At 46.0% G+C, this 57,671-nt stretch carries 46 protein-coding genes; 26 read left to right on the top strand and 20 right to left on the bottom strand.

What is annotated here, in order from left to right:
- Positions 1-299: 299 nt before the first annotated feature.
- Positions 300-974 (bottom strand): hypothetical protein, encoded by a 675-nt coding sequence (locus V4C51_RS01970; protein WP_330924442.1) that lies wholly within the window; start codon positions 972-974, stop codon positions 300-302.
- 1,052 nt (positions 975-2,026) lie between these two features.
- Positions 2,027-2,164 carry a hypothetical protein gene (locus tag V4C51_RS01975; RefSeq protein ID WP_330924443.1) on the bottom strand — a complete coding sequence of 46 codons (138 nt, stop codon included), beginning with the start codon at positions 2,162-2,164 and terminating at the stop codon, positions 2,027-2,029.
- A gap of 458 nt (positions 2,165-2,622) precedes the next feature.
- Between V4C51_RS01975 and V4C51_RS01980 the strand changes: the two genes are divergently transcribed.
- On the top strand, positions 2,623-3,282 hold the full coding sequence (locus V4C51_RS01980; protein ID WP_330924444.1) for a hypothetical protein: 660 nt from the start codon (positions 2,623-2,625) through the stop codon (positions 3,280-3,282).
- Between the two features lie 230 nt (positions 3,283-3,512).
- Positions 3,513-4,235, top strand: a complete 723-nt coding sequence (locus V4C51_RS01985; RefSeq protein ID WP_330924445.1) for a hypothetical protein — start codon at positions 3,513-3,515, stop codon at positions 4,233-4,235.
- Between the two features lie 29 nt (positions 4,236-4,264).
- Here V4C51_RS01985 and V4C51_RS01990 read toward each other — a convergent pair whose 3' ends face one another.
- Positions 4,265-4,915 (bottom strand): hypothetical protein, encoded by a 651-nt coding sequence (locus V4C51_RS01990; RefSeq protein ID WP_330924446.1) that lies wholly within the window; start codon positions 4,913-4,915, stop codon positions 4,265-4,267.
- A 270-nt stretch (positions 4,916-5,185) separates the two neighbouring features.
- On the opposite strand from V4C51_RS01990, the gene V4C51_RS01995 reads away from it, so the two are divergent.
- Positions 5,186-7,564, top strand: a complete 2,379-nt coding sequence (locus V4C51_RS01995; protein ID WP_330924447.1) for a hypothetical protein — start codon at positions 5,186-5,188, stop codon at positions 7,562-7,564.
- Positions 7,565-7,579: 15 nt separating this feature from the next.
- Here the strand turns inward: V4C51_RS01995 and V4C51_RS02000 are convergent, their stop codons facing one another.
- The gene (locus V4C51_RS02000; protein ID WP_330924448.1) at positions 7,580-8,374 is read right to left on the bottom strand and encodes a hypothetical protein; all 795 of its coding nucleotides are present in this window, start codon (positions 8,372-8,374) and stop codon (positions 7,580-7,582) included.
- Between the two features lie 791 nt (positions 8,375-9,165).
- Between V4C51_RS02000 and V4C51_RS02005 the strand changes: the two genes are divergently transcribed.
- The 3 genes from V4C51_RS02005 to ald all read left to right on the top strand — a co-directional run bounded on the left by V4C51_RS02005 (position 9,166) and on the right by ald (position 13,191).
- The gene (locus V4C51_RS02005) at positions 9,166-10,584 is read left to right on the top strand and encodes an anthrax toxin-like adenylyl cyclase domain-containing protein (protein ID WP_330924449.1); all 1,419 of its coding nucleotides are present in this window, start codon (positions 9,166-9,168) and stop codon (positions 10,582-10,584) included.
- Positions 10,585-10,745: 161 nt separating this feature from the next.
- Complete coding sequence (locus V4C51_RS02010; protein WP_330924450.1) at positions 10,746-11,270, top strand: hypothetical protein; 525 nt, start codon at positions 10,746-10,748, stop codon at positions 11,268-11,270.
- Between the two features lie 799 nt (positions 11,271-12,069).
- Entirely contained in the window at positions 12,070-13,191 is a 1,122-nt protein-coding gene (gene ald / locus V4C51_RS02015) for an alanine dehydrogenase (RefSeq protein WP_330924451.1), read from the top strand.
- Between the two features lie 230 nt (positions 13,192-13,421).
- Here ald and V4C51_RS02020 read toward each other — a convergent pair whose 3' ends face one another.
- Positions 13,422-14,459, bottom strand: coding sequence for a GlxA family transcriptional regulator (locus V4C51_RS02020; RefSeq protein ID WP_330924452.1), 1,038 nt, complete (start codon positions 14,457-14,459; stop codon positions 13,422-13,424).
- A gap of 174 nt (positions 14,460-14,633) precedes the next feature.
- Here V4C51_RS02020 and V4C51_RS02025 point away from each other — a divergent pair, with 174 nt between their 5' ends.
- From V4C51_RS02025 to ydiJ, 9 genes are all read left to right on the top strand, one after another.
- A complete protein-coding gene (locus V4C51_RS02025; protein ID WP_330924453.1) occupies positions 14,634-15,851 on the top strand; it encodes an aspartate aminotransferase family protein in 1,218 nt (405 codons plus the stop codon).
- A 282-nt stretch (positions 15,852-16,133) separates the two neighbouring features.
- Complete coding sequence (locus V4C51_RS02030) at positions 16,134-16,934, top strand: siderophore-interacting protein (RefSeq protein WP_330924454.1); 801 nt, start codon at positions 16,134-16,136, stop codon at positions 16,932-16,934.
- 210 nt (positions 16,935-17,144) lie between these two features.
- A complete protein-coding gene (locus V4C51_RS02035) occupies positions 17,145-18,140 on the top strand; it encodes a HipA domain-containing protein (RefSeq protein ID WP_330924455.1) in 996 nt (331 codons plus the stop codon).
- Entirely contained in the window at positions 18,137-18,853 is a 717-nt protein-coding gene (locus V4C51_RS02040; RefSeq protein WP_330924456.1) for an HIRAN domain-containing protein, read from the top strand. The genes V4C51_RS02035 and V4C51_RS02040 overlap by 4 nt, the downstream gene beginning before the upstream one ends.
- 341 nt (positions 18,854-19,194) lie before the next feature.
- The gene (locus V4C51_RS02045; RefSeq protein WP_330924457.1) at positions 19,195-19,494 is read left to right on the top strand and encodes a hypothetical protein; all 300 of its coding nucleotides are present in this window, start codon (positions 19,195-19,197) and stop codon (positions 19,492-19,494) included.
- Positions 19,495-20,098: 604 nt separating this feature from the next.
- Entirely contained in the window at positions 20,099-20,353 is a 255-nt protein-coding gene (locus V4C51_RS02050; RefSeq protein ID WP_330924458.1) for a type II toxin-antitoxin system HicA family toxin, read from the top strand.
- The gene (locus V4C51_RS02055) at positions 20,350-20,682 is read left to right on the top strand and encodes a type II toxin-antitoxin system HicB family antitoxin (RefSeq protein ID WP_330924459.1); all 333 of its coding nucleotides are present in this window, start codon (positions 20,350-20,352) and stop codon (positions 20,680-20,682) included. Before V4C51_RS02050 ends, V4C51_RS02055 begins: the two co-directional genes overlap by 4 nt.
- A 318-nt stretch (positions 20,683-21,000) precedes the next feature.
- Positions 21,001-21,927 (top strand): restriction endonuclease, encoded by a 927-nt coding sequence (locus V4C51_RS02060; protein WP_330924460.1) that lies wholly within the window; start codon positions 21,001-21,003, stop codon positions 21,925-21,927.
- A gap of 367 nt (positions 21,928-22,294) precedes the next feature.
- Positions 22,295-25,345, top strand: coding sequence for a D-2-hydroxyglutarate dehydrogenase YdiJ (gene ydiJ / locus V4C51_RS02065; protein WP_330924461.1), 3,051 nt, complete (start codon positions 22,295-22,297; stop codon positions 25,343-25,345).
- A gap of 57 nt (positions 25,346-25,402) precedes the next feature.
- On the opposite strand, the gene V4C51_RS02070 is transcribed toward ydiJ, so the two are convergent.
- The 3 genes from V4C51_RS02070 to sfsA form a co-directional block, all read right to left on the bottom strand.
- Complete coding sequence (locus tag V4C51_RS02070; protein ID WP_330924462.1) at positions 25,403-26,500, bottom strand: DegT/DnrJ/EryC1/StrS family aminotransferase; 1,098 nt, start codon at positions 26,498-26,500, stop codon at positions 25,403-25,405.
- Entirely contained in the window at positions 26,500-27,438 is a 939-nt protein-coding gene (locus V4C51_RS02075) for a Gfo/Idh/MocA family protein (protein ID WP_330924463.1), read from the bottom strand. The genes V4C51_RS02070 and V4C51_RS02075 overlap by 1 nt, the downstream gene beginning before the upstream one ends.
- 390 nt (positions 27,439-27,828) lie before the next feature.
- The gene (gene sfsA / locus V4C51_RS02080) at positions 27,829-28,557 is read right to left on the bottom strand and encodes a DNA/RNA nuclease SfsA (RefSeq protein WP_330924464.1); all 729 of its coding nucleotides are present in this window, start codon (positions 28,555-28,557) and stop codon (positions 27,829-27,831) included.
- Positions 28,558-28,937: 380 nt separating this feature from the next.
- Between sfsA and dksA the strand changes: the two genes are divergently transcribed.
- The 3 genes from dksA to V4C51_RS02095 all read left to right on the top strand — a co-directional run bounded on the left by dksA (position 28,938) and on the right by V4C51_RS02095 (position 31,463).
- Complete coding sequence (dksA, locus tag V4C51_RS02085; RefSeq protein ID WP_330924465.1) at positions 28,938-29,381, top strand: RNA polymerase-binding protein DksA; 444 nt, start codon at positions 28,938-28,940, stop codon at positions 29,379-29,381.
- A gap of 310 nt (positions 29,382-29,691) precedes the next feature.
- Complete coding sequence (gene gluQRS, locus V4C51_RS02090; protein WP_330924466.1) at positions 29,692-30,585, top strand: tRNA glutamyl-Q(34) synthetase GluQRS; 894 nt, start codon at positions 29,692-29,694, stop codon at positions 30,583-30,585.
- A 65-nt stretch (positions 30,586-30,650) separates the two neighbouring features.
- Positions 30,651-31,463: a hypothetical protein gene (locus V4C51_RS02095; protein ID WP_330924467.1), complete on the top strand. Its 813-nt coding sequence runs from the start codon at positions 30,651-30,653 to the stop codon at positions 31,461-31,463.
- A gap of 177 nt (positions 31,464-31,640) precedes the next feature.
- On the opposite strand, the gene V4C51_RS02100 is transcribed toward V4C51_RS02095, so the two are convergent.
- Complete coding sequence (locus V4C51_RS02100; protein WP_330924468.1) at positions 31,641-32,393, bottom strand: hypothetical protein; 753 nt, start codon at positions 32,391-32,393, stop codon at positions 31,641-31,643.
- Between the two features lie 391 nt (positions 32,394-32,784).
- Positions 32,785-33,984, bottom strand: a complete 1,200-nt coding sequence (locus V4C51_RS02105; protein ID WP_330924469.1) for a hypothetical protein — start codon at positions 33,982-33,984, stop codon at positions 32,785-32,787.
- Positions 33,985-34,427: 443 nt separating this feature from the next.
- Between V4C51_RS02105 and V4C51_RS02110 the strand changes: the two genes are divergently transcribed.
- The 3 genes from V4C51_RS02110 to tnpA all read left to right on the top strand — a co-directional run bounded on the left by V4C51_RS02110 (position 34,428) and on the right by tnpA (position 38,308).
- Positions 34,428-35,675 carry a hypothetical protein gene (locus tag V4C51_RS02110; RefSeq protein ID WP_330924470.1) on the top strand — a complete coding sequence of 416 codons (1,248 nt, stop codon included), beginning with the start codon at positions 34,428-34,430 and terminating at the stop codon, positions 35,673-35,675.
- A gap of 562 nt (positions 35,676-36,237) precedes the next feature.
- On the top strand, positions 36,238-37,509 hold the full coding sequence (locus tag V4C51_RS02115; protein ID WP_330924471.1) for an MFS transporter: 1,272 nt from the start codon (positions 36,238-36,240) through the stop codon (positions 37,507-37,509).
- 367 nt (positions 37,510-37,876) lie between these two features.
- On the top strand, positions 37,877-38,308 hold the full coding sequence (gene tnpA, locus V4C51_RS02120; protein WP_330924472.1) for an IS200/IS605 family transposase: 432 nt from the start codon (positions 37,877-37,879) through the stop codon (positions 38,306-38,308).
- Positions 38,309-38,702: 394 nt separating this feature from the next.
- Here tnpA and sigZ read toward each other — a convergent pair whose 3' ends face one another.
- The 3 genes from sigZ to V4C51_RS02135 all read right to left on the bottom strand — a co-directional run bounded on the left by sigZ (position 38,703) and on the right by V4C51_RS02135 (position 40,517).
- Entirely contained in the window at positions 38,703-39,242 is a 540-nt protein-coding gene (gene sigZ / locus V4C51_RS02125) for an RNA polymerase sigma factor SigZ (protein WP_330924473.1), read from the bottom strand.
- Between the two features lie 78 nt (positions 39,243-39,320).
- Positions 39,321-40,022: a glutathione S-transferase family protein gene (locus V4C51_RS02130; protein ID WP_330924474.1), complete on the bottom strand. Its 702-nt coding sequence runs from the start codon at positions 40,020-40,022 to the stop codon at positions 39,321-39,323.
- 285 nt (positions 40,023-40,307) lie between these two features.
- Entirely contained in the window at positions 40,308-40,517 is a 210-nt protein-coding gene (locus tag V4C51_RS02135) for a glycerophosphodiester phosphodiesterase family protein (RefSeq protein WP_330924475.1), read from the bottom strand.
- Between the two features lie 731 nt (positions 40,518-41,248).
- Between V4C51_RS02135 and V4C51_RS02140 the strand changes: the two genes are divergently transcribed.
- Positions 41,249-41,491, top strand: a complete 243-nt coding sequence (locus tag V4C51_RS02140) for a hypothetical protein (protein ID WP_330924476.1) — start codon at positions 41,249-41,251, stop codon at positions 41,489-41,491.
- A 42-nt stretch (positions 41,492-41,533) separates the two neighbouring features.
- Here V4C51_RS02140 and selD read toward each other — a convergent pair whose 3' ends face one another.
- From selD to V4C51_RS02175, 7 genes are all read right to left on the bottom strand, one after another.
- A complete protein-coding gene (gene selD, locus V4C51_RS02145; RefSeq protein WP_330924477.1) occupies positions 41,534-42,568 on the bottom strand; it encodes a selenide, water dikinase SelD in 1,035 nt (344 codons plus the stop codon).
- A gap of 369 nt (positions 42,569-42,937) precedes the next feature.
- Positions 42,938-46,774, bottom strand: coding sequence for a YhdP family protein (locus V4C51_RS02150; protein ID WP_330924478.1), 3,837 nt, complete (start codon positions 46,772-46,774; stop codon positions 42,938-42,940).
- Positions 46,775-46,776: 2 nt separating this feature from the next.
- A complete protein-coding gene (gene rng, locus V4C51_RS02155) occupies positions 46,777-48,252 on the bottom strand; it encodes a ribonuclease G (RefSeq protein WP_330924479.1) in 1,476 nt (491 codons plus the stop codon).
- A gap of 274 nt (positions 48,253-48,526) precedes the next feature.
- Positions 48,527-49,273, bottom strand: coding sequence for a Maf family protein (locus V4C51_RS02160; protein ID WP_330924480.1), 747 nt, complete (start codon positions 49,271-49,273; stop codon positions 48,527-48,529).
- A gap of 18 nt (positions 49,274-49,291) precedes the next feature.
- Positions 49,292-49,780, bottom strand: coding sequence for a rod shape-determining protein MreD (gene mreD / locus V4C51_RS02165; protein WP_330924481.1), 489 nt, complete (start codon positions 49,778-49,780; stop codon positions 49,292-49,294).
- Complete coding sequence (gene mreC, locus V4C51_RS02170) at positions 49,777-50,637, bottom strand: rod shape-determining protein MreC (protein ID WP_330924512.1); 861 nt, start codon at positions 50,635-50,637, stop codon at positions 49,777-49,779. The genes mreD and mreC overlap by 4 nt, the downstream gene beginning before the upstream one ends.
- Positions 50,638-50,782: 145 nt before the next feature.
- A complete protein-coding gene (locus V4C51_RS02175; protein WP_330924482.1) occupies positions 50,783-51,820 on the bottom strand; it encodes a rod shape-determining protein in 1,038 nt (345 codons plus the stop codon).
- 695 nt (positions 51,821-52,515) lie between these two features.
- Between V4C51_RS02175 and gatC the strand changes: the two genes are divergently transcribed.
- The 4 genes from gatC to V4C51_RS02195 all read left to right on the top strand — a co-directional run bounded on the left by gatC (position 52,516) and on the right by V4C51_RS02195 (position 56,763).
- Positions 52,516-52,803 carry an Asp-tRNA(Asn)/Glu-tRNA(Gln) amidotransferase subunit GatC gene (gene gatC, locus V4C51_RS02180; protein ID WP_330924483.1) on the top strand — a complete coding sequence of 96 codons (288 nt, stop codon included), beginning with the start codon at positions 52,516-52,518 and terminating at the stop codon, positions 52,801-52,803.
- A gap of 84 nt (positions 52,804-52,887) precedes the next feature.
- Positions 52,888-54,348: an Asp-tRNA(Asn)/Glu-tRNA(Gln) amidotransferase subunit GatA gene (gene gatA / locus V4C51_RS02185; protein ID WP_330924484.1), complete on the top strand. Its 1,461-nt coding sequence runs from the start codon at positions 52,888-52,890 to the stop codon at positions 54,346-54,348.
- Positions 54,349-54,358: 10 nt separating this feature from the next.
- Positions 54,359-55,807, top strand: coding sequence for an Asp-tRNA(Asn)/Glu-tRNA(Gln) amidotransferase subunit GatB (gene gatB / locus V4C51_RS02190; RefSeq protein ID WP_330924485.1), 1,449 nt, complete (start codon positions 54,359-54,361; stop codon positions 55,805-55,807).
- A gap of 125 nt (positions 55,808-55,932) precedes the next feature.
- Positions 55,933-56,763: an IS3 family transposase gene (locus V4C51_RS02195; RefSeq protein WP_330924486.1), complete on the top strand. Its 831-nt coding sequence runs from the start codon at positions 55,933-55,935 to the stop codon at positions 56,761-56,763.
- Positions 56,764-57,671: the final 908 nt, after the last annotated feature.

Raw genomic sequence — 57,671 nt, forward strand, 5'->3', positions numbered from 1 at the left:
GGCCAAGCCATTTAAGTGGACTTACAAAGCTCGGCCATTGGTAGCATAGAGGGGATGGATATTAGAGCTTGGCACCACTAGGAGCCTGACCGAGAATAGACTGCCCTACTGCGGTTGCGATAAATGGGTCTAAAAATTCCTGTTTCTTCGTCAAATAGCCCCACTATTATCCTCCGAAGCAGAAGTTTTTATCCTCAATTTCTCGTAATCCTCGCTACGGGCGCTGTTCTCGCTCTACTAATTTCTACTTATTGCGCTTTACGCTACTAACCTGACTGCCCCTTGCTTAGCAGGAAAAATCATAAGATGCGACAACTAGACGGGGACTGGGGCTCGGTCTGGGGTGGTTCAAATATAAAACCCCTGACGTCACATAAATAGAATTCACGATTGGGGTCCAACAGCTCAGCTACTAAGCGCAGGAACTGATCTTTTAAATCAGAATCATTCCTCTGAGCTAAATACTCACCTGATGTTGGGAAAAACAGATACACTTTATTTGATTTTCTCAGGGGGTGATAGCTGGCGAAGACACGAGCGGTATAGGGTGGTAGCGTTGATCTGAGTTTGAATATATGCCCATACCAGGATTCATCACATTCTATAAACCTTACCAAGTGAGCTTTGAATTGAGACGGCCATATAGCGCTTGGTCTAAGACCCATCATGCCATAAATTATCAGTGCTTCCAGTGTTTCTGGTGGGAAAGGACGGTCTTGATGGTAAGGGGTTAATACGGGAAGTGTTGCTGAAAGATGGTAGGGCCGATTATTTGGGCATAGCATTCTGGGAATTCTGGCAGTAACAAGCGCCATTCTCTCTTTTACAGGGACACTTTCAACGTGTTTGTGCGTGATAGTGAGCCAACTCATTGTCGCTAACGTTTCAAATTCCTCAAGAACGGGGTGTGGAAATTTCATTGATAGACCCAGTAGGTACTCAGCACCAAAAGAAGCTGTCTTTGAATAGGTCATAGTATGTGTCCAAGGTTATGTTGTATCCAGAGCAGAGGGTGTTTTCAGCTTTTGGGGAAGTAGATTTTATGTGCTTTCTTTTCAGGTTGATCAAGGGGTGTTTTTTCAGAAAAGCCGGTAGATATTCATGCAAAAGCACACATCTGCACCACTACCCGACAGAGGTGCATGCAAATATAAACCTCCTGATATCCTATAAAAAATGACTTTCTTTACCCATCACTTTTAACTGAAATGGATCCCAAAAATCAGACAACAACAGTCGTTTTTTCTGGTGCTACTAATTTCTACTCATTGCGCTTTACGCTACTAACCTGACTGCCCCTTACTTAGCAGGAAAAATCATAAGAGGGTACAGCTAGACGGTGACTGGGGCTGGGGATGTGGTTCAAATATAAAACCCCTGACGTCACAAAAAAATAGTTCACGATTGGGATCCACCAGCTCAATTATTAAGCGCAGGAATTGATCTTTTAAGTCAGAGTCATTCCTCTGAGCTAAATACTCACCTGATGTTGGGAAAAATAGATACACTTTATTTGATTTTCTCAGGGGGTAATAGCTTCCAAAGACACGACCAGGAAAGGGTCTTGACGATGAGCTGAGTCTGAATATATGCCCATACCAGGATTCATCACATTCTATAAACCTTGCCAAGTGATCCCTCAATTCATCAGGCCAAAAATTGCTTGGTCTAAGACCCATCATGCCATAAATTATCAGTGTTTGCAGTTTGTCTGGTGGGAAAGGAATGTTAGGAAAAAGGGTTAAGGGAAGTTTTGCTGAAACATGGTAGGGCCGATTATTTGGGCATAGCATTCTGGGAATTCTGGCAGCAACAAGTGCCATTCTCTCTTTTACAGGGACACTTTCAACGTGTTTGTGCGTCATAGTGAGCCAGCTCATTGTCGCTAACGTTTCAAATTCCTCAAGAACGGGGTTTGGAAATTTCATTGATAGACCCAGTAGGTACTCAGCACCAAAAGAAGCTGTCTTTGAACAGACCATAGTATGTACCAAGGGTTATGTTGTATCGAGAGCAGGGGGTGCTTTCAGCCTTCGGGGAAGTAGATTTCGTGTGCTTTCTTTTCAGGTTGATCAGGGGGTGTTTTTTCAGAAAAGCCGGTAGACCAGTAGGTATTCATGCAAGAGCACGCATCTGAACCACTACCCGCCAGTGGGGTATTCAAATATAAACCTCCTGATATCCTGTAAAAAATGATTTTCTTTACCCACCACTTTGAATGCCAATTCATAGAGTTCATCAACTAAATGACAAGGCGCTTAATGTATTTTGGAGAGTTATCTAAACAGCGCCGCAAAAGTAACGCTGTCTCTTTTAACCTTTGAAATATGCGTTCATAGCACATGGCGTTGTCGAGGAGATCATACAGCTTAATAATTGGGCTATTATACGTCAAGACAGTTGATGGTTGTAGTGGGGAAAGCCCTGTTTCTGGCAGCTCCCCGGAACTCATTAAGAGCCAACGAAAAAAGCTGTATCAGCAGGTTAAGCCGCGCCATCGGGAACGATGAGATAGATGAGATAAAAGGACAACGAGAAATCAGGAGCTGGATGAACTCTGGTTGAATCCAGAGGTCGGTCTTCGGGCGACTAAGTCAAGCCGCGTGAGTTGAGGCGACAACTATGCTTACAAAATTCTTTTCTTTTGGTGCTAGCTACATCCCGGGTTTGTCATGGAAATCAAATATGCCAGAACACGCTCTTGAAACACTTGAAACACTTGAAACGTTAGCGACAATAAGTTGGCTCTCTGTCAGGAGCAATTACGATGCAAGTCTCCCTGGAAAACACAGAATGGCGCTTGTTGCTGCCAAAATTCCCAGAATGTTACACCCAAATAATCCGCCCTATGGTATTTTCACAACACTGCCTGAATTAAACAAAGAGCGCGCTCGTAGCCCCCTTGGTTCTTTCGCAGTAGAGCCAATGCAAGCACTGGCGGTTTATGCCATGATGGGGCTCAGGGCACCAGGCAATATTTGGTCTAATTTACCCGGGTTTTCTTACAGGCGTTTTTTAAAAAATAATGGGTCTGGGTATGGGCATATGTTCAGAGTCAAATCAACGTTGTTTTCTTCTGCCCGTGTCTTCGGAAGCTATGAACCGCAGGAAGAAAAAGGTGTCTTATATCTATTTTTCCCAACATTAGGTGAGTATTATTCTACCGAAGCTGATTATTATGCAGTAAATGCATTGGATAGTATAGAACGTGATTACATAGGTGGTATGAATATCAATAGTTGTGACTTTTTATGTGATGTCAGGCGGTTTATATTTGAATGATTATCTATCGGGTAGTGGGTCAGATGGGTGTTACTTTTTCTTGAAAAAAAACAGACATTTTGAAGGGGATATAGTATTGTGACGCCGACCACAAAAAAAATGCCCGTATATAAAAGACAGCGCTTTATAGGATATACATGATGACCCTGAGTGACCAAAGGTGACAGCGCCTTTGGATTGATACAATGAATTGAGGGACAACTATGTTGAGACCAAGCACTACTTTAAAATTGACAGAAACCGCTGCTTTTGGTGCTAACTACATCCCGGGTCTGTCACAGAAATCAAATACTCCAGCCCCCGTTCTTGAGGCACTTGAGACTTTAGCGACAATGAGTTGGCTCTCTGTCATTTACAAACACGGTATCACTTCAAAAGAACCTGAAAGAATATTTAACCCCGACGTCAGAATGCAGCTTGTTGCTGCCAAAATTCCCAGAATGTTACACCCAAATCATCCGCCCTATGGTATTCCAGCAACACTGCCTGAATTGAACAAAGAAGAACCTGACGATAGCCTTCTTGATTCTCTAGAACCAGATAGCCTCCTTCGTTTTATACAACCAGATACCATCCCTTGTTTTTCCGGAATAGAATCAATGCGAACACTGGCGATTTATGCCATGATGGGTCTTAGGGCACCAGGCAATATGTGGTCTAATTTACTCGGGTATTGTTATAGGAGTTTTTTAAAAATCAACGGGGCTGGGCATGGGCATATATTCAGCATCAAATCAAGAGAGTCGAAGGCTGTCCGTGTTGTTGGAAGCTATGAACCGCCGGGCGTAAAAGGTGTCATCTATCTATTTTTCCCAACATCAGGTGAACATGTATTTACCGATGCCGATTATGTTCATGGAGATCAATACAATCGCATAGAGCATAGGGCGTTGGGAATGAATACCAATGTTTGTAACTCTTTATGTGATGTCAGGCGGTTTATATTTGAATGATTATCTATCGGGTAGGGGGCAGATGGGTGTTACTTTTTCTTGAAAAAAAACAGACAGTTTGAAGGGGATATATCATAGCAACGTTTACCCCAAAAAAAATGACTGTATATAAAAGACAGCGCTTCGCGTGATATACATGACGACCCTGAGTGACCAAAAGTGACAGCGCCTTTGGCTTGATACAATATTCTCACCGATTCAACGGTTATATTATGCTCGTCCTTGCCCCCTGTTTCAGCCGCTTGTTTTTCTAAAACCAACCAGCTTAAGTCCAGGCCACCTTGTAGGATAAAGAGTAGCCCACCTGGCTTTAGTAACAACCAGGGTGACCCTAAATGATGTAAATCGGGTAAATACTCCATTAATACAATATCGTAATGACAAATTCTAAGATCCTTAAAGGAAGGACTATTCAGATCCGTTACAATGGTTGGTTCTATAGAACTCCTGCAATCATAGGTATCTACTGTGTAAGGGTGCCAGCAAGCGTTCCAGCCTGGTCTTTGTAGCGAGCCACACCCTAAAACAGCCGCTGTTACAGGCCTGTCGAAATCAAAGAACCTCTCGGAATCTGGCCCGCAACGAAGACCACACGAAATACATACGGCACCGCCATGCTCATCTGTGTCAGTTAAGTTATAGTTCTTACACGCTTCACATATGAAAGCCAATATGCGCATATCGCACCTGCTTATTATTTTAAAAAGTGGTTTTCCGCAACATTTTACCGGCAAAGGTTAGCAGACCCTGAGCAAAGGCCGCAAGATAACACTGTGGACAGTTACGATAAAGTTTTGCGTTATTATATTGAATTAATGTACGGCAAGCAGGCCTGCATTGGGGTAATAAAAAAATGAGGGCTTGATTGAGTGCGATTGGCACGTAACCAGAATTTATCGAACAATTAATTATTGCAACGTTAAAATAGCGACTATGCTTAGCAGAATTTTTTGAATAAACCATTTGCCAGTGATGCTATGAATAGACACTTTCTTTCCCGGATATTAGCCGTATTTGGCCTTCTCTTGACTGCCCTCACGCTCTGTGTGCCGACCGCAATGGCAATAGAAATTGAAGATGTCCACTATTTAAAGCCTGATAACCTTGATCCCGATAGCAACACCCTTTTAATCATCTCGGTTATTGCCAGAACAGAAAAGTGTTACCTCGAATCCCTCGGCATTCCTGATGATTACAGGCTGGAGTTAAGCTCTCCCTACTTCTATGACCAAGCCAAAGGTATTTGCAGAGCGACTGTTCCACCTGATGGCGGTTGCTTTATTTATACCAACAGTGAGGGAGAAAAAGTCATTCATCTGGTTCACTATCATCGAGTAGCGCGTACCAACATAAAAAATAATTATCAAAAAGAATACGGATGTGAATATATTGAGAAAATAGGAAGGGTAACGAGAAACCGCGATGATGCAAGTATTCGTATCATTCAAGAAATTACAGAAGCATTCAGCAATAGATTATCCTCACCTTCATCATCACCTTTGCCTGTTAAACAAGTAAAGATTGAGTTGCTTACTTATGAAGAAAAACAGTCCGGGATCATTCGTATACCGTTTCAATATATCGGCAAAGAATACCCGGAGGGGCACCAAAGAGCAGGAGGAAGCCTGGAGGTAAATCTTAATAATGATCCGCCATCAGTACAAACAATGATTGCTTTTAAAGAAACCAGTGAAATTAGTCAATACGGTTACTATGTTAGTGATCCCAGTAAAATGTTACTGGGGTACATAAAAAACAACCGATTAGTACTGCGTAAACAAAAAATTCACAAGCATGCTTTAGGGTATACCCCGGGTAAAAGAAACGGAAGTGGCTGTAAGCGTAGTCCTGAATTTGATGACAAGGTCAGTACCAAGCTTGAGCTGTTCCTTGCCTGTCAGTCGGTTATTGATAAGTCATCTACCACAAAACTATTGGCTTTATTCAAATCATCAGAAAAAACAATAGCTTTATGTGTTAAACCTAAAGGTCCCATTCACTTTGGTTATGATTGTGAGAGTGAAAAAGGTGTCAGTTTGGGTGACTATTTATGCAATTATTTACAGGAAAATGAGCCAGAGTTTATATTGCAAAATAACCAAGCACTTAATGTGCCAGTAGTAAAGTGGGAGCAGGCTGTTGAAAACTTGTGGGACAAAGTGGTTATGGAAAAATTTGATTATTTAAATAAAATGCAGAACAAGCCACAGCCTCCCCTGTGCGAATCAAAAGAATTGGCGGAATTAAAAGAAAAAAATAACTATCTGCAAGGCAGACTGGAATCATTGAAAGAAAATGAAGGTAAACTGTTAAGAACGTTACAAGATCATGAATCAAAAATGGTTGAATATGAAGAGCAGATTGCTGATCTTAAAAATAATCACGAACAGGAGATTATCGATATTGAACTTGAAGCCGCAAATGATAAGGAAGAACTGGAAAAAAAAGAAAAAGCCATTTCAGCGCAAAATGATATCATATCAACCCTTCGTAACAGTGTTACGGCTCTTAGAAAACAGTTAGATGAAGCTGAAAGTAAGCAAAGCAGCAGGCAGAGTATCACCGTTGGTACACAGACTGACAGCCAGACCCAGATACCAATACCAGATAATCAAAGCAGCAGGCAGGGTATCGACGTTGGCATGCAGACTGACAGCCAACAAACCCAGATGCCGGGTAATCAAAGCAGCAGGCAGGGTATTGACGTTGGTATGCAGACTGACATCCAGATTCCGCTACCCCCTGTAATTTGTGCCCATAAAACCGCCGCGAGTACAGACAAAATAACACCTGTCTTACCCAGGAAAAGGAGGGGGGCGGCGATACCCGTTCACTCTGGCGAGCTTCTTTCTAGTGAGCCTCAGCCTTCCTCTGGCAAGCCTCGTAAAAGACAAAAAAAACCAACAAAGGACGATAGCGTACTTCCGCCAGATTCAGCATCTGTTGGCTTACCTTTTTACTATCCACATCCATCACATCCATCACATCCATTTGGCTGTATGCCTCCTTTTGGCCCAACTCATGCCGCTGGCCCCTTGCTGCCTCCAACTTATGTATGGCAAAACGGTTTTCCCGGTCATCCACACATGCTAGACCGCAGACTCCCCGCGCCGGCACATCCTCCCCGTGTGGCAGACCCTGAAGTACCGCATCATGGAGTGCGGTCAGACTGCGGTAGCCAGGTCTTTTACCCTGTTCTCTTAGACGGTGACAAAATAATACTGCAAACTTTCTCACCCGATAGTCAGAAAATATCCCCTGTACGGCAGCCAGCTCCAGACACACCGGTTGCCGGGCAGTCATCGGCTTCTAAAAAAACGCAGATGTAGGCTCACAGGAGCCGCTCAGGGGGCAGGAATAAACCTGCCTTTGTTAAGATCACTGATCTTGGACGGGGGGGCTTTTTCTGAGGTAAGAAGGACTCCCCATCCTACGGTGTGACCTTGGTTATCTGAAATTTCCAGCTGCTCATGACCGTACAAGGGAGCCAGGCGAGCCAGGGTAACCTTGTACTTTTTGTCAGATATATTTTGCTTGGCGGATTTGGTATCAATAAATACCACACCATCGGATTGGTAGGGTGTGATCTGGCTGGCCGCTTGAAGAGTAGAAATACGGATAGGGCTGTCTTCCGCTGGGTTGTTGAGTAAACACTGTACCCCATCAAGGCCATCCCCCGAATGGTGGGTGCAATTTACTTTGTAGGCAAGCCAGTTTTGCTCATTGTAGAATGATGAAATGATTTCGCCCTGACGTTCAACGGTATAGGGCAAACCTTTCCCATTAATAGTGATGGATTCAGTGTTGCCTTGGGTATTTCCTGGTTGAAAGGTGAGTTCGTTTGTGTGGTACCAGTGGTTGTTAATGCCCTCAACATTGATCTGGTAGCGTGCTCCCTTATTGAGGGTGATCTTTGCCGTTTCCATTGGGCTGTTTGGGTAAGCCAGGGAGTACTCTTTCGTCTTGCCATCATGAACGGAAACACTGATGCGTTTGATGACTGATGGGGATGATGGCTTGGGTGGTTTTTCCCCGCTTTGCGTCTGAGTGGTCTTTATATTATTAACAAGGGTGACTTCCTGTGCATATAGCAGTGGCACAGTCAGTAGGAGCAGGAGAGTAATCATTGTTTTTTTCATGATTGATGCCTTTGTTGTGTGTTAGACATGGGGAGAACCCGTTAGAAAGTACGAAGAGATGGGGGAAGAGATGAGATTAACCGTTTCAGGGAGAAGTTTACTGAGAAGTAGCCTTAAAAGGCACACTGCCACCGCGGCCAGAGATAAAGTGGTTTAAAAAGCTGATTTTGTTTGTTAAGCAGGGGACTATTCGCCTCTTTAAATCGACTTTTTATCCTCTCTTTCTCTTGATTCTCGCTACGGGCAGACTTTTAAGACTGTTTTTGAGACTGTTCGTTGACTTACCTCGGGTTGACAAAGCCATTTACACATTTAGTTGATTGACATCCTCCCCGGCGTGAACGACGGGGATTCCTGCTACCAGACGGCAATGCTCTGCCGCGGCGTATCCCTTACCAGTAGCGGTATACGCCTTATTCGACAATCTGCTCTACCTTTTGGATTGTTGAGATACACGGGCAGAAAGCGGAGGTATTTTGCGTTTCCTGTCAGGTAGCGTAATCGCTAGAAACGCCTGACAGATAGAGAATACAACAAATGGTCTGCTTTGCAAGCCTCGCTTACATCCCCCCTATGTCATCAGCATGGTTGTCGCCTCTCAATATCGGCTTTTTATTCTCTGTTTCTCTTGATTTGCTCCGCGCAGACGTTTAAGACCGCTTCTAAGCTACAGAAAAAGGGTGTGAACAGTCCTGCCTTTTGAGTCAAAAACAGGGAGCGTTAATTTTTCAATAAAGCCGTCATCGGTCGATAAAGGGAGATATTACTATAAAAAAATTGAGGTTATCCTAATGGCTAAGCTTCAGGGTTCAGGAGATAAGGCAATAACCTATGCCCTACAAAGTGATAACTCAGAAAAGACAGAAAAGACAGAAAAGACAGAATTCAAGCAGAGAAAAGTAGAGATTGCCTCTCATGTGAGTCCCACAGTTAAAGGCGTTGGGCCAAAAGCAAAAAAAGACACGCCTGTTAGTACGCCTATTAATAGTAGAAAGGTGGCAGTCAATAAAAAAGAAGAGAATACCGATAGTGGGATGATTACTGATTTGAATAAAATTGTTGAGCATCCGGGTCAGGGAATACCGAAGGATATGCTTGTGAAACTCATGAAACTCGCAGATATAAGAAAGAGTGCCGTTGCTGTGCGCCATGTTGAAAGAATTGCCAGGCAGTTGTTGGAAGATGGCTTTCCTACCAAAAGTTTCCATATTAAAGGGAAAAGCGCTAATTGGGGGCTTCAGGCTGGCACTATACCGATTGATCAAAATCTTAGTAAAAAAGCAGGAAGTCCAGAAGTGGATAAGTTAAGTAAGTCTGTGGCAGAGTGTCTTAAAAAACAGCAAAAAAATAGTTTTTTTAAAAAAAATAATGATACTAAAGTTTCTGGGGGAAATATAGCGGACAACGGTAGTGGTTTTGCCAGAAAAACCCATCTGTCAATTAGTGATAAAAGAATAAAGGAGTTGGAAAGTCTTGGTTTCTTTGAAGATGTAATAAAGGGTGTGGATAAAAATGGAAAGGAACAATGGACTGTTTCTGTGAGAGAAAGAAATGATGTGGATGGAAAGCTCAGCAAGCAGGTTGCGCGAAAAAATGATAATGGAACCTGGGACACCTATCGCTTAACAGAAAGCGGGGAAGAAAAGCCAATAGAAGTGCTGGCCCATGCGCCCACCGAAGAGGGTGAAAAGCCCATGCCTTTAACCGCCGATATAGACTTATTGTTTGAAGCGATTCCTATGAAAGAATTAGATTTAGGGGGATATGACAGGGTACCTAACCCAATGGTTTCGCCAAGTTTGATTAATAAGAATACAAAAAATTATAAAAATCAGCATACCAAAGATCTATTGTTGAAAGATTTTTTATCCAATGAAAAACCTGATACCGGCAATGCGTCAAAAAGAGTGGAAGATCTTATCAGGCAGGGGAATGAGGTTATTAACAGGAAATATCCCGTCATTCACCATGGCACTGATGCATTTAATCCATTTTCTAAAGAGTCTGAAAATTATCCAATCACCGTCTTTATTCCTGAAAACGCAGAGTTGGGTTTTACTGTAGCTATGGTCTTTGATGAGTCTCAGATGGAAGACATTATCAGTAAGCTTCACAGTAAGGAATTTTTTGTCCCCCAAAACCCATTGTGGAATAAAAACCATAGAAGACCATCGTTCGATAACGCAAAAAAATACTGGGAAGGGAAGTAGCGAGGTGAGGCTCCTAGCGTTTAGGTTGTCGGTGCAATCGTGTAGTTAGGATAGGTTGCTGGTAATAGTACTCAATATTTTGTTTTTATTGCCCTGATTGATACTTTTTCTATTTTGTGGGCTAGAATAAGAAAGTCACACTGTCTAGGAATGTTTTTATCGTGCTTTCGAATATATCTGTTTCCTCGAATGTAGAAAGTGAAGTGAAACGTGTCACCTTAAGCCTTTCTGATTCAGGTTTTTTTGATCAGGGGGTTGGTCAAAGTTTATCTGTTAGTATGAATATAGAATCCGAATTAGGGGAGGTCTACTATAAAAGTATTTTAGAGACACTGGCGCTGCAATCAGAAGAACTAAAATTAGAATTATTTAATATGATCAGTGAAGGGTATGGTGCCTTACTTAAAGTTTTTTTTAAAAACATTAACTGTTCATCTTTTTACCTGCAAAGTTCTGGTATCTTTATACATCTTCCTGAAAGGCTTTTTGATCAATCAAAAAAGAATATGGCAGAAATGAAAAGATTTAGTTGTCTTTACGATTTACATGATAGTTATCGGTGTATTATAAAGCAGCTTTTGGCGTTAATGTGTTTTAATGTTAATGACTTTGAAGCAAGATACTCGATAATGGCTATTGTTTTCATATTAAAAGAACATGTTGATCAATTTAGTGATGCTGTGTAATAAGCCGTAGTTTAATACAGGTCACATAAGTTCTTGCGCAAACATCTTTGATTTTGGGTGCTGGAAATGGAAACTCTGTTATGCAATGTTATGCAATGTTATGCAATGTTATGCAATTTTTTGTAACTGTAACTGTTCAGGGTTGACATAACCCGATGTATTATGTCACCACTTTCTGTTGTAGTAGCTTTCAATGCAGACATTATCTCAATAATCAGTTTTTCGACTCATGCCTTGTTGCATCTTGCGCTTAACATTTTTTCCGTAAGCCCCCTGACTTCTACCCCTGACTTCTACCCCTGACTTCTAGAGGGTGTCGCGAAACTCTTAATTTTCTCCGTCGTTATCCCGTACAGGGTAATTGTAAGGGATCTATGCCACAAGGATATGAATCACTAAACCCCGATGACGCGTGCGGTTAGAGTGCCTTCCATAGCGTGTGGTTCCTGTACATTCCCTGTGCGGGGTGTATTTCAGCGTTTCGCGACAGCCTCATTAGTTGGGGGAGCAGTCACTGCTCATTGCTCACCTCGAGGCGTTCTCTAATGATTAGAGTCAGGTGTCCAAAAGCAGTACACTCCATCAAAGCCAAAATAACGCGACAATGCACAAGAGCGCTACAAGCAAATTAAACTGTGAAGAAACATTTCAAGGTGAATGAACATGATCATGGTCATTATTTTTCATTTTATGATGTGTGAAAATTCTATTCTGTAAAAAATACAGCTTCTATCATTTAGACGCTTTTCTTGATATAAGACAGCCAGTAGATTGACTTTACTACCCATTGGAGTTGAACATGCACATTGGCATACCCAAGGAAATTAAAACTCACGAATACCGTGTTGGCTTAACCCCTGCTTCTGCCCATGATCTGGTTGTTAATGGTCATAAAGTGTTCGTTGAAACCAAAGCGGGTGAGGGTATTGACTTTAGTGATGATGACTACCGCGCGGCCGGCGTTGAAGTGCTCAAGAGCGCTGATGAAGTGTTTGAAAAGGCGGAAATGATTGTCAAGGTCAAAGAGCCTCAGCCCGAAGAGCGTGCTCGCCTCAAGCCACATCACACGTTATTTACTTACTTTCATCTGGCACCTGATGCTGAACAAACCCACGATCTGATCGAATCCGGTGCCACCTGCATTGCCTACGAAACCGTGACTGACAAAACCGGTGGCTTGCCTCTGCTGGCGCCTATGTCTGCTGTTGCTGGTCGTATGTCTATTCAGGCCGGCGCCAGTGCTCTGGAGAAATCCAACGGTGGTCGTGCTGTCCTGATGGGCGGTGTACCAGGCGTTGAACCTGCCAAAGTCGTCATTATCGGTGGTGGTGTTGTGGGTGAAAACGCGGCTGAAATGGCGGTAGGTATGGGGGCTGAGGTGGTCATTCTGGATCGTTCACTGGATGTTCTGCGTCGTTTGTCTAACCGCTTTGATAACCGCATCAAAACAGTTTACTCCACATTCCAGGCCCTGGCTGAACACGTAATCTCTGCCGACCTGGTTGTCGGTGCCGTACTGTTGCCCGGTGCCGCAGCGCCCAAACTGATTACCCGCGAGCTGGTTGCCAGCATGAAAAAAGGGGCCGTTATTGTCGATGTGGCCATTGATCAGGGTGGTTGTGCGGAAACGGCTGTTGCTACCACTCACGCGGATCCCACCTATATTGTTGATGGCGTTGTGCATTACTGTGTTGCCAATATGCCAGGCGCTGTTGCCCGTACCTCCACCATGGCACTGAATAATGCCACATTGCCTTATACGCTGGCGCTGGCTAATAAGGGCATCAGGCAGGCATTGTCCGATGACAGGCATTTGCTCAATGGCCTGAATGTGTGCAAGGGGCATATTACCTGCCGTGATGTTTCTGATGCGCTGGAACTTCCTTACACAGCAGCAGAAGAAATTATTCAGGCTCTGTAGTACGTTCGGTTGCCAGGAGCCTGTCGGACTTATGCTTTCGAGCTTTCTCGCGCTTTCTGGATTTTAGGCCGAAATGGTCTTAAGTCCGACAGGCTCCTAGCCCGGATATTTCATAAACTCCCTTAGAGCCGCAAAGAGCAAGCAAGGCCAGGAGCGTGTTTATGAAATATCCGGGCTAGACACAACCGTCATATGCCAACGGTCGTACCTGCGACTGTTGGTGGTGATAATTAGTCTTTGTTGACTGATAACGATCGCTTCAATGCCACCATTTTCAAGTCTCTTGAGCGCTGACGTTCTATTCTGGGTGTCAACTGAAAATGGTTTCGGTATGCCGTACTAAAGTGTGACGCATTGGAGAACCCGGCAGCAAGGGCAACTTGTACTATGGAAGCATCACCCTCTTTTAACAATCTTCGGGCTCTTTCAAGGCGCAATTGCAGATAATAACGGGAAGGTGTCGTTTGCAGGTTTTCTCTGAATAGTCGCTCCAACTGGCGCCTGGATACGCCCACATGGGATGCCAACTCGTCGGAACCTAAAGGCTCTTCAATATTCGCCCGCATAAGATCAAGCGCTTCCCTTAATTTGGAATCAGGCGCTGATGCCATGCCTTCTTCCTTGACAGGAGAGAATGCCTGGCGACGATAACCCCGTGGCTCGTGGTAAAAGACTTCGGCGACGGCATCACAGAGTAAAGCCCCATGGTGCTGTTTGATCAGCGCGAGCATCAGATCCAATGATGATTGACCACCTTGGCAGGTATAGCGATTTCTGTCTATTTCAACAGGGTAGTGTAACCACCTTACCTTTTTGTAGTCTAATAGCGCTTTTGAAAAGTGCGTAGCACTGTAGCCATCGAGCAGCCCACTGCAAGCGAGCACCTCAAGTCCACAGCCAATAGCACCGACGGCTTTACATTCGGGTGCCACTGCCTTCAGCCAGCGCAAGGTCAGGTGGTTGCCGTCGTGGTGGTGATCGCTTTGTTTGTCAGCGCCACAAAGAAAGATAATTTCATCTTGATTGACCGGTGGCAGATCACTGTCCACCTGAATATTTACCCCTGAAGTACTTTGCGCAGGCCGACCATCAACGGACACTGTTCTGCTATGGTAGGCTTTTCTCCCGAGTTGATTGTTTGCTTCAAATAAAGGCTCAATGGCGGATGAGAAGCTGATGAGTGAAAAGCCGGGTAACAGCAAAAAGGTCACAGGCTGACTGTCAACAGGTGGCGCTAAAAGACGACTCTTTGCCTGCACGTTTGACATTCCTCCCCTTTACGGCTCAGATTTGTTTATTATTTCACCCTACTTAAGCGGAACCTGGATACAGAAATCAGGTTGTTAACAGCGAAAACGGAAAACTCCGTGTCGCCCCATGCAAAAACTGTAGACTCAAATTGGCTGATAATAGCAATAAATGAATAAAAAGGATGATGTAATATGACTGAATATACCGTAACCCGTGACACGTTCAATCAGGTCATGGTACCCAATTATGCCCCTCAGACCATGGTGCCCGTGCGGGGAAAAGGCTCCCGAGTGTGGGATCAGCAGGGAAAGGAGTATATCGACTTCGCCGGTGGTATTGCTGTAAATGCTCTGGGCCACTGCCACCCAACGTTACTGAAGGTGCTCAAAGAGCAAAGCGAAAAGCTTTGGCACTTAAGTAACGTTTATACAAATGAACCGGCCCTGTCCCTGGCGCAGGCACTCATTACCCACACCTTCGCGGACAAGGTTTTTTTCTGTAGTTCAGGTACCGAAGCCAACGAAGCCGCCTTCAAGCTGGCCAGAAAATACGCCCACGATCACTTTGGTCCTGAGAAAAATGAAATCATTGCCTTTAACAGTGCCTTCCACGGACGCAGCCTGTTTACCGTCAGTGTCGGCGGTCAGGCCAAGTACCGGGAAGGTTTTGCGCCTTTGCCTGGGGGCATTGATCATTTGCCATTTAATGACCTCGACGCCCTGAGCGCTGCGATTTCTGAGAAAACCTGTGCCGTGGTTATTGAGCCTATTCAGGGTGAGGGAGGCGTCAAACCAGCCACGCAGGCGTTTCTTGAAGGTGCGAAAGCCTTGTGTAAAAAGCACGATGCCTTACTGGTTTTTGACGAAATACAAACCGGCGTTGGTCGTACAGGTCATTTGTACGCTTATATGGAAAGTGGCATTGAGCCTGATATTCTTACCAGCGCCAAAGCCCTCGGTGGTGGTTTCCCTGTTGGCGCTATGCTGGCAACGGATAAAGTGGCAGACAGCTTTAATTTTGGTACGCATGGCAGCACCTACGGCGGTAATCCCCTCGGCTGTGCTGTGGCGCTCGAGGCATTTAACATTATCAATGATGACCAGTTGCTTGCTGGTGTGTCACGCAAACACGCTGTTTTTCGCGAGCATTTTGCCGCCATCAATGACAAGCATCAACTGTTCAGCGATATCCGTGGCAGAGGGTTGCTCATTGGCGCGGAATTGAAAGAGCAATGGCATGGACGAGGCAAAGAATTTTTAGCGGCGGCAGGGGAAGAAGGGCTCATGCTGCTGGTGGCAGGACCCAATATTTTAAGGGTCACTCCTTCACTGATTATTCCTGATGAAGATATTCAGGCAGGGATGGCAAGATTGGAGAAAGCCATCGCAAAGGTTCTTGGTAAAACTTAAAAGGTTCTTGGTAAAACGTATTGACACCCTCCTCCAGCTAGGTCGCTGCTTGATGTGATTGCCGAATATATCAGAAACCAAGATAAGCCCTAGACGGGCTGAACGAAATTCACCACCCGCCTAGCTCGGCGGGAGTCCTCTTTCGATTCTGGATAGCTGCGACAACAGTAAAATCAGCGGCGCATGGTAGTGCCGCTTTTACTATCGGTTTCTATTTGAAAATACTTCTCATTTGCAGGCTGATTTGCTAGTGTACTGTTCCTACTACCGTGAGAGCGCACCATGAGCAAGCCAGCTTTCCGTCAACTGACTGTCCACAGTACCCACACTATTACCCCTAACATGCAACGCGTCGTCTTCACCGGTGAAGCATTGAATGATTTCCCGCTCTCCCAGGAAAGCGCTTATATCAAACTGATGTTCGATGCTGAAGGTCAGCCGTTAACGGCTATGCCAGAAGAGAACAATAAAACGGAAAAACCCCGGTTGCGCTCTTACACCATTCGTGACTATAACCCTCAAGACCAGTTACTGACCGTTGACTTTGTACTGCATGGCCATGGTGATGATCAGGGGCCAGCCGGACGTTGGGCACAGGTGACAGCCCCTGGTGATATCATCATGATCAAGGGGCCAGGACCAAAAAAACTGGTTGATAACAGCGCTGACTGGTTTTTGCTGGTGGGCGATATGACCGCCTTATCGGCAATTTGCTGCAACCTTGAGCAGCTTCCCGCTGATGCCAGAGGCTACGCCATTATTGAAGTGGCTGATGCCAGAGACAAACAGTCAATACAGACCCCTGAAGGCATGGAGCTGATCTGGCTGGTGAATGCCGACCTTAATCCACAGACCAGCTTGCTGAGCAACACCGTAAAAGAACTGGAATGGTTAACAGGCAGCCCGGCTGTATGGAGCGCTTGCGAATTCAGCAATATGCGACAACTGAGAGCGTATTTTAAAACTGAACGGAACGTAGAGCGCGAGCGGTTGTACATCAGCAGTTATTGGAAAAAAGGCTTCTCTGATGAGCAGCATAAAGTCGCCAAGCGCAAAGATGCTGAGGCCTTTGGTGCCCTTTAACGAGCATTGCGAAACTCTCCCCACCTGTCCATGATAGAAAGAGTACTCCCTGCTACTTCTGGAGGCGGATGTCAACATCTCGTTCCTGTGCTCCGTGTGGGAACGCTCGCCTTTTTCACCCCAAGTGAGTACTTTCACAAAGATTTCAGGACTTTTCCTACTGCGACAAGTACACTCAAAAAAACAGGCATTTTTCAGTGGTGTACTCAGTTGATAGATAGAAAAAACATTTACCAATCCAGTACCCAGATTATTGACGTCGCAAAATGGCCGGTGCACCAGGATTATGAAGTATTCCCCGTTGGGGCGAGGGATAAGAGCTTGAGGGTGTGCCCTGATAAAGCCCCTTTTGACTTCTGTTTGCCAAATCAAAGATATTTGTTTAAAGAAGCGATTAAGAGCGCTAAAGATTCCAGAAAACCCAGACATCCTGATCAGTACTGGGCTGAAATCATCGCTTTTAAAATTGGCCGTTTAATGAAATTACCCGTGCCGCCAGCATTTGTTGCTATCAACTCAGAAACAGGGGAGCCGGGTTCAGTTATTGAATGGTTTTTGGGCTATCAGCCAGATATAAAAGAAAGATTTACCCCTGGCGGTGACCATATGCAGGCATTGATTGATGATTATGATCGAGAAAAGGGTCGTCTGCATAATCTTGAAACCATTATTAAATTTTCACGAGCTCTCGGTAGAAATAAAACGCTTAGTCACAACTGGCAAGAATACTGGGGATTATGCCTTTGCTATGATGCAGTTATCGGAAATACTGACCGTCATCAGGAAAATTGGGGTGTCATATGGAACGAAAATGGCTCTTTAGCCAGATTTACACCCTATTTTGATAATGGCACCAGCCTTGGTCATGAATTGTTCGAGAAAAAGTTCAGGCAGTTTACAACGGACGAGAACGGTCTTCGAGCCTATATCAATAATGGCCGACACCATATGAAATGGAGCCTGTCCAGTGAACGGCGGCTACCTCTTATCGATGGTGTTTTTGATTTTTGTATGAAGTACCCCGCAATGATTCCATTACTGATTGACAGCCTGAGTTGGTCAGAAGACGCTTTGGAAAAGGTGCTTAGTGAACTGACAACATTTACGATAAAATCGCCACTGACTGAAGAAAGAGCAGCCTTTATATACAAGCTAACAGTTCTGAGAAGGCGTATCCTGCTCGAACACCTGGAGAACATGGCATGAGGTACATTGAACATCTGATTGAGCCTGAGCGCCTGCTATTGTCATGGCAGGCATTAGACAGCAACAGCCGCTCACGCTATTTAGTGGGTGAACTCGTGCGCAAAGATGATGTAGTTGTGCTCAACTACTTTAAAGGAACTGAAGACTTTGAGCAGGCGCGTTTGCAGGGTTTTAAAGGACACCCCGCATTCCAACTCAAAGATGATGTGTGCTCCTATGAAAATCAGGTACTGGAAGCGTTTACCCACAGAATACCACCACGAAGTCGCAGTGATTTTTATCGGTATCTGGAGTTGCGGGGGCTAAACCCAGACGCAGCAATCAGCGACTTTGCTTTGTTAGGCTACGTGGGGGCACGCCTCCCTGATGATGGCTTTGAGTTAGTGCATCCCTTTGATAGCGCAAATGAGCCTTTTGAGCTTCTCATCGAAGTGGCCGGGTTTCGGTATGAGTCAACAATTTCCATTGACGAGATTGCTGTTAATACACCGGTACAATTTATTCCTGAACCTGAAAATCAGTACGATTCACAGGCAATACGCATTGAGCTTGGTGGTAACAAACTTGGCTATGTTGACCGTGGACGCCTTGAACTCTTCCACCGCCACCTTAAAGCGGGCCATTCAGTACAGGGTGAAGTTATACGTAAAAATGGCACTGCCGAGCGTCCCTTGCTTTATATCTACACAACAATAGCCCCGAACCGCCATTAAGCCCCCCTCTGGCCTGACAGATCACCCTTTCTGTCAGGCTAAACTACGTAAAGCCTTTCAGTTGACGCATCCATCCCAATGAAATTACAGTAAATTTGGTGGATACATACGACTTCTTTCTATGTTTTAACCATGTGCTTATCAGTACAATTCACCCTTAATACATGCATTGATCATAGCTACCGAGGCCCATGCTCCGCCTGGTCACTAACAGACCATGGCTGACCTCCGAGCGGTAGCGTGCCTGATTTCTTTTTCACTCAGCCAAGAAGCCTGCTTAATGTTTGAACAAGTCTTTAAAAATATCGACGATACCCTGCGTAAAGATGCAGGCTGTTCCAGTGAGCTGGACTATACCGAGTAAACCTCATGGATGCTGTTTTTTAAGGTATCTGGAAGATTTTGAAAAGGACCGTGCTGACCTGGCAGAAATGAGCGGCGAGCGTTACCAGTACATTATTGAGGAAGACTATCGCTGGAGTGTCTGGGCCGCGCCGAAGGATGAACAGGGCAAGTTTGACCACAACAGACAACAAAAGACCGACAACAACAACAAAAGTAACAACAAAAGGACACCCATAAAGTTACCCATAAAGTTAACCGGCAACGTCAAACTTATGGGTGTCCTTTTTTCTTCGTGACCAAATGAAAACATATATTTTTTTGCTGGCAGGCCTTGCAAGGCCTGTAGATCAACTTGAAAAGCAAATGGTCATGTACTTAAAACATATAAATCGGGTAAGGGCTGGTCTTTCTCCAACCCTCCCCACAGCACCCGGCATGTGGGTCCGCACCGGGTGGGCGTTTCAACGATAGGGGGAGAACGGGAAGGAGAACGGGGGGGAGAACGGGACACCCATAAATTTTCAACTGGAAAAAGCGGGTGTCCTTTTTTTGTGTTGTGTCCTTTTTTTGTTTTTTGTTTTTTTGAGGCATTGCCGGTTAAATTTTTGGGTAAATTTTTGGGTGTCCTGTACTTTGGTACTTTGGTACTTTGGTACTTTGGTACTTTGTTGCTTTGGTCCTGTACTTTGGTCCTGTACTTTGGTCCTGTACTTTGGTTCTGTACTTTGTGTACTTCTGTACTTTTCTTCTGTACTTTTCTGTACTTTCTCCTAAAAAGAGCATCCAGCGGACGGCGCTAGACGCACCACCGCTTATGCAGGCGTTATGTGCTCATACATCCAATCTACAAACGTTAAAAAATGATACCAATAATTGATACTATGATCTATAGTGTCATCTATGAACGCTAAACACCGAAAAACCCTCGAAGTGATATATAAAGAACCCGTTCCAAAGCAGTTGGAATGGAAAGCCATAGAAGCCCTTTTTATTACTGCTGGAGCTGAAGTTATCGAGGGGCGCGGGTCGCGTGTAAGGTTCCACAAAGATGGGGAAATTGGCACTTTCCATAGACCACACCCCAAGAAAGAGGCTAAGCCGTATCAGGTGAAAGATGCACGCGATTTTTTAATCAGGATTGGAGTGAAGCCATGAACACAATGACATATAAAGGTTATGCGGCCAGCATAGAATACAGCGATGATGACGAATGCTTTATCGGTCATATTGCAGGCATAAAAGACCGGGTTGGTTTTCATGGTGAGTCAGTAGCGGAACTCAGAGAGTCATTTCAGGAAGCAGTTGAGGATTATCTAGAAACTTGTGCGGCAGTTGGTAAAGAGCCTCAAAAACCATATTCCGGCAAGTTGATGTTACGTATACCTCCAGAATTACACGCATCAATAGCTACTGCTGCTCAGGTCAGCAATCAGAGTATTAATCAATGGATCTCAAGAGCATTGTCTCAAGCCTCACGTATTTAAATCGAGAACGCACATAAATCGGGTAAGGGCTGGTCTTTCTCCAACCCTCCCCACAGCACCGGGCATGCGGGTCCGCACCGGGCGTTTCAACGATGATGGTGAAACCTGATCCATAAAGGCCCACCCTGTGGCATGCCGACCCTGGTCGGGTAGACATTGCCATCAATCATGACACCGGAGCAAAAAACAAAAAAGCAACAAAAAAAGGACACCCATCAATTTGCCCATCAATTTGGTATTGCCGGTTAAATTTTTGGGTGTCCTATACTCCTGCCCTGCACTCAGTGTTTCAGAACAACTCAAAAGGATCCGTATAAAATGGCAATTCCACGCCATAACGATATCTGGACACCTGCCCTCCAGTTGCTCAGCCAGCATGAATCACTCAAAATGCGAGAGTTTGAAATACCGCTGGCCAAACACTTTCAATTGTCTGAACAAGAGCGGCTGAAAGTGTACGACTCAGGCAATGGTAAAATGTTTTATGACCGTATTGCATGGGCATTGAGCTACCTGAATATGGCAGGCTTGGTGCGAAAGCCTAAAAGGGCTGTGTACCAGGTGACAGATGTTGGTCGGCAACTGTTAGCCACGCCAGAAAAAATTGATATCCATATTAGCCAGCAGGTTAGCCAACGGGAACCGGTAAAGCGTAGCAAGAAAGAAAAGCCAACCATTACTTCAGCAACGCCTGAAAGCCATATCACGCCTCAGGAAGCGCTCTATGCTTCTTCTGCTGAGATTCGTCAGTCTGTGTACGATGAGATTATTGAGGTCATCCTCAGCAAATCTCCCCGTGCCTTTGAAGAGCTTGTCGTCACGCTGCTACAGCGTATGGGGTATGGCGGCGAAGTGGAAGGGGCGGGTGAAGTCACACAGTACTCAAACGACCAGGGCATTGATGGCATTATCAAAGAAGATGTGCTGGGGTTTGGGCGCATTTATATTCAGGCCAAACGCTATGCAAGAGATAATGCCGTAGGCCGGGAAGATATTCATAAATTTGTGGGTGCGTTATCGTTTGCCAAAGCAAGCAAAGGCGTATTTATTACCACGTCCAGCTATACCAAAAGCGCCATTGCCGACACGGAAGACTTTGACAGCGCAAAAAAGCTGGTGCTGATCGACGGTCAGCAACTGGCCAAATACATCTACGACTACAACCTGGGCATGCAGGTTGAGCAAACCATCGAAATCAAAAAGCTTGATAGTGATTTCTGGGATGCTTTGAGTGATAACGCTTAATCAGGCTAATTGGGCGAGCTTTTGGAAGACATCCATCCGGTACTGATTAAGATCAACAACTTTGTCATCAATGCACTTCTATCAGGACTTCTGGCGGTGTTGTTTAGGTAACTCCCCGGAATCCATTAAGAGCCTTAAGCAAATTGATCGGAAGTTCTGGCCGCACTTTCTCGCACTTTCTCGCACTTTCTCGTACTTTCTCGTACTTTCTGGATTTTAGGCCGAAATTGTCTTAAGTCCGACAGGCTCCTAGCCAGCCATGCCCATTGGGTGGCGGGTAAAAGATTGTGAGCAACTTTCAAGGCGGGGTTTGAGGTCAGGGCGCTGTCCTCCTACAATAAACCTCACAGTACAATGGAGTCATGAAGTGATTAGTCGACTGGATAAAACCATAACAACATCGCTTTACTGTGAGTTTGCCACTGCCCTCGGTAATGCTGGTTTTAGTGGTGATATTGATCTGGGCTATGCTGACCGGGTGGTACTGGCGACAGATAACTCAATTTATCAGGTGTTGCCAGAGGGGGTGTTGTATCCACGGTCGACGGCAGATTTGTCCACCCTGATGACCCTGATGGCTAAACCCGCGTTTCATTCCGTGGTGATTTCTCCCCGTGGTGGTGGTACCGGCACCAACGGCCAGTCATTGACGCCGGGTTTTATGATGGATACCAGCCGGTATATGAATCAGGTGCTCGAAATTAACGTCAAAGAGCGCTGGGCACGGGTGCAAGCGGGTGTTGTAAAAGACCAACTGAACGAACTCGCCGCCAAAGAAGGGTTGTTTTTTGCGCCAGAGCTATCCACCAGTAATCGGGCAACGGTGGGGGGGATGGTCAACACGGACGCCAGTGGTCAGGGGTCTGTTGTCTACGGTAAAACCCGTCATCATGTACTGGAGCTGACCTCGGTTCTGTCTGATGGTTCTGTCTGGGTCTCTGGCCCTCTAGCCGACAATGAACTTGCATCCATTTGTCAGCGCAAAGATACCGTTGGTAATGTGCACCGTGTGGTCAACGACAGTGATAAACAACATCATGAGACAGTAAAAAACATTTTCCCCAAATTGAACCGTAACCTGACCGGTTACGATCTGGCCAACATTCGCAATAAAGCGAGTCAGTTTGATTTAAATGCGATACTCTGTGGCTCTGAAGGCACGTTAGCATTAATCAGTGAAATAAAAATTAACCTGCTACCAATCCCTGAGCAGTCAGCGCTGGTCGTTGTTTTTTACGACAGCTTTCAGGCATCTTTGAAAGATGCACAGGTGTTGATGTCTGCAAAGCCTGACTCCATTGAGACCATTGACTCTAAAGTGCTGAATCTGGCAAAAAACGACACGGGCCTTTGGGCTACCGTCAAGGAATTTTTTCCTGAAAACAGTAACGGTATTGATGGCATTAATTTTGTTGAGTTTACCGGTGATGATGATGCCATTAATCATGGAATTAGTCGTTTAATCACTGTTTTAGAAAAATCACCATCGGCTGAGCGATTGGACCATGCGACGGTAATGGGCGCAGCCAATGTGAAAAAAATCTGGGCCATGCGCAAGCAGTCGGTGGCATTGCTGGGTAATATGAGCGGTGATGCTCGTCCCATTCCCTTTGTGGAAGATGTTGCCGTTCCCCCTGAAAACCTGGCGGCGTTTATCCAGCAGTTTCGGGAATTGCTCGATAAACATCAATTGCGCTATGGCATGTTTGGTCATGTGGATGCCGGGGTTCTCCATGTGCGCCCTGCCATTGATATGAAAGACCCGCAACAGGCAGTGCTGGTGCGGGCCATTAGCGATGAGGTCGCCCATCTGGCGCAACGTCATGGCGGTGTGCTTTGGGGAGAGCATGGCAAAGGTATACGCTCAGAATATGCCCCTGCTTTTTTTGCTGAACTGTACCCGGTATTGCAACAAATAAAGGCAGCTTTTGATCCACGCAATCAGTTAAACCCCGGAAAAATAGCCACACCCGCACAAGCAGAACAACAAGAACTGCTGAAAATTGATGGCGTGCCAACCCGGGGCGAAAGGGATCGTCTGATTGAGCGCGACGCCTTTGAGGTTTTCTCTAAAGGCATGTACTGTAATGGCAATGGTGCCTGTTTTAACTATCAGGCCGATAGTGCCATGTGCCCCACCTGGAAAGCGACACTCGATCGCGTGCAATCCCCTAAAGGGCGCTCGACCCTGGTCAGGGACTGGCTACGGTTGCAGTCTATTGCGGGCACGCGTATTGATAAGACCATTGAGGAAATTCGTGCGCCTTCATCGGTATTATCTGTAATAAAAAACGCCGTTAAAAAAATGAACAATCAGCGGGCAAAATGGCGAGGTGAAGAGGACTTTAGCCACGATGTCTACAAGGCACTGGACAGTTGCATGAGTTGTAAATCCTGTGCCGGGCAATGTCCCATACAAGTCAATGTGCCGGATATTCGCTCGCGTTTTTTTGAGCTCTACCACAGTCGTTATCCAAGGCCCATAAAGCATTATGTGGCTGCCACTTTGGAGCGGGCATTGCCAGTACTGGCCAGGGTAAAAAGCCTCTACAATCTGATGGTTCAGTTACCTTGGGTGGATGCTGTTATTGCACGCACAATGGGTTTAACAGCATTGCCTGTTATCACCTCAGCCTCGCCAATTAAAGACATTTGTCGTTCAGGTGCCGCCATTGCCAGCCCTTCATTGCTGAAATGTATACCCGATAGTGAAAAAAGCAAAACGGTGATTATTGTTCAGGATGCCTTTACCAGTTTTTTTGATACGCCCTTGCTGACCGACTTAACTGAACTGTTGATTCGTCTCGGTTACAGACCCCTGATTGCCCCTTTTAACCCCAATGGTAAAGTGCTGCACGTGTATGGCTTTCATAAAGGGTTCCACCGCGTTGCCCGCAGCAATGCTACAGAACTGAATGCGCTGGCAAACAGTGGCGTTCCCCTTGTTGGTATTGATGCTGCCGTCACGCTGACTTACCGTGATGAATACCACGAAGTGCCGGGCTGTAAAGTGCCCACCGTACAATTGTTATCGGAATGGTTTGCCAGCGAGGCCAGCAGGATTAAACGACTCAATTTAACGTTAACGGGCAGTTATACCTTGTTAGGCCATTGTACAGAAGTCACCAACACACCGGCATCGGTCAAACAATGGCAAACAGTGTTTGCAGCCTGTGGCTTAAGCCTCAAATATCAGCCTACAGGTTGCTGTGGGATGTCAGGCATTTACGGCCATGAAGCGCCAAACCAGCAAACGTCACGGAAGTTATATGACATGAGTTGGAAGGCGGTGGTTGAAAATCCTGAAAATACCGGGATGTTGGTGGCAACAGGGTATTCATGCAGGAGCCAGGTAAAGCGATTCAGTAATCAACGCCTTAAGCACCCCCTGCAAGCGTTGCTGGAAAAACTACAATAGCAAAAGCCCTTGCCTTATGGAAAACCGCTTTTCTTGTCACTGGGATAAAAGGGCCTCTCAAGCAAGGATTTCAAGTAAAATTGCTGACAGGGCTTTGACTTTTTCAGCCACCATACCTGGGAAAATAGGCAGTGATAAACACTGTTCACACACTTTTTCACAGACCGGTAGTGGCCGGGATGCATTACTCAAGACGGGTTGCCGATACAAAGGCGTAGGATAGAAAACCCTGCTGGCAATACTCTGCTTTTCCAACTGTTTTTGCACGGCATCCCGGTGATCAGGGACAAGAACAGTGAACTGGTTATAGGTATGCGTGTTCTCATCGTTGCCTGAAGGTAACACTAAAGGCGCTTCAGACAGGTACTCTTTATACCATTGCGCTACCTGTCGTCTTTGATGATTGTAATGGTTAATATGTTTGAGCTTTACCCTTAGCAAGGCAGCCTGAACCTCATCCAGTCGACTATTATACCCTACAGACTCATGATAATAAGAAAGACGGCTACCGTGATTACGCAATTGTTTTAATTGATCAGCGATGGCCGCTGACCCTGTGGTGATCAACCCACCATCACCAAACCCACCAAGGTTTTTACTTGGAAAAAAACTGAAGCACCCAATGTGACCAAAGGCACCCACTTTTTTTTCTTGATAGCTTGCGCCAAATGCCTGAGCGCAATCCTCAATCAATAATAAACCGTATTTTTCCGTGATAACGGTGAGCGCGTCAAGCTCAGCCGGCAAACCAAATAAATGTACGACAAGTACAGCTTTTGTTTTGGCTGAAATAGCCGGTGGTATAAGAGCTGGATCAAGGTTAAAGGTTTTATGGTCAATATCAACAAACACCGGGGTGGCACCCACCCGCAAAATAGCTTCTGTCGTAGCAAAAAAACTGAAGGGAGTGGTAATCACCTCGTCCCCATTGCCAATACCAGCGGTGAGCAGGGCAAGCACCAAAGCATCGGTACCATTGGCACAACTCACAGCATAAGGGCTGCCAAGGTAACAGGCCGATTCTTGCTCAAAGGCAGCCACCTCAGCGCCGGAAATAAACTGTCCTGAACGGAGCACTCTCAGTGCTGCCTGCTCAAGCTCGTCCTGAACAGGCGCGTGCCAGGCTTGCGTATCAACCATTGGTACTTTAAGCATCAGTATTGGCCTTGTGCAATAATATTGGAGATTTGGCAAGCGATATCCAGCGCTTTCGCGCCCTGTTCACCGGAAGCCTTAGGTGAACGCCGGCAGGTAATGCATTGCAGAAAATCATCAATTTCTTTTTTTAAAGGGTCATCATCGCGAAATTGTTGCTCCTGGCACTGAATAGTTGGGATACCGGGAAATACTTCGTTATCGCCCTTTGAGAAGAAGCGGGTTTTTAACTCTTGAAAATCGACACAGATACAGCCCGTTTTCTGAAAGATATGCATTTTTCGTTTGCTGTTCTGACTAATGCGACTTGCTGTAACATTGGCAACACAACCATTATTGAATGTCAGTCTGGCCTGAGCGATGTCAACAGTATTTGTCAGTACAGGAGTACCATTGGCTACAATATTTATTACCGGGCTATCAACCAGTGACAGAATAATATCAAGGTCATGGATCATCAGATCCATGACAACATTAATATCGATGGAGCGGGGCTTAAAGCCAGCCAGTCGGTGAGATTCAATAAATCGTGGCTCGACGAGTTCCGGGATTACGCTGTCTATCGCAGCGTTAAAGCGTTCAAGAAACCCCACCTGGAGCACCAGCTGTTTTTTATGGGCCAGTGAAACCAGTTCTTTCGCTTCAGCAACCGTAGTGGTGATGGGTTTCTCAACCAGTACGTGCACGCCAGCCTCCAGAAAATCACGTGCGATAGCATGATGCATACAGGTAGGAACAGCAATGCTCACCGCATCCACTTTATCCAGAAGTGCTTTATGATCAGGAAAGTAGGTGGTATTACACTCTCCCGCCACCTTTTGCCCCTGACTGGGGTTAATGTCAGCCACGCCAACCAGCAAGCTGGCTGGCAATTGCGAATATTTTTGCGCATGGAATGCGCCCAGATAACCGGTACCCACTACCGCTGTTCGAAGCATTAGTTTTTCTACCAAAGGTTGTATTCAATGCTTTTAAAGATAGACGCTATGGTGATCAAGTAAAAAACAAGTAAGCAAGGACATCCGATAAGGAGACTGTTCTCAATGGTTAGGAGCCTGTCGGACTTATGCTTTCGAGCATAAAATTCAGTAGGGCGAGTCAGAATTTTCGATCAATTTGTGCGAATAGTTGACCTATTTAAGCAAATTGATCGGAAATTCTGGCCGCACTTTCTCGCACTTTCTCGCACTTTCTTCTCGTACTTTCTGGATTTTAGGCCGAAATTGTCTTAAGTCCGGCAGGCTCCTGGTGCTATCCATTACCTTGTTTTCAGGAGCGCTATTGCCCTTGATGAGATGTTGATAGACGACTCTGTACTTTTGCGGATGTTACAGGGTAACAGGCAAAGGTCGTGAAAGATGAATGGATTCTGATGTGATATCGCATTGCCAGGCAAGCAATTCAACACCCGCTTTCACTGCTTCTTGCAGTGTATGGGCATAACCCGGATCAATTGCTTTGGCAGGTGCTACACGTTCGATGCCTGTGTGCTGAACGCAAAAAAACAAAATAGCACGATAGCCCTCCTTGCGAATAGCCATTAACTCCCTTAAATGTTTTCTCCCTCGAACCGTCACCGCATCAGGAAAAAGACCCAGCCCGTCCCCCTCTGCCAACGTCACGCTTTTTACTTCCATATAGCAATCGGGCAAATCTCTATCCTGAAGCAGAAAATCAATACGGCTATTTTCCTGTCCGTATCGAACTTCTTTTTTAAGGACTCGGTAACTTGCCAGCTCAGGGACTTTTTTCTGGTTCAGCAACTCTTCAACCAGCAGGTTCGCTTTTTGTGTATTGATCCCTGCACGGGTCAGCCGGGTTTCTCCGTTAAACAGGACGGGAATTTCAGCTTGCTCCCAAGTGCAGGGATACTTTCTTTTCCCATTGCCAGAGTCTGAATACCAGACCCTTTGCCCGGGATAAAGACAATTTTTCATGGAGCCGGTATTTGGACAGTGGAGAGTGATCTGACTGCCATCAGGACGCTCAATATCAGCCATAAAACGCTTGTAGCGGCTAATTAGCCGACCTTGCTGGAGGGGGGATTTATAAATCATGGTCAAATTTTATGAATTTACACTTTGCTATTCTACCGTGAGATTTTATGATGGTAGTTTGGCCTATAGCACGCAGCTATCGCCAAATGGTGGCTGAAAGACGGTTTACGGTGCAAAATCAAGCATTATCGTCTTTTCAGGAGATGCTTTGCGGATACTATCATAAAATCCATAAAATAGTGTGGCGTCTTGTCGCAGGTTTTGGTAGTTTCTGCGCCTCTATGAGGAAAGCGGGAGGCATGTGCCAGGCTTTTGTTCGTCACCAGGCACCCGAAGTATTGACCTCAGTTTCCAAGCTACCGGGGTTCCGGAAGGCGGATGGCGTAGCCATGTCAGTATACGTCATGGCACATTTTTGAGAAGGTGATGAGGCTGTAATCATGTCAGCACAAAATAAAGCAGAGCAAAAAAACCTGCTCAGATCCTTTACCCCTTACGAAGAATCGAAGGGAGAGGAGTACATGAGCGATCAGCAAATTGTGCACTTTACCCAGATCCTGCAAAACTGGAAGCGGGAACTCATGGAAGAAGTGGATAGAACCGTGAACCACATGCAGGATGAAGCGGCTAATTTCCCTGACCCTGCCGACCGTGCCAGCCAGGAAGAAGAGTTCAGTCTGGAGCTGCGTACCCGCGACCGTGAGCGTAAACTCATCAAAAAAATCAATGAAACTCTCAGCCGTATTGAAGAGGGTGACTATGGTTTCTGTGATAGCTGTGGCGTAGAAATTGGCATCCGTCGTCTGGAAGCCCGACCAACAGCCACCTTATGCATTGACTGCAAAACGCTGGCTGAAATCAAGGAAAAACAGTTGGGTTCCTGATCAGGCGCTTCCGGCTCCATGGGCATTTATATCCACAAAGGGGGAATCAACCAGAGCGTGGCCCCTTCCTTCACAGTAGTAGCGGGGATGAAATCTGCATGGATAATAAAGCGTAACCTGCACTAAAAAGCTATTGATGATCTTTTGTGAAAAACGAAACTGATAAGAAAAGCTGCCTGTTTTTCGATTTTCTGGGGAGCCTGTGGCGCTGTGAGTCTGACAATAACTTCCCGGTTTTGCCGTTCGGGCTGAGCCTGTCGAAGCTCGCTGCCACCACCGTTCGACTCTTCAGAACTCAGAATACCCTTCCATGGATGTGACACCTCCTTACACAGGCCGTTTTGCGCCCTCACCTTCAGGACCCCTTCACTTTGGCTCTCTGGTCACCGCTTTGGCCAGTTATCTTGATGCACGCGCCCATCAAGGGCAATGGCTGGTTCGAATAGAAGACATTGACCCACCACGGGAGCAGCCAGGTTCAGCTTTATTGATCCTGAAGGCACTTGAAAACTACGGGATGATCTGGGATGGTGAAGTCCTTTATCAAAGCTTGCGCACAGGTGCCTATCAGCATGAGCTTGAGCGCTTACTTAAGCAGGGGTTGCTCTACCCTTGTACTTGCACCCGCAAACGACTGGCCGGGCTTGCCGGTGTTTACCCTGGTTACTGCCGCAGCAAAACATCAATGCCTCAAGGGCCTTATTCCTTGCGCCTGCAATGTCCAGATCAACCTGTCGTATTTGAAGATCGTATTCAGGGCAGACAAGAACAGCAGCTTAGTGCACTGGGAGACTTCATTCTGAGGCGTAAAGATAACCTTTATGCTTACCAGCTGGCCGTCTGCGTCGACGACGCCTTTCAAAAAATTTCCCATGTTGTACGAGGGTACGACCTGATGGACTCCACATCAAAACAACTATACCTACAGTCTGTTCTTGGCTATAGACAGCCAGCCTATGCCCATGTGCCAGTGATAACCGCAAACAACACCGGTGAAAAATTGAGCAAGCAAAACCATGCTGCCCCACTGCCATTGGATGAACCCCGTCCTTTATTAATCAAGGCGATGAACGTTATTGGAGTTGACCTGGATATCTCGCTAAATCACTGTTCTGTCGAAGAAATTATCCACTGGGGTGTCAAACACTGGCGTATTAACAACATCATCCAAAGCTCGTCCATCCCACTCCCCCCCCTTTCCTAGCTGCCTGCACAGTGGTATACATAGAAAGAATTTCATCGGATTTGATATGTTCAAGGGAGCGGAATATGTCGATTGCGAGAAAAACCCTTCTCTGGTGCCTTTTGGCACTGCCTGTGACCGGTCCCCTTGCCCTTACAGAGCAGGACTACGTGCCAGCAGGTGAACCCATTAACCCTTTTGACCTGCCCGATGTTGAAGCTGCCTCCGAAGAGGAAGAGCCGCTTGAGACTTCTGTGGAAGCCTCGCTCTTTTGCCAGCAGTCGCGGGCAGAGCGTGATCGCCAGCTAGCCATCGTCGCCAACCTGAAATCCCTCGCTATCCCAAGAGATGATGACGCGGCCCTTTGCTTCTCAGCAGAAGAGAACCTGCTGTTTGTGGCCAATCAGGAAGCTGAGGTTGAGCTCGGTCCAGTAGCCAGCTGGTATGATGAAATCAGTGAGGATCATAAGTCAACCGTAGAGGTGGTCTGCAAAGAGGCAGGCACAGATTTTGACGATGTCTTCAGCGCTTATGACCGTTGCGTGGAAAGCCGCTATAAAGAAATGATGAGTCCCTATGAAGAGCGCTATCAGCGGGAAGCCGTTGGCTATATTCGTAAACGCCAACATATGGCTCTCGCTATGGTGACCAGGTGCCAGAGTGCCCTGACGCAAAAGAGGCCTCTGCTACCAAGGGATTTAACCTTTCCCCTGGCGCTTTACGACCCGAAAATCAATACGGTTCCCAGCTGGATTCTTGAAAAAGGATTACTTGATGATGTCTTTTTGAGCCGCTCTGGCAGCTTGCGCGTTAAAGATGTTATGCAGGCTGCATTAGGCTCTGCCTGCCCGGGGAATATGGTGTTATGGGTAACCTATCAGGCTCCGGCAAGTACTTAAGCCCGACAGGCTCTTAGGAGCCTGTCCGAGAATAGACTGCCCTACTGCGGTTGCGATAAATTGGTCTAAAAATTCCTGCTTCTTCATCAAATAGCCCCACTATTATCCTCAGAAGCAGAAATTTTTATCCTCAATTTCTCGTAATCCTCGCTACGGGCGCTATTCTCGGTCAGGCTCCTAGATCTTGGTTAATAAACCAAGGAATTGCCAATTTTCGTTAGCATCCAGGTATTGTGCCAAATCACTTGGTAATGCCCTTCTGGCGTCGACTGCCATATTAATGCTACTGCCAGATTCCCCTAAAACAGCCTGGTAAACGGCAATAGGCAGGTAAGTGCAGGTAACACCCGTAAATAATGATGTTGCACTGGCTGTTAACTCCTGAGGGATATCGCCCTGGAGCATGTATTGAAAGTTAAGCTTTCTTGCGTATGAACGAGCCGACGCCCCATAACAAGCATTACCAAAATAGACCATAGGCAATGATGTAATGCTGTAGACACCCGATGTGTACACATCAACACCATCCACCATTTTTTCGCGCTGCTGGCCGAAGATACTTATCTTTTGCCTTTCCCCTCGCTGAAATCCATGACAACGCGAAAGCCAAACTGTGCCTACAGTCACAGCCCGTGACGCAACGTTAAAATCTTTAAAGCGATAAACCCTCTGATGAATCTGCGCGCGACCGGGTTCCAGGTTTGAGGTGGCCAGTACCGATCTGTGAAGCCCATGCTGACGATCAATTTCCAATACCAATGCTGAGGGCATATGGGTGCTAACATCTTCCTCTATTCTGGCTACAAGTGCTGAATGCCCATATATAACACTGTCAGACATAGCTTTTTCAGATCGGTGGGAAATGATCACATCACCTTCTTTTAAATCCCCCACAAAAATACGTTCTGACGGTGCCTTATAACCGAGCATAAGTAACCACACCCTGGGAACTTAATGGATAATCTGAAGGAATTTCTCACAATAGCGTCATAGAATGCTTGAGATGAACCCACCTTAAACAAAGAGTCTACACCACAACCAATAATTTCGCCTGATAGTAAAATGGTCGGGTCGAATGAATTAAGACACCTTGTTTAGCAAAACAGCACTTCCAGAAACGAGGCAGCACGGTAAACAGAAAGAACAGGCTTTTGGTGGCTTCAGTAGACAGACACCACCCCTTGAGCAGCAGAAAGTAATAATGCTCAGGCAAAAGTAACCTAAGTCGATCAGAGCTGGAAAGCAACCATAAGCCTGTTAGAAATTAAGTTTCCAGCCCCGATCAAGGCGAAAATAATCAGTGACGTTTACACAGAACTATCTACAAGCCTGTTTCCTGCGTTTTTGCTTCTTTCGTTTCCTGCGTTTTTGCTCCTTTCGTTTCATGTTTCCTTAGTTTCTCTAGATTGTGTAAACACAAAGCAATCATATATGGGTGGTTGTTTTTATTCTCTTCACTTTCATCGTATGTAGCCGTTTCCCTATTCACACCCATGGTTTGAAAATTTTGAGTAGATTTTACTTGGAATAATGAACGACCAGTCAACTTCACGGCAATGACACATGTTATCAAGGTTGCCTGTGATTTATAGTTGTTCTCCTTCTTCGGCCAGTTTAAAAGAGCTAACATCAGGTCAGGATGTAGATAGTCATCTTCATCCCAGTAATCGCAGATGTTCATATCATGTTTTACCAGTTCAATTGATAGCTTGCTTTTTTCTGGTAGCCATTCAGTTATTTCATAGAGAGGCGTGCTGTTGACTTTCATTTGTTTTTCAAAATCATCTCTCTTATCCTCCTCCCGTATTGTCTCTCCATCACCTGTTTCAAGGGATTCTACAACACGCGCTACAGCATTTTCAAAGCTCTGCTTTGAAATCCAATTTTCGCCCTTCACCGTTTTCGTCTCCAGTTCGGGAACAGCGTTACTGGTGGGAAGTGAAGGCCCGGTTAGCCCCCAATAAGTCAGTTGTGTATGAAGACTGTACCTCTGCTGGATATCATTAGCATCAAAAAACCATATATCAGGGCAGTCTTTCGGTATGATCGTCTCTTTTTCAGCATCAGTCAGAAGCCTAGAGACAATAAATCCGATTGTACCTGCGTATTCACCCCTTATTTTTGAATGAACAATATCTGGATTTTTGTCCCGATTTTTTGGGTTAGAGAGCCCGGCAATACACAATTCGGCTATTAACGCCTGGGGCCGGTCATAGGCCTTCAACCTGGCTGTTAAAAAAGGATTTTTTTCTTCTTCAGCCTTACTGATTTCAGCCATTACATTATCAAGATTTTTAATTATTTTGTTGATTTCATTATCAAGATCAACAAGTTTGGACTCATCTTCTACAGTCTCATTAAATTTCCTGGAAGGCTCTTCTAAAGCCTTTTTGAGTTCGTCCCTTAACGTGTGTTCATTTTCTATTGTATAGGTTGCGTAGGAAGGTGCAATGGAAAGAAAACCAAAAAGCAAACAAAAGAGTTTGAATAGCACCCTGGGTTGTTTGTATAGGCAAAGCATAATACTATCTCACATATATAATGACCGAGTGAGTATAGTCTATAAGTTGACCACCGATCACAAAAAACAAGCATTTTTTTTACACAAAAAACAAATAAATTTTCGTCACATCTACCCTTTAAATTAATTCACTAAAATTGAAAAATTGGCAATGCTAATTCATGAAAATTATTCTTGATACTATAAGAAATCTTGTTTTTGAAAAAAATGATGATTTGGGCGTTGTTCTTGCGTCATGTAAAAAGCAAGGGCTATCGGCAAGGTGCTGACGTAGATAGTAAGAGCATCCCAGCAAGGCATAAAACCAGCCTGGAAATAGCTTTATCCAATGTGTTACGGATCAAGGCATACGCTGCTGTCTGATTGTCAAGATTCATTGCAAAACTCACGGGTAAATTTCCTATACTTAAGAAAATACCCGACAAAGCTCAAGGACGAAGCCAGTGAGTAAGATAACAGGGAGTTCCGGCGCAGCTCAGCCAGCTGCTCATTCAAATAGCCCGGCAGACAATAACACCCCGGAGAAGCCCCAAAACACCCGTTCAGATCGAGTTTCCCAACTGCCAGCCGATGCGGTTCAACCCACTGCCACTAAAGCGGAGCGTGAGTCGTCCGCTGAGCAAACATTTTCTCCTCTGGCGCAGCGTCAAATTGCCGCAGCCCCGGCACAGGGGGGGGGCAGTCTCAGCCAGGGCCGACAGCCGAGTCATGCGGATCAACTGGCAATTCTCGAAGTTGATATCCAGATTGCCGCCCAGAGACTGGCCGTGAGCGCCCGTAATAACAAGGGGCAGTGCCAACATATTGAAACCTTGCTCAATAACTACATGGACAGGCTACAGATGATGGGGAATCCACCCTATGCCACCAGGGAGCTCGCTTTGATACACGGCTACCTTCAAGAGCAATTGGCACAAATGCCACCGGTTCACAAAGGCTTTACCTGTTCCAACCCTAATACCAACTGTCAGTTTCTCAGTGAGATGGCGGATAAGGTAAATGACAAGATCATCGCCATCATGCGTGCTCCAGACTATATCTTTGACGACTTGGAGATACCTGGTGAGATTGAAGAGAAAATGCGAACCTTAAGCAAGGGCTATCATGATGACGATATTGCAGCTATGAAGGCCAATTGGAATGAGAAAGGCCTGCTGGTAATGCCAGACCAGACCAGGGTCGATTTGACCAGAAACATAATACGTATCCATAATGGCAGCGGTATCTGTTTTGACAACAGCGCGCTGTGCATTGAACATGGCAAGGCGGCTTATGAGGGAGAAGCGGCTGCCAAAGAGGTTCGTCAGGCAATAGAAGACCAGATTATCAACAACCTTGATGATCTCCCTATTGACACCCGGATGCAGATATTCAGCCATATCAACCAGACCGAGCTGAATCATATGTATTTCAGTCTTCATGCCACACTGAAGAAAAAAATGCCTGACTGGGGCACATTGTCCAGGCAGAACCCGGAGCAGGCCATTGATATAATACGTGACAAAAACAGCGCCCGCATTATCTATAACATGAACTCTCGCCCAACCTTTCTCAGGGAAGACAGTGGTGAGGTGCTTGAGTATGACGGCCAGTCACGCGTTTCTCTCAGCCGCACCATTACCATCGACAACAGCGGCAATGTTGATTACGGTAAGACCAAGGTGCAGATTTATCTCCATGCAGTTGGCTAAACGTAACGCCCTTGAGTGGGCGTCTTTCGAATCACGCAACACCCACTCCATTGGATTTTAACGAACATTGCGGAATTCTCCATCCATAGCGGCATTGCGTAGCGTTGCCGTTTGGGTGGAGATGGATAGCAAACAGCCCGTAGAGGGCTGTCATTACTCCAGGAGCCTGACCGAGAATAGATTGCGCTACTGCGGTTGCGATAAATTGGTCTAAAAATTCCTGCTTCTTCATCAAATAGCCCCGCTATTCTCCTCAGAAACAGACATTTTTATCCTTAATTTCTCGCAAACCTCGCTAAGGGCGCTATTCTCGGTCAGGCTCCTGGCCCTCGCTGAAAGAATCAACGATTGCACATGCTTCACGGCACCAGTCCATATAGGGCTTTAACAGTCACTTTTAAAAAAACCTTAACCAGATGCTTTTTTTACTTTATTAGGCGACTTAATGAAGTTATTTCATCTGAGTTTAGGCAGATTCATGCCAAAAAGTTCTAGCAAAAATGCTTGTCCCGTCTATTTTCATTTTTAATAAGAAAGAATCACTGTGTCAGTCTGTCTCGTTATGAGTAAGCAATTTAAACATTTAATTTTTATAACCGCCATTGGTGGAGCATTTGAGCTGTTTGATTTTGCTATCTTTCTTCACTTTTCCAGCTATTTAGCCGAAGTTTTTTTCCCTCCTGAGTCAGGTCTTGGCGGCATGATGTCGGTTCTGGTGATTTTTGCTGTCAGTTATGTGGCCCGACCTGTCGGAGGTGTAGTTTTTAGTCACTTTGGCGACAAAATAGGTCGCCGCAGTCTTTTTATTGTTTCTCTGATATGTATGACCGGTGCGACCCTTGGCATTGCCTTGTTGCCGGGGTGGCACGCTATCGGCATCGCTGCGCCGCTCCTGTTAGCATTTTTTCGTATTGTACAGGGGATGTCTTTTGGAGGCGAAGTGCCAGCGGCTTATATTTTTGTGGCTGAACATGTTGATAAAAGGCAAAGAGGGCTGGTGACTGCCCGTATCTGTGCTGGCTGTGAGGTGGGTGTCATCATGGGCGCTGTCGCAGGTGCTCTGTTAACCACCGTGTTGACACATGATGAAATTGTAAACTGGGGATGGCGGATTCCCTTTTTCGCAGGTTGCGTATTGGGAGTGGTTGGCTATGAGTTGCGTAAAAGAACCATAGAAACCCCGGTGTTTATAGAGATGCTCAAGCTGGTTAAAAAGCAGCGGGTTCCTGTTCTCACCTTGTTTTTAAACTACAAAAAAGCAATGATCCTTGGCGTAGGTATCACCGCTGTCACTGGGGCTATGAGCGCTGTTCAACTTATGTTGCCAGTCTACCTTGATGTTACGCCGGCCTTTAAGATGCATATTACCTCTGCTTTTTGGGTAACGGCCTTATTCTCATTGATTTGCACATTAATGTCATTGTTTATTGGTCAGATTTCAGACAGATGGGGACGCCGTTTTTTGGTGATTGTGGGAACAAGCCTGGTTATTCCGGTGGGTTTTTTAGCCCAATATATGCTGGTTCAAAATATTGAGGGGGCCATTTGGTTCTTTGTTATTGGACTCTCCTTAACATCCAGCATTGTTTTATGCTCCTTTGCTTGTGCGATTTTAGAGTTATTTCCCACTGAAGTTCGCTATTCGGGGCTGGCTGTCTCATACAATTTGGGTTTTGCCTTATTCTGCGGTCTCGGGCCGATGGTTCAGAATAAACTACTGCAACTGACTGATATGGCGCCTTTTTACATTTTGACAACAGGCGCGTTCATTACATTAATCGCGGCCCTATCCGTTTCGCCCAAGCATAAAGAGTCATTAATAACAATAAAATAGCCTTCTGCATAGCTGTGCTCTTATACCAGTAGTCTATTTCAGGAGCTTGTCGGACTTATGCTTTCGAGCATAAAATTCAGTAGGGCGAGTCAGAATTTTCGATCAATTTGTGCGAATAGTTGACCTATTTTAGAAAAACGATTGGTATGAGTTTATAAAACGCTATTGGTTTCCGAAAGAGTACTCCTGCCGAGCCAGGCGGAAGGTGAATTTCGTTCAGCCCGTCCAGGGCTGGTCCTGGTTCTCGATATATTCTTTAATTAATCACTGATAAACCCCCGGCTATGCCGGGGAGACTCTCATAGGTTTAACCGTAGCGACAATAACTACCTTTCAGTTTCCGACCAAGAAAATTGAAGGTAAATCTATGAGAGACTACAAGAGTTTGGCCCATACTCGTTGGGATTGTAAGTACCACATTGTCTTTATCCCAAAGAGAAGACGAAAGGTGATATATGGAAATTTGCGTAAGTTTCCTGAAGAAATTTTCCATGAGCTTGCCAGAAGGAAAAACTGCAAGATTCTGGAAGGGCACTTGATGTCTGATCACATTCATATGTGCGTTAGTATTTCGCCAAAATATCCGGTATCCCATATTGCTAGTTATCTGAAGGAAAAATGTGCAATAGAAATTGCAAAAAACGTCAAAGGAAAGCAGCGTAACTTCAGTGGTGAGCACTTTTGGGCAAGAGGTTACTTTGTCTCAACGGTAGGGCTCGATGAAGATATGGTTAGGAGATATATTCGGGATCAAGAAAAGAATGATGCGAATAGAGAGCAGTATGATCTTGATTGGTAAGCGCCCTTGGGCGCAATGAAAGCCCTTATAGGGCGTAATCTGATAAGCCTCCGGCTATGCCGGAGGTCGGTTAACTTAAGCGTTAGAGATTAACATACCGATTGTATAAATGAAGATTCTCAGGGTATATGAATTCACTGGAGGCGACACCAGAGCAGCATGGGTGACGTCATGTTAATACCATGACTATTACGGTTTGATTCCGAGGTTGATGTATTCGATGTGGTAGCGCAACCTGCCAAAGTCCAACCCAAAGCGAGACTTAGAAATAAAGAATTCCTTTTCATTGGGGCTCCCTAATACTCAAAATTAAAATGTTTTGCTTTATCTACGACCGACGTAAGTTTTAAAAGTTTCAACAAAAACAATACATTGTAAAAAATAATTGGGGCAACTAACAGGAACTACAGCTATCCGCTTTCATGGTGCAACCTATGGCGTTGCCTAACGCATCTAACTCAAACTGACAACATTGATCGAACAAAGCTTTTAGATCCTTACGTGCTTTTTGAACTCGTGATTTTAAGGTGGAATAATTCATACTGTGTTTTTCAGCGAGTTGTTTTTGCGAGACACCTTCTATGTCTGCTTGCCATAGCAGGTGTGCAGATTCAGAATCAAGGCAGTCGATAAAGGGTTTCACACATTTTGCCAACTCATGTTCTTTTTCGGCGTCATTCTCATACCAAAGATTAGTGGCGGATAACGGTTTTTGACTCGCTTGTTGGCGATAAAAGTCAATAATGGCGTGATTAGCTATTTGCATTAGCCAAGGCTTGAGGCTAGTGGCATCACTTAACGAGGCTAGGCCCTTATGCACTTTGATTAAAATGGTCTGCAATAAATCATCAACATCAGCCTGATTGCTAACCTTAGATGATAGAAACTTAAGCAATAAGCCACGATATTGCTGCCAAATGTCTTCAATTTTCATAATGTAACAACTATAGACTGCATAAATGTGAATAGGCTAGAGGTTACCAGAATGACGCTCTAGCCGAAAATATATACTTTAACAGCAACTGGCGATTTTACATCGATCAACCGTTGCATAGCAATCGTTAAAACCATTACCAAGCCAAGTTGATTCAGACAGATAAAAGTCACTAAATTTGGACTCGAAATCTTCTGAGATTGATTTATGAGTTAAACCTGTATTCATCAAGTTTTCTTGCCATGCTTTTACTTTTGGTAAGTTCGTGAAGAAGTCATAGCCTGATTTATCTTTTATGATTTGCGCGCGATGTAATAAAGGTAGCCAGGCAATATCGGCCAACGACAATTGTGCGCCTTTAAAAAAAGGTCCTTCGCGCAACTGCTTCTCAACGGTTGCGAAAGCTTTGCTCAACTTTTTGTTACGCTCATCAAACGTTATTTGATCTGGACTACGCATTACCGAGCATTGAGTTAAATAATGCTTGGTAGCCAAATAACTCCACGCTCTGTCTAACGCCTTTTGTTCAAACGAAACCCCATTTTCAAGCTTAGGATAAACTTCTTCGATATATTCGATTATCGCATCCGATTCAAAAAGCGCTGTGCCATTTTCCGTGACCAGTAAAGGAACCTGCGCGTTAGGTGAAATATCCAAAAACCATTGTGGCTTGTCACCCAAGCTGATGTATTCAACATCGAAGGCAATATTTTTAGCTGCAAGCAAAGCGGTTACACGCTGTACAAAAGGGCAGATTTTAAAACTAACAACTTTAAGCATCTTTAATCCTAATCATTTTGTTTAATTCTCACCCTATAAGACGAAACAAAATTAGAAAAGACGAAAAGCCGCCAAAAATTACGAAGTTTTTTTGATGACTTTAAGCTTTGGCTAGGTTTCTAACCAATTTTTTTTAGCGAGCCGTTTTTCAAATAAATCTATTGGCCTGCTTGGGTTGGGTGTAATGTGCCGGGTGTTCTTTCTGATTAATACAATAAATTGCCGTGTTGACAGAACAGAAAGGGTCTACTCTGATATCAGAAAATAGCCACCAACTGCCTGATATCATAATGATCGCCTCCATTGAAATGGACCGTCCTGGTGCCGTATAAAATTCACTGCCCGATCAGGAAAATCAGTAAACAGACCATCAACATCCACTTTATTCAGAAAGATATCCAGCATATCATCAAAGTTTTTGGCATAAGTAGGTACACGTCCCTCATCCGCCCGGAAGGTATAAGGGTATACTTCCAGACCGGCTTTATCAGTCAATAAGGATGTTGCTTCGCTCTACATGCTTTAGGTGGCTAATGAACACCACCTAAGCAACAACACAACCTTCGAGGCAGAGCTTGGCAATGCCTGCGGCTGTTTCCTCCACCAAGCTAACGCTCTGGTGGGGGTTTTGACCCTGCGCTATTTGATAAAAGCATCGTTGACGTTTGACCCCCCGGGAAAAAGGCTCGCTGTCATAATTATGGCAAGGGTTCTGCGCTGAATAGGTTTCAGGATAAAGCCGGTGGTAAGCACATCTCTGCAAGGAGTTGTCGTATAAAGCACTTATCGGCAGGAAACGGTTTTTTTATTAAAGTACGCTCTCGCCAAAGCCGACTATTATCACGGTATTTTGAGAAGAAAATAAAATCAATCTTCTACTTTACAAAGGGTTGTATATAGGTAATTATACGGTTCATTGATTTTCTTATTACGTAACGTCAGGGAGGTGGTCTGAGCTAGGAGCCTGTCAGACTTAAGACAATTTCGGCCTGAAATCCAGAAAGAGCGGCCATATTTTCCGATGAATTTGCTTAAATAGGTTAACTATTCGCACAAATCCATCGAAAAATCTGACTCACCCTACTGAATTTTATGCTCGAAAGCTTAAGCCCGAGAGGCTCCTGGCATTTTACATACGTTGAACTATAACTATAAGAACTGAAACGTAAGTCTAATAATAAGGTTGGAGCAAAGCCTCCAAAGACCAGAAATAAGAGGAAACAGCTATGGCACGGAGAAAGCCTACAAAAGCAACTGGTTTTGACGGTGTGGATATCGGTTATCTTGGCAGCCGTGATGAGCCGGCTGAAGAGAGAACCGTCGAATCCCGTAAAAAACTAAGGCAAAGCCTGAATAACCAAATTGAAGAGTTTTTAAAAAATGGTGGGAAAATTGAGGAGGTTCCCACTAATGTAACCGCAGATCCACCGAAAAAGCCTAACGGCGACTACGGCAACAGACCTATTTAGTGCCACCGTTTTACCGGAAACAGCCCTGTACAGGGCTGTTTTTTATACCACTTCAATAAGATGAGGCGTTTTTTGCTCAGTGAGTTTGCCAATACTTTCCAGCTTAAGGGCATACCTGGCAGCCTCTTTATGAAACGCGCCTTCTGCTTTTTCCGGGACAGCAACCAGTAGTCCACCACTGGTCTGCGGATCGCACAAAATCTGCTGCTGCTCTTCTTTCAAACCGCCGACTTTAAAGCCATAGCTATCAAAATTGCGTTGTGTGCCTCCGGGAATACAACCCAGGGATTGATAATGCGTCACAAACGGAAGTAATGGCAATTTATCACCATAAAGTATGGCACTGACATGACTCCCTTCACAAAGCTCCAGCAGGTGACCGAGCAGGCCAAAGCCAGTGACGTCTGTCATAGCGTGGATATCGGTTATTGTCCCCAGGTTTTCACCAAGGCGATTCAGTGCGCACATGGCATCTCTGGCAATATGCCTATGCTCCTCTCGTAGCTTTTTGGTTTTTTGAGCTGTTGTCAGGATGCCGACCCCCAAGGGTTTGGTCAGATAAAGGTTATCGCCGGGCCTTGCCATAGTATTGCGCTTAATTTGCCCAACAGAAACACGTCCAGTGACAGCTAATCCAAAAATAGGTTCAGGGCTATCAATACTGTGACCGCCCGCTAACGGAATACCTGCTTCAGCACAGGTACGACGGCCGCCATCAATCACCCTGGCAGCAATCTCCGGTGCCAGCGTATTCACAGGCCAGCCCAGTATTGCTATGGCCATCAAGGGGGTGCCTCCCATGGCATAAATGTCACTGATAGCATTTGTCGCGGCAATACGACCAAAATCTTCAGGGTCATCAACAATAGGCATAAAAAAATCGGTTGTGCTGATCACAGCCTCACCATTACCGAGATCGTATACAGCGGCATCATCTTTACTGGCATTTCCAACAATAAGCCGTGGGAAGTCAGGTAATTCAAGCTCGGTGGTTAAGATAGTTTCCAGAACGGAGGGGGAAATTTTACAACCACAGCCACCACCATGACTGTATTGCGTGAGCTTGATAGATTCCATATTCTTGTCTGTCTTCTGCGTTGAAAGAGTAATGAGCACCCCGGGACAGTACCTGTTTTTACAACCAAAAGCACCGTCATTCTGAATTCAGGATGAAAAACTTCGGTAAGTCAAAAGACAAACATACAGTAGCAGAATGTTAGAAGCAGTCTTAAAAGTCTGCCCGTAGCGAGGACTGCGAGAAATGGCGGATAAAAAGTCGCTTTTGTGAGGAGAATAGCGGGACTATTTGACGAACAAAAGCGGCTTTTTAGACCCATTTATCGTAGCCGCAGTAGAAGCATGACTTTTAAGACTGCTTCTTAGTGAAAATTCGCTACCCGGCTGGCTCAGCGGGAGTTATCTCTCCCAAGCCAGGTAGCAGTGATTTTATTCATTGGGCTTAACGGTTTTGTTGGAGAACAGGCGATCCAGCTCCACATCGGGGTTACTGAAAGAGCCTTTAATCTGATAGCGCATGCTGGCCAACTTATCCACTTCATTACCAATAAGTTTATCGGCCAGAAAAATAATACCCGCCACAGGTGGGGAGGCGCCCAGCAAAAAACTGAAGATAGGCAGGTTAGACGTTACCGGTAGTGTGATCACCATACTCAGATCCAGCTCATTTTTATTGCTGTTCACCAACCCATCAAATTTGAGGTTTGACGAGGGTCCCTCAATCACAATGGGACGGTCAAAAGTCACGAGGCCCTTGTCAAAACGTAACGCGCCTTTGAGACTATCAAAACTCAAGCCCGATGCATACAAGTCAGAAAAATCCAGCTTTAAGCGTCTGCTCAATGACTCTGTATTTAAAAGACCAAATAATTTAAGCGCTCCCGCGCCACCATCAAGCTTGTTAAGTTTTCCATCTTTCATTTTCACTCCGACGACACCGGAGATGTTGGCAAAGGTTATATCCAAGGGTGAACCTGACCAGTTAAGTGAGGCGTTGAACTCACTGCTCTTCCCTTGGACAAACACGGGCAAATGAAGCGCCTCTTGCAACTCCTTGATGGTTTCACCTTTGATCACGCCAGAAAAGTAGGAACTTTGCTTGCCCTTGTTTTCTCGCCAGTCCATAGAGCCTGTGATGCTCATATTGGCAATATTGCTGGTGATATCTTTGATGATAATGCCATCGGACTCTTTTCGGAGCTTGAAGGAAAGTGAAATGGCATCCATTGAGCCTCCCGTGAACGAACGAATCGAAACATCCGCTTCTGGGATTGTCAGCGGGCTGATGTTCAGAAGGCTTTTTTCATTGCCTTCAGAAGACGCTTTTGAGGGCAATACCAGATGATCCACGACTAAGGTATAAGGTGTTCCCTTTTCTTCCGGTATCCATAATTCACCCGCCAATGATTTGCTGTTGACTGATAATTTTTTCGCATTTTTGTCGTTTTCGAGCCCCAGCTGAACATCCTCTAGCACCCTTTCTTCATAGAGAAGCCGCCCAATGGTTAAATCGGATATCTTCACCTGTGGAGAAACCCCTTTTTCCTCCCGGTCAGCAGACAGATGCTTAAAACGGGTATACCAAGGCATTACATTCAGCTCTGGCAGTGTACCCGTGATCAATATCTCGCCCGTTTTTTTTGCTGGGTTAGCGGTATCTGACTTTATATTTGGCCCTAACAGTACAGTACTGTATCTCAATGAGTGGTCAGCATTCAGTCCGAAAAAGGCAGTACCAAGCCCCTGTAAATGCAAGGTTATGTCGCTATTTTTTTTGCTCACCGCATAGGTGAGGGTGAGAGGTTGCTTTTCATCATGCTTTTTTGCCAGTGGAGCAGGGAGTTCTATGGAGACGCCGGTCAAATCTGTCTTAAGCTTAAGGGTTGATGCCATGTTTTCAGGCGCAATTAGCAAATTCCCCAAATAAGACACCTTTCCCTTCAAGACATTTCGCGCGTCAAATTTTAGCCAGTGACTGAGTGAGGAAATATCAGCCTCCCCCTGCCAGGAAACGCGGGTAGCATCGAGTGTATTATTGTTCACTTCTGATGAGATAGAGGCTGTCACAGGATAGTTAAATAACAGCCCATTGAGCTTGTCACTTGATAAGCCGGCTGTTGTTGTATAGTTGATAGTGCCAGAAATATCATTGATATTGACACCATATTCAGGAAAGCCCAACTGGAAGTTGTTTAAATACCCCTCAACGCTGACGTTTGATGATTCAGGCCGATTGATAGGAATACGCAATTGGAGTTCACTGTTAAAGGTTCCTGTCATTTCCCATTTCTTTGCCGCTCCAGAGATGACTTCATTAATTGGGGTTTCGGTTAACAGGCGCTGAACACTGGTGCCCTTTGCATTAAGCGCCCCGGAAACAGAAACGACAACGTCATCCTGAAATGGTACGGTTACCAAGACATTACTCAATTTAGCGCCCAGCATTTCAGCTTTTCTGGCATTGACCTCAACACGCTCTTTATTCACAAAAATGTCACCAGACAGATGGCTGATTGTCGGCCACTGCCTGTGATAATTCAGCACTCCCTCACCAATATCAAAGAAAAGCCCCCAGCTGACATCATTGGGTTCTTTTGTTGCCTTTAACACACCGTTGTAGATAAAGCCCCCCTCTTTGAGGTCAGCGCTTTTTATCGCGTCATCCAGCCAATCCACCAGAGTATTGGACAGGCTATGCACGGGAATATACTTTTTAGCTGCTGAATTACCGTTTTTAATGCCCACCGTCAGGCCCATACTCAATGGCCGCTGGTTCTGGAGTGGGATATCCAGATGCAACTGCCCGGTCAGCTCACCTTCCTCACCCTTCAAACGGATCTCATCACTTTTAAGGGTGTAAGTGTCATCAGCAATAGTCCAGTACAAACGGGCTTTTGCTGTTGAATAGCGCCAGGTATCACTGAAAATACGGGGAAAACCCAAAGCAAACCGCTCACTGTCCAAATCAAAGTAACCCCGCGATAACCGGGTTCTTAACCAACCAGACACATTTTCAGCTAAAGGAGCATCTTGCCAGGGGTCAACAGACACATTGTCAAGCCGTGCAGACAAGTCGATATCAAACGGTTCCCTTGATGGATAGAGTTTTAATACAAAGTTACGGGCCGTTCCACGAGGATTGAGTGTTTCAAGAAATGATTTTGTTTTTTTGGGCAGCAGTCCGGTAACAAGCAGCATTTTTTTGACTGGCTCAAACTTCACTACATCACTGGCAACAGTGATTGTATATTCACGGTCAGAGATACCCGCTAAATACCAATTTCCCCTGTATGGTGTCTGAGCATCCACTTTCAGATAAACATCATTCGCCCAAAGCTTCCATGACGTTCCTTCAGTACCTTCCATAAAAAAGCGAGACCGGGCTTTCAGGGAGTGCTCGCTATCCTCGCCTTTATACCTCAGCGATGGAATAGCCCCATGACCATTTATCTGCCACTGCCCTTCATTGTAGTACCACGACATCTCTGCCGTTAAAGGCCCCGTCATGAGTTGATCATTACAACGATCGGCTATTGCGCAAAGTGCAACCAGGTCTATTGCTTTGACCGAAATAACGCCATTCCAGCCCACGCCGCCAGTGTTTGTCCCCAACCCCCTCCCGGAAATGTCAACAACCCCTTGCCCTGAATTAAAACGAGCAGCCAGGCGTTTCATACCATCATTACTGTCCAGGGAAAAATAGGGTATTCCCAGAGATAATTCATGGCCCTTAATACTTCTCACATGGACTGCTATATTAGCGATATCAATGGCACCTTGATAGCGCAGCCATTGTAAAATCCGAGGATAGTCAGCCAGTTTAGCCGGTGTATTGTGCTGACCCGCAATGTGGGTTGCGAAACTCGCCAACGACCATCTATCAGCGTCAAGCTGACGAACCGTCAATACAACCCCATCGATGGACAAATGATTAAACACCAGCGCCCGTTTTATCAGGCTGTCCCGAAGGTTAACGGAAAGGTCTACCTTCTTCACCAACAAACCTGGCCTGGCTTCATTTTCACGGGTAACCGACACATTTTTTACCACCAGAGAAGGGTTCCCCCCCTGCCACTGTGTATCCAGATAGCCGATAGCAACAGAACTGTTAAGCTGCTCACTCAAGAGCTGTGTTATTGAGTCCTTATACAGTGGCAGCAGGGCAAGCAATAGCTGCGCGCTTGCCACAGTCAGCAGGCATAGCACCAGTGCGACAGCACCGAGCCGCCATAATATGTGAGCTACCCATCGCAGGAGAGGTTTCATTTTCAGGCAAGCACCACATCAAATTGTTCCTGGCTATAAATAGGTTCAACCTGAAAACGAATCGGTTTTTTAATAAATTCTTCCAGATCCGCTACATTACTGGATTCTTCATCCAGCAAGCGATCAATCACGGATTCTGAGGCAAGCACAAGATAGCCTTCACTTTCGTACGCACGCACAGCCCGTAAAATTTCACGGAAAATCTCATAGCAAATGGTTTCCGCGGTTTTCAATGTGCCACGGCCATTACAGGTAGAACAGGCTTCACACAGCACATTTTCCAACGACTCGCGCGTCCGTTTTCGGGTCATTTCCACCAGGCCAAGATCGCTGACACCGGTAATATTGGTTTTAGCATGGTCTTTTTCCAGAACCTTATCAAAGGCTCTTTGCACCTGTCGCTGATGTTCAGCATCTTCCATATCGATAAAATCGATAATAATAATGCCACCAAGGTTGCGCAACCGTAGCTGTCGGGCTATTGCTACCGCAGCCTCAAGGTTTGTCTTGAAGATGGTTTCCTCGAGGTTACGGTGCCCGACAAACGCACCCGTATTAACGTCAATGGTGGTCATTGCTTCTGTTTGATCAATGACCAGATGCCCCCCGGATTTAAGCTGTACCTTACTGCTTAGCGCCTTATTGATTTCATCCTCAACGCCAAAAAGATCGAAAATCGGCCGCTCTCCCGGGTAGTATTCCACCCGTCCATTGACTTGAGGTACCAACTTTTTGACAAATTTATGAACCTTGTTAAAGGTCTCCCTCGAGTCGATGCGTATTTTCTCAATATCCGGGTTCACCAGATCCCGCATGGTTCTCAACTGCAAAGAGAGATCCTCATAAACGACAGCAGGGGCTTTATTTTCCCTGATATTTTCTTCAATGCTGTTCCACAGGCGGTGCAAAAACAAAATATCGGCTCGCACTTCGTGCTCACCAATTCCTTCTGCCGCTGTGCGAAGGATGAAGCCGCCTTGCTTCTGACGGCTTTCCTCCTCAATACACTGTTCTACCAGAGTACGCAACCGGTCTCGTTCCTGTTCATCTTCAATGCGCAGGGAAATGCCCACATGGTTATTCTGCGGCATAAAAACCAGGTAGCGGGCGGGTAATGAAATCTGCGTGGTCAAGCGCGCGCCTTTAGTGCCCAAAGGGTCCTTGGTCACTTGCACAACCAGCGACTGTCCCTCATGAACCAGCTCCACAATGGGTTGTTCTGTTTGCTCCACAGCGGCTGCCTTGTCACTGCGCGGGGCTATTTCACTGGCATGAATAAACGCCGCCCGCTCCAACCCGATGTCAACAAAAGCAGCCTGCATGCCGGGGAGTACCCGAACGACTTTCCCTTTGTATATATTGCCAACAATACCCCGGCTACAGGATCGCTCAATATAAACCTCCTGAAGGACGCCATTTTCTACCAACGCTACCCGAGACTCCATGGGCGTGATATTCATCAGGATCTCTTCGCTCATCCCCTTCCCCTTACTTCCTTCAACATCATATTCATTCAGAGTCTGTCTGAAAGTTACACCCTTTACGGGGGACGGAGCCAAAAAACGCTGTGTCCAAGTCTCAGGACGGGGTTGATTCACCACGAAACTGAGCCGGCTACCTTAACCGTCATCAAAGGACGGTGTTATTATTATTTCAGACAGCACCTACCGTGATTGTGCTTAGGAGCCTGACCGAGAATAGACTACGCTACTGCGGTTGCGATAAATTGGTCTAAAAATTCCTGCTTCTTCATCAAATAACCTCGCTATTATCCTCAGAAGCAGAAATTTTTATCCTCAATTTCTCGCAATCCTCGCTACGGGCGCTATTCTCGGTCAGGCTCCTAGCGGGGGCGACACTGGTATAGTTTTCATTTCCACCACCTTCAGGCTTCACAGTTGCTTCATCGCTAACTGTCTGCTGCCAGAGTGGAATGTTAAACTTTTCCAGCAACATCGTTGTTTCCTGTAATGGCAGGCCCACAGTACCGCTGTAGCTGCCTTCAAGCTTTACAACCAATGCGGCTCCCATGCCCTGGATGGCATACGCCCCGGCTTTATCATCAGCTTCACCCGTTGCCACATACCTCTGCGCTAACGCCTCTGAAATAGGCATCATCGTTACGTATGTCGTCGACAAAACAGGGTGAAACTGATCACCCTGCATCATTGCCACTGCCGTCAGCACTTGATGGGTCTTTCCCCCCAGTGCTTTGAGCATATCACAGGCATGGGCTTTGTTTTCCGGTTTGCCAAAAATAGTTTCACCAAATACCACAGACGTATCTGCCGTAAGTACCGGGTATGGCGTCAGTTGCTGCCCTTGTACCCGTTCCCAGGCGGCTTGTGCTTTCTGTTTTGCCATCCTGAGCACGTACTCTTTTCCTTGCTCACCAGCCTGGGGTGTTTCATCAATTTCCCCGGTCAGTAACTGAAAAGGGACACCTATCTGCCGTAATAACTGCCGACGACGTGGGGACTGCGAAGCAAGATAAATCATGGTGTTCCTCTCCCCCTTCTAGATCACTCTGAAATAGCGACGTAAAAAACGCAGGATGGAAAATAGCCAGGGCCACAACGGGGCGCTGCTAATAGAAGGCAATAAATACCATAAGGAGGGGGTTGATAGCCCCACTACACTGCGAATCCATAAGTTGACGAGCTGGTAACAATTAATAATTATGAACACAATAAATGTCTGCTGCCACCAGGGGAACATCCGCAGGCGCCGGTGCAAAGACAGCATCACAGAAGCCACAAGTACCAGTCCCACCGAGTTCATGCCAAACGCGACACCGGAAAAAATATCCAGCAATAATCCAGTAAAAAAAGCAAAAAACAAACCAAACCGATTGGGCAGTGCTAAAACCCAGTACATAAGCACCATTGGCACCCAGGCCGGCCGGGCTACTGATAGCCAGGCAGGCAAGGGTAGAATGCTGAGCACCCCGGCAACAAGCAATGACATCCAGACCACCCAGTGGGCATTCGGCGCTTGAATACTCATGGTTTGCTCGCTTCCTGTTTCTTCAATGTTTCGTCCTTCAAGTTTCTGAAAACCAACAGCACTAAACGACTACGGTTGATTTCTGCCATGGGTTTGACCCGCACCGTAGCAAAAGGCTCCCCCGGCTTATGAACCACTTGCTGCACGATACCCAAAGGATAGCCAGGAGGGTATCGCTGCCCGAGACCTGAGCTGGTCAGCAAGTCACCTACTTTAAAATCAGTGGTATCGGGGATATGTAACAATTCCAATTGGTCAGGATTCCCTGTCCCAGCCGCAATAGCACGATAGTTTGTGCGGTTGTTTTGCACCGGCACCCTGCTGGATGTATCTGTTATTAACATAACCCGACTGCTGACTGAACTGACTTCAACAATCTGCCCCATGACACCATGGGCATCCAAAATAGCTTGTCCTGCATACGCCCCATCCAAACTGCCTTTGTTAATCATGACAATATGAGAAAAAGGGTCTGGGTCTACACCAATAATTTCAGCAATGACAACCTGGTCATCCACCAGCTCAGAGGAGTTCAGCAACTCTTTCAGCCGAATATTCTGGGCGGTAAGGGAGGCCAGCTTCTGTACTTTTTGTTCAAGAATCAGGTTGCGCGCCTTGAGCCTGGCATTTTCCTTCAGTAGTTCTGAATGGGAAACCACCGCCTCACTGGCAGCGCCCACTACTTGGGAAGGGAGATCAGCCAACCAGTAAACAGGCGTCGCGGCTACTGTCAGCCATGATCTGACATGAGAAAGGTAAGGGTAACGGTGGTCAAAAAAAATAAGCGCCAGCGACAAAAGCACCAGAAGTATGCTCTTTGTCACCAGCGATTGACGTTGACTAAATATGGATTTAATAGCCTGCTCCTGGGATAGTTACAGCCACCACGGGAGGTATCATCCAAAGCAGGGCGACAGAAAGTCAAACGTCCTTGATGGCTTGGACAAGGCGGCACGTTTGCTTTATGCGCTGATCAATAAATACCTCACTGACTCATCAAAATCAGTCCGTAGATAGCAGATCCATTCGATGTTTATCCATCATTTCTATTGCTCGTCCACCACCTCGGGCTACGCAGGTCAGTGGGTCTTCAGCCACCAATACCGGCAAGCCCGTCTCTTCGCTAATTAGCTTGTCGAGGTCCTTTAACAAGGCGCCACCACCGGTCAGCACCAGGCCACGTTCGGCGATATCCGACGCCAGCTCAGGCGGGGACTGTTCCAGGGCGCTTTTAACTGCCTGTACAATGGCTGTTAAAGACTCCTGCAAAGCATCAAGAATTTCACTACTGTTCAGCGTAAAGCTTCGGGGAATCCCTTCTGCCAGATTCCGTCCGCGGACATCAATCTCCAGCAGTTCATCGCTAGGGTAGGCAATGGCAATTTCCTGTTTGATACGCTCTGCTGTGGCGTCACCAATCAAACTACCATAGTTGCGGCGCACATAGGTTACTATGGCATCATCAAAACGATCCCCACCAATACGGACAGACTCGGAATACACCACACCGCTGAGGGAAATAATGGCTATTTCTGTGGTACCACCACCAATATCCACAACCATGGAGCCGCTGGCCTCTTCCACTGGCAGGCCCGCGCCAATCGCTGCCGCCATAGGCTCCTCAATAAGGTAAACCTCTCGGGCGCCCGCGCCAAGAACAGACTCACGGATAGCCCGCTTCTCAACCTTGGTGGACTTGCACGGGACACAGACCAGCACCCGAGGGCTTGGCTGAATAAAGCTGTTTTCGTGCACCTTGTTAATGAAGTGCTGGAGCATGCGCTCACATACATCAAAATCTGCAATAACGCCATCTTTCATGGGTCGGATGGCAGTTATATTTCCGGGTGTACGTCCCAGCATCCGTTTGGCATCGGCACCAACGGCCACCACGCTTTTCTGGGTGCCCAGATTACGTATGGCAACAACGGAGGGTTCATTCAGTACTATGCCCTTTTCGCGCACATAGACCAGTGTATTGGCCGTTCCCAGATCAATCGACAGGTCGCTGGAAAACAGACCCCGTAACCTTTTCAACATGTTGTGGTTTACCTTGAGTCAAGGCTATCAGTAACTGCCGCCAACTCTAACAATATATAAAATCCAGAGCGGGCTGAACGAATCAACCTCAAGCGCCTCTGGAGTGTCCATTTAGCCAGTCGACAACAACCTCACCTGACCGATCACTGCTTCAGAGACGACTCCGGTGTCATTCGCCGAGTTGTACGATGGCTCAATATAATAAAAAGACTAACAGGAATGTAGCTTAAATATGAATATGTTATCCGTTTATAGCCGTCATTCACAATGACAAACTACTATATTTAAACAAATCCACTGTACAACGTGTCTTTTTTGCCTTTCACACCCCTGCTGATAGTGAACCAAAATACACTCAGCTTTGGATGTGTTACCCAGCAGACATCCCCGTTTATGGCATCAATAGCCTATCATAGTAAAAGCAAGCGCAGAGCACACTCCTACTGCATGAAACACCCGAGGAGCCTGCCGATGCCGAGACAGGGCAGCAGTATATACGATAGCATCAAAAATAGCGTAACTGACTCGATGCCTGTTCCACATTAACGGTGTTCTCCTTATCATTAACAAAAGATGATCAGGTGGGTTCGGATTCGGAAAATAAAAACTATCGTACTCGTTGCGCTATCATCCTCCCCTTGAAATTATTCTGTATTCCCCCATGATTAAGGGTTTATCTAACTCCAGACAATACCATGGCCATAAAAAAGTCTCAGGTCGAAGACGTTGCCCACCTGGCGCGCCTGACTATTGGTGAACACGATGTGGAAGCCACAACGGATACGATCAGCCGTATTTTAACACTGGTTGATCAGATGAAGGGTGTCAACACCGATGACACTCCCCCCATGGCGCACCCTATGGACGCTAAACAACGCCTGCGTGCCGATGAGATTACTGAGCCTGACCTGCGCGAACAGCTCCAGCGTTGCGCACCCGCTGTAGAAGAGGGACTTTTTCTGGTTCCACGTGTTATCGAATAGCCAGGTATACTGTTAATCTTCCGGTTCAGGTGCTGACAGTCATCTTCTACTCTTTTGCTACCCTCACGGTAACCGCCATCGCTTATGTATGATAAAACACTTGCCGAGCAAAGCCAGGCACTGGCCAACGGCGACATCTCCAGTGTCGAGCTTACCCAAAGCTATCTCGGGCGCATCAAACAGCTTGATCAACACTACAATTGCTACATTTCCGTCACTGAGGATCTCGCCCTCAAACAGGCAGCGGCGGCTGATACCCGACGGGCTAACGGTGAAGCGGGTGCCCTCACCGGTATACCCCTGGCTTATAAAGACCTATTTTGTACAAAAGGGGTTCGTACCAGCTGCGGCTCAAAAATGCTGGATAACTTTATTGCGCCCTATGAATCAACGGTCACACAACATTTTCAGGATGCCGGGGCGGTCATGTTGGGTAAGACCAATATGGACGAGTTTGCCATGGGTTCCTCTAATGAAAGCAGTTATTACGGTGTCGTAAAAAATCCCTGGGATACCACTGCCATTGCCGGTGGATCATCGGGTGGTTCAGCCGCATGTGTGGCAGCAAGACTGGCTGCTGGTGCAATAGGGACTGATACGGGCGGCTCCATTCGCCAGCCAGCATCCCACTGCGGCATCACCGGCATTAAACCCACCTATGGCCGGGTATCACGCTATGGCATTGTCGCTTATGCTTCGAGCCTTGATCAGGCAGGCCCCATGGCTCAGACAGCAGAAGATGCTGCGCTGATGCTTAACACCATGGCTGGTTTTGATCATCGCGACTCCACTGCTATTGATAAAACAGTGCCTGATTATACCGCCACCTTGAATGACTCCCTTGAAGGGCTGACCATTGGGTTACCCAAAGAATATTTTACCGCTGGTCTCGACAACCGTGTGGCGCGGCAAATTCAACAGGCTGTTGCTGAGTATGAAAAGCTCGGCGCAACAGTGAAAGAGATCAGCTTGCCCAATAATGAGTTGTCCATTGCCGCCTATTATGTGATTGCCCCGGCAGAAGCTTCCTCTAACCTGTCACGCTTTGATGGTGTTCGTTTTGGTTACCGCTGTGATAACCCCGAAAACCTGGAAGACCTCTACAAACGCAGTCGTAGCGAAGGGTTCGGCGAAGAAGTGAAACGACGTATACTGGTTGGCACTTATGCATTGTCTGCCGGTTACTACGACGCTTACTACATAAAAGCACAAAAAATCCGTCGTTTGATCCGTGATGATTTTCTTAATGCCTTTAAAGAGTGCGACATCATTATGGGCCCAAATGCACCAACCCCCGCTTTTAATATCGGCGAGAAATGTGATGACCCTGTCGCCATGTACCTGTCTGATATTTACACCTTGTCTGTCAACCTTGCCGGTCTGCCGGGTATGTCAATCCCGGTGGGCTTTGCTGACAATCGGCCTGTTGGCTTGCAAATAATCGGACAACACTTTGATGAAGCTCGCCTGCTGAATACGGCCCACCGTTTTCAGCAGGTCACTGACTGGCACCTGAAGGCCCCTGCTACCGCCGCGCTGATTTGAGGATCATACAATGACATGGGAAACCGTAATCGGTCTGGAAATTCACGTTCAGTTGGCAACCAATACCAAGATTTTCTCGGGCGCGTCCACCGCCTTTGGTGCGGCACCGAACACCCAGGCATGTGCTGTTGACCTGGGCTTGCCCGGTGTTCTTCCGGTGCTTAATGAAAATGCCGTGCATAAAGCCATTCAGTTTGGCCTGGCCATTGATGCCCAAATCAATCAGGAAAATGTGTTCGAGCGTAAAAACTATTTCTACCCCGACTTGCCAAAAGGCTACCAAACCACACAATTGGAAAAACCCATTGTTGGCGCTGGCAAGGTTGACATTACCCTGGCAGATGGGACCACAAAAACGGTGCGCGTCCACCACGCTCACCTTGAAGAAGACGCCGGTAAAAGTCTGCACGAAGACTTCCATGGCATGTCCGGTATCGATTTAAACCGTGCCGGTACACCGCTGATTGAGATCGTCACTGAACCTGATATGCGCAGTCCAGAAGAAGCCGTCGCCTTTGCCAAAAAACTCCATGCCATTGTGTCTTCCATTGGCATTTGTGATGGCGATCTTTCTCAAGGCTCCATGCGTTTTGACGTTAACATCTCCGTACGCCCTCAAGGGCAGTCAGCCTTGGGTACCCGCACAGAAACCAAAAATCTGAACTCCTTCCGGTTTATGGAGCAAGCGATCAATAAAGAGGTGGAGCGTCAGATCGACCTGATTGAGGACGGGGGTAAAGTCATTCAGGAAACCCGGCTGTACAACGGTGACACCGGCGAAGCCCGCTCCATGCGCAGTAAGGAGGAAGCCAACGATTACCGCTACTTTCCCTGCCCTGACCTGTTGCCGGTAATGATTGAAGAGAGTCTGATTGACAAGCTCAAAGCGGCTATGCCGGAATTACCCGAAGCCAGGAAAGCACGCTTTATCAGTGAGCTGGGCTTAGGCGACTATGATGCTGATAGTTTATCTGCCCACCGGCCAACAGCGGACTATTTTGAGGCAGCCGTCAACGTCTCTGGTGATGCCAAGTTGACGGCAAACTGGATGATGGGTGAACTGGCAAAAACACTGAATCAGGCCGGTCTGACCATTGACGACAGCCCGGTCAGCGCCACCATGCTCGGCGGTTTAGTGGCTCGTATTAAAGACAATACCCTTTCTGGAAAAATTGCCAAACAGGTGTTTGAAGCCCTTTGGCAAGGGGAAGGGCAGTCGGCTGATGAGGTGATTGAGAAAAAAGGGCTGAAGCAAGTCACCGACACCGCTGTCATTGACGCCATGATTGACGAGGTGCTGGCTAATTGCACGCAACAGGTTGAACAGTACCGTGCGGCACCTGCCGAGAAGCGCGGCAAAATGATTGGTTTTTTTGTGGGCCAATGCATGAAAGCCTCTAAGGGAAAAGCCAATCCAGCTATGGTCAACAAATGCCTGAAACAGAAGCTTGAGGGCTAGCTGGGAGCCAAGCCAGAAAAGGATCATCAATTTGAGGTTGATAACCTTTATCGACAAATAGGCCAGTTGACGGTAGAGCGTGGCCTTTTAGTTCCATAGCACGAATTAGCACGAAAGCTCGATCATTGAAGAAAGGTCTTCGCCTTTCTCTGGTCGAGCACAATAATCCAGACATTATTAATCAGTGTCGTTTACTTGGCGTGTCACGGTCAGCAGTCTACTACCAGCCACACAACGATCTATCGGAGGGTTTATCGTTGATGCGCCTGATAGACGAGCAATACCTGAAAACACCCTTTTATGGATCACGCAGGATGTGTACGTTTTTATGGGGTCTGGGGTACAAAATCAACCGCAAACGGGTTCGCCGATTGATGCGGCAAATGGGGTTAGAAGCCATCTACCTCAAGCCCAGAACCAGTCTACCCAGTCAGGGTCACAGGGTTTATCCCTATCTGTTGAAAGGGCTGCACATTAGTCACTCCAATCAGGTATGGGCAACGGATCTGACCTATATTCCCCTGGAGCGAGTGTTTATGTATCTGGTTGCCATTATGGACTGCAGTCGGCGGGTATTGGCTTGGCGATTGTTCAATACCATGGAGGCTGATCTCTGCGTAGATGCGCTTGAGGAGGCACTGGATCGTTATGGAGTGCCAGAAATCTTTAACAGTGATCAGGGTAGCCAGTTCACCAGTGACGCTTTCACAGGTGTACTTAAGGAACACGGCGTTCAGATCAGCATGGATGGCAAAGGATGTTACCGGGATAATATCTTTGTCGAGGGGCTCTGGCGTAGTGTAAAGTACGAATGTGTTTACCTGAAGGCATTTGACAATGCTGCTCAGTTGAAAGATGAGCTGAGAAAGTATTTTCAGTTGTATAATCTCGAGCGACCTCATCAGGGGTTGGGTGACAATACGCCCGACCAAGTCTATTTTAAGCAGGCAGCCTGAGCCTGACGAACGGTAGATCAGAGCTTAACTAACTACTCAGGTTGTTTGATTGCTGGGGACCACTTCACTCTCAACAATCAAAATCGAGAGATTCTTCCAGGCTTCCCAAGGCTTTGCGAGTTAATGTGGAGAATTTAACCCCATTTACCGGCCGTCCCTCCTAATGATATTGACCCTTAACCGGGTTTTTTGTTCCATTACTCCCTAAACCCCAGATACCCGGGTGATCCATATTTTGTCGGCGCTGTCAATGCGCAAGTTCTGAAATAATTAAAAATGATGCAGAAAATTGATATAAATCAAGCCAAATGATTTTTTTTAAAAAAAAAATTGTGCATAATTAAGTAAAAATATAAAGTACACGAGCATAACAATGTTATTAAACAATATTGTTATTAAATAAATTAAAAAAGGAGGTAGATATATGGCTACTTTTTCAGTAAGTCGTAGTGTCGTAAAGAATAAAGCTAATATTAAGTCTTACTCTGTCGAACGGAGTGTCGTAAAGAATAAGGCTAATATTAAGTCTTACTCTGTTGAGCGAAGTGTTGTAAAAAATAAAGCTGCAGTATAAATGTTGATCTGGTAATAAAACCATAGAAAAATGTCCAGAAAATACTTGCCAAATCATAACATTTTTGGCTCGTTTTATCAGGGCACGTTTGTTATGTGTTGAATAAATGATGATCACATCCTACTGCATTATTTAAATTTTTCCTGATTACCACTGAAGCTACGTCTGTCTACAACCAAGAGGCTGCAGGGTGGGAAGAGCTACAAACCAAGTGTCCGTTTGACCAGCTTATTAAATAGGGCTGATTTCGAGAAATCTCGCATCTCTTATTAATGGCACTAAAGTTTTTCATTGCTGAGTGGCAAGGGTGTCAAGCTCTTCAGAAACTCGGGGT

Source organism: Candidatus Sororendozoicomonas aggregata (assembly GCF_031528575.1).
GTDB lineage: Bacteria > Pseudomonadota > Gammaproteobacteria > Pseudomonadales > Endozoicomonadaceae > Endonucleibacter > Endonucleibacter aggregata.

What these genes read in the sequence shown, in the direction of transcription:
- sfsA (WP_330924464.1), bottom strand. Translation starts at nt 28,557, where the DNA reads ATGATTTATAAATCCCCCCTCCAGCAAGGTCGGCTAATTAGCCGCTAC.
- gatA (WP_330924484.1), top strand. Translation starts at nt 52,888, where the DNA reads ATGTATGATAAAACACTTGCCGAGCAAAGCCAGGCACTGGCCAACGGC.
- dksA (WP_330924465.1), top strand. Translation starts at nt 28,938, where the DNA reads ATGTCAGCACAAAATAAAGCAGAGCAAAAAAACCTGCTCAGATCCTTT.
- V4C51_RS02040 (WP_330924456.1), top strand. Translation starts at nt 18,137, where the DNA reads ATGAGGTACATTGAACATCTGATTGAGCCTGAGCGCCTGCTATTGTCA.
- V4C51_RS02025 (WP_330924453.1), top strand. Translation starts at nt 14,634, where the DNA reads ATGACTGAATATACCGTAACCCGTGACACGTTCAATCAGGTCATGGTA.
- V4C51_RS02150 (WP_330924478.1), bottom strand. Translation starts at nt 46,774, where the DNA reads ATGAAACCTCTCCTGCGATGGGTAGCTCACATATTATGGCGGCTCGGT.
- V4C51_RS02000 (WP_330924448.1), bottom strand. Translation starts at nt 8,374, where the DNA reads ATGAAAAAAACAATGATTACTCTCCTGCTCCTACTGACTGTGCCACTG.
- mreD (WP_330924481.1), bottom strand. Translation starts at nt 49,780, where the DNA reads ATGAGTATTCAAGCGCCGAATGCCCACTGGGTGGTCTGGATGTCATTG.
- ald (WP_330924451.1), top strand. Translation starts at nt 12,070, where the DNA reads ATGCACATTGGCATACCCAAGGAAATTAAAACTCACGAATACCGTGTT.
- V4C51_RS02100 (WP_330924468.1), bottom strand. Translation starts at nt 32,393, where the DNA reads ATGCTCGGTTATAAGGCACCGTCAGAACGTATTTTTGTGGGGGATTTA.
- gatC (WP_330924483.1), top strand. Translation starts at nt 52,516, where the DNA reads ATGGCCATAAAAAAGTCTCAGGTCGAAGACGTTGCCCACCTGGCGCGC.
- V4C51_RS02030 (WP_330924454.1), top strand. Translation starts at nt 16,134, where the DNA reads ATGAGCAAGCCAGCTTTCCGTCAACTGACTGTCCACAGTACCCACACT.
- V4C51_RS02160 (WP_330924480.1), bottom strand. Translation starts at nt 49,273, where the DNA reads ATGATTTATCTTGCTTCGCAGTCCCCACGTCGTCGGCAGTTATTACGG.
- V4C51_RS02140 (WP_330924476.1), top strand. Translation starts at nt 41,249, where the DNA reads ATGGCACGGAGAAAGCCTACAAAAGCAACTGGTTTTGACGGTGTGGAT.
- V4C51_RS01970 (WP_330924442.1), bottom strand. Translation starts at nt 974, where the DNA reads ATGACCTATTCAAAGACAGCTTCTTTTGGTGCTGAGTACCTACTGGGT.
- gatB (WP_330924485.1), top strand. Translation starts at nt 54,359, where the DNA reads ATGACATGGGAAACCGTAATCGGTCTGGAAATTCACGTTCAGTTGGCA.
- selD (WP_330924477.1), bottom strand. Translation starts at nt 42,568, where the DNA reads ATGGAATCTATCAAGCTCACGCAATACAGTCATGGTGGTGGCTGTGGT.
- V4C51_RS01990 (WP_330924446.1), bottom strand. Translation starts at nt 4,915, where the DNA reads ATGCGCATATTGGCTTTCATATGTGAAGCGTGTAAGAACTATAACTTA.
- V4C51_RS02050 (WP_330924458.1), top strand. Translation starts at nt 20,099, where the DNA reads ATGAACGCTAAACACCGAAAAACCCTCGAAGTGATATATAAAGAACCC.
- V4C51_RS02055 (WP_330924459.1), top strand. Translation starts at nt 20,350, where the DNA reads ATGAACACAATGACATATAAAGGTTATGCGGCCAGCATAGAATACAGC.
- V4C51_RS02020 (WP_330924452.1), bottom strand. Translation starts at nt 14,459, where the DNA reads ATGTCAAACGTGCAGGCAAAGAGTCGTCTTTTAGCGCCACCTGTTGAC.
- V4C51_RS02005 (WP_330924449.1), top strand. Translation starts at nt 9,166, where the DNA reads ATGGCTAAGCTTCAGGGTTCAGGAGATAAGGCAATAACCTATGCCCTA.
- gluQRS (WP_330924466.1), top strand. Translation starts at nt 29,692, where the DNA reads ATGGATGTGACACCTCCTTACACAGGCCGTTTTGCGCCCTCACCTTCA.
- V4C51_RS02130 (WP_330924474.1), bottom strand. Translation starts at nt 40,022, where the DNA reads ATGCTTAAAGTTGTTAGTTTTAAAATCTGCCCTTTTGTACAGCGTGTA.
- rng (WP_330924479.1), bottom strand. Translation starts at nt 48,252, where the DNA reads ATGAGCGAAGAGATCCTGATGAATATCACGCCCATGGAGTCTCGGGTA.
- V4C51_RS02175 (WP_330924482.1), bottom strand. Translation starts at nt 51,820, where the DNA reads ATGTTGAAAAGGTTACGGGGTCTGTTTTCCAGCGACCTGTCGATTGAT.
- V4C51_RS02105 (WP_330924469.1), bottom strand. Translation starts at nt 33,984, where the DNA reads ATGCTTTGCCTATACAAACAACCCAGGGTGCTATTCAAACTCTTTTGT.
- V4C51_RS02060 (WP_330924460.1), top strand. Translation starts at nt 21,001, where the DNA reads ATGGCAATTCCACGCCATAACGATATCTGGACACCTGCCCTCCAGTTG.
- sigZ (WP_330924473.1), bottom strand. Translation starts at nt 39,242, where the DNA reads ATGAAAATTGAAGACATTTGGCAGCAATATCGTGGCTTATTGCTTAAG.
- V4C51_RS02070 (WP_330924462.1), bottom strand. Translation starts at nt 26,500, where the DNA reads ATGCTTAAAGTACCAATGGTTGATACGCAAGCCTGGCACGCGCCTGTT.
- V4C51_RS02115 (WP_330924471.1), top strand. Translation starts at nt 36,238, where the DNA reads ATGAGTAAGCAATTTAAACATTTAATTTTTATAACCGCCATTGGTGGA.
- tnpA (WP_330924472.1), top strand. Translation starts at nt 37,877, where the DNA reads ATGAGAGACTACAAGAGTTTGGCCCATACTCGTTGGGATTGTAAGTAC.
- V4C51_RS01980 (WP_330924444.1), top strand. Translation starts at nt 2,623, where the DNA reads ATGCTTACAAAATTCTTTTCTTTTGGTGCTAGCTACATCCCGGGTTTG.
- V4C51_RS02075 (WP_330924463.1), bottom strand. Translation starts at nt 27,438, where the DNA reads ATGCTTCGAACAGCGGTAGTGGGTACCGGTTATCTGGGCGCATTCCAT.
- V4C51_RS02095 (WP_330924467.1), top strand. Translation starts at nt 30,651, where the DNA reads ATGTCGATTGCGAGAAAAACCCTTCTCTGGTGCCTTTTGGCACTGCCT.